General features: G+C 59.9%; 47 protein-coding genes and 1 pseudogene (2 of these 48 only partly in view). 37 read left to right on the top strand and 11 right to left on the bottom strand.

Annotated features, from left to right (window positions below; translation table 11 throughout):
• Positions 1-1,127 carry the 3' portion of a CDP-glycerol glycerophosphotransferase family protein gene (locus C1A15_RS12810; RefSeq protein WP_180953097.1) on the top strand. Its footprint begins 46 nt before the window's first position, so the window shows 1,127 of its 1,173 coding nt (coding positions 47-1,173); its start codon lies off the left edge, out of view; its stop codon occupies positions 1,125-1,127.
• Here the strand turns inward: C1A15_RS12810 and C1A15_RS12805 are convergent.
• Genes C1A15_RS12805 through C1A15_RS12795 form a run of 3 tightly spaced genes read right to left on the bottom strand, consistent with a single transcriptional unit; the run spans position 1,096 to position 6,661 of the window.
• Complete coding sequence (locus C1A15_RS12805) at positions 1,096-2,799, bottom strand: DUF6020 family protein (protein WP_101722933.1); 1,704 nt, start codon at positions 2,797-2,799, stop codon at positions 1,096-1,098. The two genes, C1A15_RS12810 and C1A15_RS12805, sit on opposite strands and share 32 nt — an antisense overlap.
• Positions 2,796-5,477 carry a bifunctional glycosyltransferase/CDP-glycerol:glycerophosphate glycerophosphotransferase gene (locus C1A15_RS12800; RefSeq protein WP_101722932.1) on the bottom strand — a complete coding sequence of 894 codons (2,682 nt, stop codon included), beginning with the start codon at positions 5,475-5,477 and terminating at the stop codon, positions 2,796-2,798. The genes C1A15_RS12805 and C1A15_RS12800 overlap by 4 nt, the downstream gene beginning before the upstream one ends.
• Positions 5,478-5,479: 2 nt before the next feature.
• Entirely contained in the window at positions 5,480-6,661 is a 1,182-nt protein-coding gene (locus C1A15_RS12795; protein WP_101722931.1) for a glycosyltransferase, read from the bottom strand.
• Between the two features lie 239 nt (positions 6,662-6,900).
• On the opposite strand from C1A15_RS12795, the gene C1A15_RS12790 reads away from it, so the two are divergent.
• The 17 genes from C1A15_RS12790 to C1A15_RS12715 all read left to right on the top strand — a co-directional run bounded on the left by C1A15_RS12790 (position 6,901) and on the right by C1A15_RS12715 (position 25,052).
• On the top strand, positions 6,901-7,326 hold the full coding sequence (locus tag C1A15_RS12790; RefSeq protein ID WP_101722930.1) for a sugar 3,4-ketoisomerase: 426 nt from the start codon (positions 6,901-6,903) through the stop codon (positions 7,324-7,326).
• 4 nt (positions 7,327-7,330) lie between these two features.
• The gene (locus C1A15_RS12785) at positions 7,331-8,419 is read left to right on the top strand and encodes a DegT/DnrJ/EryC1/StrS family aminotransferase (protein WP_101722929.1); all 1,089 of its coding nucleotides are present in this window, start codon (positions 7,331-7,333) and stop codon (positions 8,417-8,419) included.
• Between the two features lie 10 nt (positions 8,420-8,429).
• Positions 8,430-8,951 carry a GNAT family N-acetyltransferase gene (locus C1A15_RS12780; protein WP_101722928.1) on the top strand — a complete coding sequence of 174 codons (522 nt, stop codon included), beginning with the start codon at positions 8,430-8,432 and terminating at the stop codon, positions 8,949-8,951.
• 32 nt (positions 8,952-8,983) lie between these two features.
• Entirely contained in the window at positions 8,984-10,495 is a 1,512-nt protein-coding gene (locus C1A15_RS12775; protein WP_180953096.1) for a glycosyltransferase, read from the top strand.
• Positions 10,496-10,667: 172 nt separating this feature from the next.
• Positions 10,668-11,501 (top strand): hypothetical protein, encoded by an 834-nt coding sequence (locus C1A15_RS16865; protein ID WP_146001858.1) that lies wholly within the window; start codon positions 10,668-10,670, stop codon positions 11,499-11,501.
• 3 nt (positions 11,502-11,504) lie between these two features.
• Positions 11,505-12,644 carry a glycosyltransferase gene (locus C1A15_RS12770; protein WP_101722926.1) on the top strand — a complete coding sequence of 380 codons (1,140 nt, stop codon included), beginning with the start codon at positions 11,505-11,507 and terminating at the stop codon, positions 12,642-12,644.
• A 152-nt stretch (positions 12,645-12,796) separates the two neighbouring features.
• Positions 12,797-14,413, top strand: coding sequence for a glucosyltransferase domain-containing protein (locus C1A15_RS12765; protein WP_101722925.1), 1,617 nt, complete (start codon positions 12,797-12,799; stop codon positions 14,411-14,413).
• A gap of 34 nt (positions 14,414-14,447) precedes the next feature.
• Positions 14,448-15,221 (top strand): glucose-1-phosphate cytidylyltransferase, encoded by a 774-nt coding sequence (gene rfbF / locus C1A15_RS12760; RefSeq protein WP_101722924.1) that lies wholly within the window; start codon positions 14,448-14,450, stop codon positions 15,219-15,221.
• Positions 15,185-16,282, top strand: a complete 1,098-nt coding sequence (gene rfbG / locus C1A15_RS12755) for a CDP-glucose 4,6-dehydratase (RefSeq protein ID WP_219618195.1) — start codon at positions 15,185-15,187, stop codon at positions 16,280-16,282. Before rfbF ends, rfbG begins: the two co-directional genes overlap by 37 nt.
• The gene (gene rfbH / locus C1A15_RS12750) at positions 16,283-17,620 is read left to right on the top strand and encodes a lipopolysaccharide biosynthesis protein RfbH (protein WP_180953095.1); all 1,338 of its coding nucleotides are present in this window, start codon (positions 16,283-16,285) and stop codon (positions 17,618-17,620) included.
• A 5-nt stretch (positions 17,621-17,625) separates the two neighbouring features.
• Complete coding sequence (locus C1A15_RS12745; RefSeq protein ID WP_101722923.1) at positions 17,626-18,576, top strand: NAD-dependent epimerase/dehydratase family protein; 951 nt, start codon at positions 17,626-17,628, stop codon at positions 18,574-18,576.
• Positions 18,576-19,514: a glycosyltransferase family 2 protein gene (locus tag C1A15_RS12740; protein WP_101722922.1), complete on the top strand. Its 939-nt coding sequence runs from the start codon at positions 18,576-18,578 to the stop codon at positions 19,512-19,514. Before C1A15_RS12745 ends, C1A15_RS12740 begins: the two co-directional genes overlap by 1 nt.
• Positions 19,515-19,548: 34 nt before the next feature.
• The gene (locus C1A15_RS12735; RefSeq protein ID WP_101722921.1) at positions 19,549-19,944 is read left to right on the top strand and encodes a GtrA family protein; all 396 of its coding nucleotides are present in this window, start codon (positions 19,549-19,551) and stop codon (positions 19,942-19,944) included.
• A 10-nt stretch (positions 19,945-19,954) separates the two neighbouring features.
• Entirely contained in the window at positions 19,955-21,652 is a 1,698-nt protein-coding gene (locus C1A15_RS12730; RefSeq protein WP_101722920.1) for a thiamine pyrophosphate-binding protein, read from the top strand.
• A 324-nt stretch (positions 21,653-21,976) separates the two neighbouring features.
• Positions 21,977-22,969 (top strand): LCP family protein, encoded by a 993-nt coding sequence (locus C1A15_RS12725; protein WP_245865023.1) that lies wholly within the window; start codon positions 21,977-21,979, stop codon positions 22,967-22,969.
• 38 nt (positions 22,970-23,007) lie between these two features.
• Positions 23,008-24,030, top strand: a complete 1,023-nt coding sequence (locus C1A15_RS12720) for a glycosyltransferase (protein WP_101722918.1) — start codon at positions 23,008-23,010, stop codon at positions 24,028-24,030.
• Between the two features lie 23 nt (positions 24,031-24,053).
• Entirely contained in the window at positions 24,054-25,052 is a 999-nt protein-coding gene (locus C1A15_RS12715) for an LCP family protein (RefSeq protein WP_101722917.1), read from the top strand.
• Between the two features lie 50 nt (positions 25,053-25,102).
• Here C1A15_RS12715 and C1A15_RS12710 read toward each other — a convergent pair whose 3' ends face one another.
• From C1A15_RS12710 to C1A15_RS17350, 3 genes and pseudogenes are all read right to left on the bottom strand, one after another.
• Positions 25,103-26,215 carry a glycosyltransferase family 2 protein gene (locus C1A15_RS12710; protein ID WP_101722916.1) on the bottom strand — a complete coding sequence of 371 codons (1,113 nt, stop codon included), beginning with the start codon at positions 26,213-26,215 and terminating at the stop codon, positions 25,103-25,105.
• A gap of 20 nt (positions 26,216-26,235) precedes the next feature.
• Positions 26,236-26,871, bottom strand: coding sequence for a cell wall-binding repeat-containing protein (locus C1A15_RS17430; protein WP_425430953.1), 636 nt, complete (start codon positions 26,869-26,871; stop codon positions 26,236-26,238).
• Positions 26,872-26,902: 31 nt separating this feature from the next.
• Positions 26,903-28,855, bottom strand: a pseudogene (locus C1A15_RS17350) (MBL fold metallo-hydrolase); the annotation flags it as partial.
• Between the two features lie 310 nt (positions 28,856-29,165).
• On the opposite strand from C1A15_RS17350, the gene C1A15_RS12700 reads away from it, so the two are divergent.
• From C1A15_RS12700 to C1A15_RS12650, 11 genes are all read left to right on the top strand, one after another.
• Positions 29,166-29,960 (top strand): LicD family protein, encoded by a 795-nt coding sequence (locus tag C1A15_RS12700; protein ID WP_101722914.1) that lies wholly within the window; start codon positions 29,166-29,168, stop codon positions 29,958-29,960.
• Positions 29,957-31,249, top strand: coding sequence for a lipopolysaccharide biosynthesis protein (locus C1A15_RS12695; protein WP_101722913.1), 1,293 nt, complete (start codon positions 29,957-29,959; stop codon positions 31,247-31,249). The genes C1A15_RS12700 and C1A15_RS12695 overlap by 4 nt, the downstream gene beginning before the upstream one ends.
• Complete coding sequence (locus tag C1A15_RS12690) at positions 31,246-32,364, top strand: glycosyltransferase (RefSeq protein ID WP_101722912.1); 1,119 nt, start codon at positions 31,246-31,248, stop codon at positions 32,362-32,364. The genes C1A15_RS12695 and C1A15_RS12690 overlap by 4 nt, the downstream gene beginning before the upstream one ends.
• Positions 32,365-32,388: 24 nt before the next feature.
• Entirely contained in the window at positions 32,389-33,225 is an 837-nt protein-coding gene (locus C1A15_RS12685) for a LicD family protein (RefSeq protein ID WP_101722911.1), read from the top strand.
• A 113-nt stretch (positions 33,226-33,338) separates the two neighbouring features.
• Positions 33,339-34,334, top strand: a complete 996-nt coding sequence (locus tag C1A15_RS12680) for an extracellular solute-binding protein (protein WP_101722910.1) — start codon at positions 33,339-33,341, stop codon at positions 34,332-34,334.
• Entirely contained in the window at positions 34,334-35,128 is a 795-nt protein-coding gene (locus tag C1A15_RS12675) for an ABC transporter ATP-binding protein (protein ID WP_101722909.1), read from the top strand. The genes C1A15_RS12680 and C1A15_RS12675 overlap by 1 nt, the downstream gene beginning before the upstream one ends.
• Positions 35,129-35,135: 7 nt before the next feature.
• Entirely contained in the window at positions 35,136-36,737 is a 1,602-nt protein-coding gene (locus C1A15_RS12670) for an ABC transporter permease subunit (RefSeq protein WP_101722908.1), read from the top strand.
• A gap of 30 nt (positions 36,738-36,767) precedes the next feature.
• Complete coding sequence (locus C1A15_RS12665) at positions 36,768-37,664, top strand: sugar phosphate nucleotidyltransferase (protein WP_101722907.1); 897 nt, start codon at positions 36,768-36,770, stop codon at positions 37,662-37,664.
• Positions 37,665-37,838: 174 nt separating this feature from the next.
• On the top strand, positions 37,839-40,895 hold the full coding sequence (locus tag C1A15_RS12660) for an N-acetylmuramoyl-L-alanine amidase (protein ID WP_101722906.1): 3,057 nt from the start codon (positions 37,839-37,841) through the stop codon (positions 40,893-40,895).
• Positions 40,896-41,085: 190 nt separating this feature from the next.
• Positions 41,086-42,861, top strand: coding sequence for an NTP transferase domain-containing protein (locus C1A15_RS12655; protein WP_101722905.1), 1,776 nt, complete (start codon positions 41,086-41,088; stop codon positions 42,859-42,861).
• Positions 42,862-42,871: 10 nt separating this feature from the next.
• On the top strand, positions 42,872-43,849 hold the full coding sequence (locus C1A15_RS12650) for a DMT family transporter (RefSeq protein WP_245865021.1): 978 nt from the start codon (positions 42,872-42,874) through the stop codon (positions 43,847-43,849).
• Between the two features lie 5 nt (positions 43,850-43,854).
• Here C1A15_RS12650 and C1A15_RS12645 read toward each other — a convergent pair whose 3' ends face one another.
• The 5 genes from C1A15_RS12645 to C1A15_RS12625 form a co-directional block, all read right to left on the bottom strand.
• Positions 43,855-44,316 carry an Hpt domain-containing protein gene (locus C1A15_RS12645; protein ID WP_245865020.1) on the bottom strand — a complete coding sequence of 154 codons (462 nt, stop codon included), beginning with the start codon at positions 44,314-44,316 and terminating at the stop codon, positions 43,855-43,857.
• A gap of 12 nt (positions 44,317-44,328) precedes the next feature.
• Positions 44,329-44,934, bottom strand: a complete 606-nt coding sequence (locus C1A15_RS12640) for a sugar transferase (protein ID WP_101722904.1) — start codon at positions 44,932-44,934, stop codon at positions 44,329-44,331.
• The gene (locus C1A15_RS12635) at positions 44,934-46,160 is read right to left on the bottom strand and encodes a DegT/DnrJ/EryC1/StrS family aminotransferase (protein WP_101722903.1); all 1,227 of its coding nucleotides are present in this window, start codon (positions 46,158-46,160) and stop codon (positions 44,934-44,936) included. Before C1A15_RS12635 ends, C1A15_RS12640 begins: the two co-directional genes overlap by 1 nt.
• Before the next feature lie 117 nt (positions 46,161-46,277).
• Entirely contained in the window at positions 46,278-47,567 is a 1,290-nt protein-coding gene (locus tag C1A15_RS12630; protein ID WP_101722902.1) for a glycosyltransferase, read from the bottom strand.
• Between the two features lie 92 nt (positions 47,568-47,659).
• A complete protein-coding gene (locus C1A15_RS12625) occupies positions 47,660-48,157 on the bottom strand; it encodes a universal stress protein (protein WP_101722901.1) in 498 nt (165 codons plus the stop codon).
• Between the two features lie 199 nt (positions 48,158-48,356).
• On the opposite strand from C1A15_RS12625, the gene C1A15_RS12620 reads away from it, so the two are divergent.
• From C1A15_RS12620 to C1A15_RS12585, 8 genes are all read left to right on the top strand, one after another.
• Positions 48,357-49,700 carry a glutamine synthetase family protein gene (locus tag C1A15_RS12620; protein WP_101722900.1) on the top strand — a complete coding sequence of 448 codons (1,344 nt, stop codon included), beginning with the start codon at positions 48,357-48,359 and terminating at the stop codon, positions 49,698-49,700.
• A gap of 19 nt (positions 49,701-49,719) precedes the next feature.
• Entirely contained in the window at positions 49,720-50,394 is a 675-nt protein-coding gene (locus C1A15_RS12615) for a winged helix-turn-helix transcriptional regulator (protein WP_101722899.1), read from the top strand.
• A gap of 128 nt (positions 50,395-50,522) precedes the next feature.
• Complete coding sequence (polA, locus tag C1A15_RS12610) at positions 50,523-53,150, top strand: DNA polymerase I (RefSeq protein WP_101722898.1); 2,628 nt, start codon at positions 50,523-50,525, stop codon at positions 53,148-53,150.
• Between the two features lie 347 nt (positions 53,151-53,497).
• Positions 53,498-53,914, top strand: coding sequence for a 50S ribosomal protein L21 (rplU, locus tag C1A15_RS12605; RefSeq protein WP_101722897.1), 417 nt, complete (start codon positions 53,498-53,500; stop codon positions 53,912-53,914).
• 18 nt (positions 53,915-53,932) lie between these two features.
• A complete protein-coding gene (gene rpmA, locus C1A15_RS12600) occupies positions 53,933-54,184 on the top strand; it encodes a 50S ribosomal protein L27 (RefSeq protein WP_101722896.1) in 252 nt (83 codons plus the stop codon).
• A 153-nt stretch (positions 54,185-54,337) separates the two neighbouring features.
• On the top strand, positions 54,338-55,732 hold the full coding sequence (obgE, locus tag C1A15_RS12595) for a GTPase ObgE (protein WP_101722895.1): 1,395 nt from the start codon (positions 54,338-54,340) through the stop codon (positions 55,730-55,732).
• Positions 55,732-56,886, top strand: a complete 1,155-nt coding sequence (gene proB / locus C1A15_RS12590; protein WP_101722894.1) for a glutamate 5-kinase — start codon at positions 55,732-55,734, stop codon at positions 56,884-56,886. The genes obgE and proB overlap by 1 nt, the downstream gene beginning before the upstream one ends.
• 9 nt (positions 56,887-56,895) lie before the next feature.
• Positions 56,896-57,671, top strand: partial view of a glutamate-5-semialdehyde dehydrogenase gene (locus C1A15_RS12585; protein WP_101722893.1) — the 5' portion only. 502 nt of this gene lie beyond the right edge of the window; the window shows 776 of its 1,278 coding nt (coding positions 1-776); its start codon is at positions 56,896-56,898; its stop codon lies beyond the right edge, outside the window.

The following is a 57,671-nucleotide window of genomic DNA, read 5'->3' as shown; positions in this document are numbered from 1 at the left end:
TGTACCGTGTATGCTGCGTATGCTCTCGGCGTGACGAGGTGCTGTTCCTTTCGCGGCAGGTGGACGAACCGGGCTACAATTTCAAGGCGTTGGGCGATGAGTTCGAGCGCCGCGGATGGCAGGTTCTCTACCTGACGAAGCGTCTTTCCAAGCGCGCGACAGTCCCATATTCGCTTCATGTCGTTCGCGAGGTGTACCATCTTGCGCGATGCAGGGTATGCGTGCTCGATCGATACGATCCGGTCGTGGGCCTGCTCGATTTCGACTGCGAGCATGCAGGCGGCTTCGATGGAGGGTCTGCCGCCTCGCAGCCGTTACACGAGGAGTTTCCGTGTCTTCCGATAATCGTCCAGCTATGGCACGCATTCGGCGCGTTCAAGAAGTTCGGTTTCCAAAGCTTGGACACTCCGGAAGGCCATCCGACCCGTATCGCCCAGTCGTTCGGCATCCATCGGAACTACTCGTGGGTCGTCTGCACGGGCGAGCAGAACAGGAAGGCGTTCGGCGAGGCGTTTTCGTATCCGATCGATCGCATCGTGGCCCTCGCTCTGCCGGAGTACGATGATCTGCTCCAAAAGCGAAAGGCGATGGAAGTGGCTCGCCGGCTTGAGGACGGTCGACCTTTCCGGGTGCTTTTTGCGCCTACGTTGCGCAAAAGAGAGGCATCGCCCCATCCCTTCAAAGAGCTTCGAGAGGTTTGGGACGATTCTTCTGTCGGTGCAGATGTCGAGGTGGTTTGGTCGTTTCATCCTCTCGAATCGGGCAATGGCGCCGCCCTGAGCGTTTCGAAGGCTTTGCTCGAAGCGGATTGCGTCGTCACCGATTATTCGTCGATCGTGTACGAAGCCTACGTTCTTGGGAAACCGGTCGCCTTCTATGTCCCCGACATCGAGAGCTACCGTTTATCCCCCGGCCTGAACGCCGATCCGTGCGAGCTTGCACCCTCGATCGCCTTCCTTGATCGAGAAAGGCTTGCCAGCTTTCTCCGGGATACGGCAAGCGATCGCGCGGCCTATCCTCAGAGCGAGTTCGACCGTTTCGTCGGTTCCACCTTCGACGGGTGCGAGCCGGGCACGGCGAAACGCATCGCCGACTTCATCGAGCGTCACGCGGCCGCTTTTCGGTAAGCGCATGACACGCCAGGCCGATCAGCAGCGGTGCGGCAAGGACGAAAGGCAGCACGTATCTGTCGGCGACCGTCGGGGTCATGATCAGGAACACCCAAGAACCCAATAAGGGCATGAACGGGAGAACGTGCCCCTTCCCGCGGTAGAGTGCGAGCGCGATGCAGATCAACGGGAGCCAGCCACCGTAAAATCCTTGCGTGAAAACCCAGTTAAGGATAGGTACCGACCCCAGCAGCTTTTTGTATACCCGCTCGATTTTCGAGGACGCGGAGTTGAGCATGTCCGGCTTGTGGAACGTCAGCTTATCGGAAGCATCGCTGAACATCTCCAGAGCGCTTTTGCCTGGGTTGCACGTGGTGTGCCAGCCAATGACGGCGACGGGGGAGAGCCCCTGGATGCTAGTGCGGCAGGTCGCTTCGAAATAGGAATTCGGGTGGCGCGCTCCTTGCACAGCCCAAGCTTTGAAATAGCACACCATATCCGAGAGCGAAGCATCCGATCGAAAGCTGTTTTTCGCAGGGTCGCTGATCTCGGGCTTCCATTTCTCTTTCGCGGCATCGATGTCCATGACTTTGCCGATCGCCTCCAATTCATCTGCGGATGCGTCGTCATGCTGGAGGAGGTAGGTGGTCGTCTGCTGGAAAAACGTTCCGAGCATCTCCTGCTTGCCACCGCTGGCCACGCCGCCTATCAATGGATACACGATAGCAGGAAAGGCGAGCGAGAAGAGAAGAATCGGGGCCACGAACGCTGCGAGCGCATGCTTCCAGAAATGCCGGTAAGCGATGAGGATCGTCAGCCCGGAAAGGGCCACAATGTACACCCCGGGCTTTTTCGTCAGGATGCACAATCCTGCAAGCGCGACGTAGCCGATCAGGAAGCGTTTGGACTTCAGCGCGGAACCCTTCGTTCTCGCAACTTCGATGAAGGCTATGAAATACAATACGAATACTGCCGAGAACAGCGAATCCTTGCACATGCACATAGCCCAGTTGGGTATGGGAGGGAACAGCGCCGCGAATGCGAGCAAGGCGAGCCTTAAAGGCTTTGGCGCGCGAAGCTTCTCAAGATAGCAGCAGCTGAGCGCAAGGGCTGCCGCGGTGAGCGCGCATTGTGCCAACGAATAAAGGAACATGCCTGCGTTCTGGGACCCGACGACGTCTCCAAGCCATACGAACGACCCGAACACGAGCGTATCGAACACGGGGTGATGGTCGATGTATTCGGCATCGAAGACGGTGTCCATGGTGCTGTAGTACGTAGGCGACGGCATGAAGAACTGATAGAGCTGGTTGTAGGTGTCCCAATCGATGCTTGCCGGGTATTCGACGATGATCCACGGAAGCCACAACGCCACTATGATCGCGGCGGCGACGAAAACGTCTTTGCGGCAAAACGTAAGCGAGATAGCTGGAAGCGAGTTTCTTCGGCTCCAAGCGTGAAGGAGCTTCGGGCCACGTGTTCCTGCTTGGTAGAGGGCGATGCCCGACACGACGAAAACCCCTGCCATCAAAGCGAGGAAGAGGACCTTTCGATGCGGTAGGTCCGCCAAGAGCGGATACGTTTCGAGCCCTTGGTAATGCATGCCGAGGGCAAGCGCCGCGGCTATGAGCGCGGATGCGACGAACGAGACGATGAGCATCCGCTTGTCCAAGGTGCGTATCGTGCTCATCTGCCTTTCCGCTCCTCCCACGTCCTCATGAGCTCGTCGTAGAGGCGCTCGCGCTGGTTATTGTCGTAGTGGAAGAAGAACCCCTCCATGCGCTGCCGATACGGCGCGGCCGGTCTTCCTTCGTTCTCGACGATGCTGGCTACGGCGTCGAGCAGATCCGTCCCAGTGCGGGAGAGCGGTCCGAACCCCTCCTCCAGAGGGAGGTCGAGTTCGCGATAGCCGTTCAATCCAGCCTTGAATTCGACTTCGTCGGGAAGGAAGTAGACCACCGCTCTCTTGAGGTAGACGAAATCGAACACCCAGGAGGAATAGTCGGTGACGAAGACGCGGTAATCGCCTTCCGAGACTTCATTGACCAAATGGATGCGCTTGCTGCAAAACCGTTCGAACTCGGGGTTGTATACCTTGAATATGGGGTGGAGCTTGATATCGAGTTCGTACTCATGCTCTTCGAGGAGCTTGCTAAGACGCGGATCGGCGAGAAACGCCTTCGTTTCGCGCCAAAACGAGGATTCGAGAAGCGCTCGCTCTCGTCTTCCGAATTTGAGATCCGACGATTCGGTTACCAAGTACTTGCGCCAAGAAGGGGCAAACAGGATTTTGCGCTTGCTTGCTTGGCCGGCATCGATACGGTCGTAGCGCGGCATCCCGCTCGTCAGGAGCTGTTCGGGCAGGAATCCGTACGTATCGGTCAGGATCTTCGTTTCGTACGGTGTCGAAACAACCTCGTAATCCATGAGGAGGCGGTCGGCGGAGTACTTCCACGGCATATGTGCGTGCAGAACGCCATGCTGTAGGTATACCAAATCATAGCGGATCATGTCTGCCAATGCGTTGAGCGCCTTTTGCTGAAATGGGCACCAGTTGGGACGCTCGATGTAGCTTGCGACGATCCTGTCGGCTTGCAAGTGCAAGAATTTGTGCTCGGTCGAGCTGAATCGAATCATCGAGCTTTTATGCCGCTTTTCGAACATTTCGTCGAGTGTCGCATCGTCCTCGTCGGTGACGTAGAAGCGAAGGATTCCGTCTTGCTTTTCGAAATCGTGCAAGAACTGGAAGTATGCATTGTCGCCTCCGACCCCGGTTCGATCATAGTAAAGCCATGTGGGCTGCTTCGGTTTGCGTCGCATCTTCAACGCCGAGCGAACGGCGAATCCTTTGGGATTGCGGCGCGCAACGCCGAAAGAATTGCTCAGCCAGGCTTTCTGTTTCGCCAACCATGAGGGATGGCGCTTTATCTCGATCGCGCTGTTCATCTGGTTTAGGGAAACGAGATAGTCCTCGGTCGAGAAAGCGTCGATTCCGTTGTTGGTGTTACCCGAGGCCCTTGCAGAGAGCTTTACGAGTGAGGGGAGGTCGTATCCGTCGATTCGCACGGTAAACGATATGCGAGAACAGCTATCGAGTGGCACGTCGATATCGAACCCCCAGAAAACGCTCGTTTCGATGCGGGCCATATGGCGGCTTAAAGAAGACGGGTGCAGAGGGATCTCTAGCCTTCTGTTGCCATCGATCGTTGCGGTCAGCGTCGGTTTTCCGCAGTAACCGAAAGCTACGGATTTGATGGCTCCTTTGAGTTTGAACGTATCGCCGTCGACTCTTGTGCGCACGAGTTCGACGACTGTATTGCGCCTGCACAGGAGAAGACGATCGCCGTTGCGTAGCACGACTCCTTGCTCGCTTACGGCGCAAGCGATGTTCGCACTGGGCTTCAACGTCAAAAAGTAGTGGTTGAGGAACTCGCTCGAGCGGGGCGCGGTGAAGATGACGTCGTCGTCGACCCGATCCATAAGGGCCGCTATGCGCTGCATCGACCGATGGAAATCGTCGGGAGCGTAGTGGTACGGGAACAGTACGTCCTGCTTTATTTTCCAGTTGACTTCGTTGAGAAACGACGCCTGCAAGTACAGCGGGGCTTTTCCGGGATACGCGGCGAACAGTTCTTCCCAAAACCCGATGTTTTTTTCGAATTGGTAGAAGGGGTGCATTTTAGTGCCGATGGCGCTTCCGGGAAGCTGCTGGTAACGATACGCGCCCTCTTTGCAGAATCCGACCTTCTGCTTGCGAAGCAGTATGGTCAGGAAAAATAATTCGTCTTCGTGGACAGCCAGGTCTTCGCGGAAGCGGGGGAGCGATTCGTCGTTTTTCACCACGACGTTGACATTGGTGATGAGAGCGAACGCGTACTGGAGCTTGGCCAGGTCGTAGATGCCCGTATGCGTCATGACCTCTTCGCGTACGTGCGACCATTCGCGTTTGGCATTGTGTAGGCGCATGGGATAGGATACGGCATCGATCTCGTCGTAATGCGCGTCGAAAAACGACGCCGCTGCTTCGAGGGTGTTGGGGAGCAGCGTGTCGTCGCTGTCTAGAAAGGCGATGTATTTACCGTGGGCTGCATCGATCCCGGCGTTTCGGGCGCTTCCGACCCCGCCGTTCTCCTTGTCGATGACGACGATGTTGCTTGCCTTCCCGGCGTATTCGTGACAAATGGCCGACGTTCCATCCGACGACCCGTCGTTGACGAGGACGATCTCCAACTTGTCGGGCCCGAGCGTCTGGTGCTGCAGGCTCTCGATGCTTTTGGCGATATTGTCCTCGCTGTTGTATGCCGGCACGATGACGCTGACGGTGTAAAGAGGGTTCGAATGAGTTAGAGAATCGTTTGATGATTGCATGGCTAGCTTCCAAAAATCGTTTTCAAGGTCTTTTTCAAACGGTAGGGGCCCGCTAAAAGAACGTGACCGAGTTTGTACGAGTAGGAGTCGGTGATGTCATCGAGCTTTCTTCGGAGCCGTTCGTTCTCGCGTTTTTCGATTCGAACATGCTCTTCAGCTGCGGCATAGCATTCGATCACGCAGAGAATACCCGAAGCGATTTTGCTATCGGGTCGATCGATTTTCGATCGCTCCTCAGGAGAGAGGGATGCGTAGCGCTGCGCCGCAATCCGGTAATACTGCTCGATCTCGCTGGAAACAACCGGCTGGAAATCGTTTGCGTTGAACAGATCTTCCGGCGTTGCTTCGGCCATCTCGGCGGCAGACAATAACAGGGCGGTGAACTCCTCGGCGTTTTTCAGCCGTTCGCCTTTGGTGGATTCGAGCGATCCTGGTCGAATCCGGTAGATGTATAGAGGTCTTGCCAAGATCGTGGATCTTTTCGCCGAAAGCAGGACGCGATAGGTGTAATACATGTCCTCATGGTGCAGCCCCTCGAGATTTCGGATGCCGTTCGTATCCAGCAAAGATTTCCGTACGAACTGCGGGCCGTTGGACATGCGGTATTCCCCGCGCTGGGTCGAGAGCGTCAGGATATCCGTGCCGGGAAGAATGGGGTAGTCGTGCGCGACGGCGTGATATTGCTCTTTGACTTGCGTTCTCTCCACGAGAAAAGGAGAGCGGGGATCGTCGTTCAGCGCCTCTATGGCATATTGGCAAAAATCAACTTGGTTCGACTCGCAGAACCCGTACAGATACTCAAGGGCATCGGGCACAAGCATGTCGTCGTTGCCGACGTATTGAACGTAGGCGCCGTTGGCCGCTTCGAGACCGATATTCAAGGTGGTGCCCGTCCCGGAGTTGGTCGAGTTGCTCAGCACCGTCACGCGGGAATCTTCTTTAGCGTATTGGATCAGCTTCGACAGGGAAGCGTCGCTCGAAGCGTCGTCTACGCAGATGATCTCGATATCCTTGAGCGTCTGCTCCCTTATACTGGAAACAGTGTCGTCAAGCAGCTTTTCGGCATTGTATACCGGGATGATCACGCTTACTTTGACGGGGGTCCCTTTGTGCTCGGCGAGCTGGCCGCGTTTCGTTTCAATCGAAACGAAACCGGTGCCGGTACTTCTATGCAGCTTGATCATATTCGGTCCTGCTCCAAACGTAGCTCTCTTTACGATTGGTCCTCTCTTGGGCGACAACTAATGGTATCACAGCCGATGCGATGTGTCGTTCGCGCACCTGGGTTGATCGGGCGCGCTCCTCCGGCTGGATAAAGAGGCCGGCTTTGCGGAATAGGAGCGTCCATTGCGAGCACAAGAATGTTGACTAATGGTAAACTAACCATTCAGTCCAGTACTTCCGAGTATGAAAAGAGTGGGAAATGGTCAAGAATACCGCCATGTTGGATCTTCCGTGTTGGAGTGATAGCTATGGTTCCCTTGTCGCAATCGAGGAGAGCGATACGATACCCTTCCCTGTGACGCGCGTCTATTACATATTCGACGTGGGCGACGGCATACGACGCGGTTTCCATTCCCATAAAGACCTGGATCAAGCTCTTATTTGCGTGAACGGCTCGGTTCGCATTTTCATCGAGGACGATGAGGGATCCGAAGTGGTTCTGCTCGACGATCCGAAGAAGGCCCTTCATATCGGGCCTATGGTTTGGAGGGAGATGTTCGACTTCTCGGATCAGGCGGTGTTGCTCGTGCTGGCTTCGCGGCATTACGATACTTCGGATTACGAGAGGGACCACGATGCTTTCCTGAAAAAGGCGAAACTCTATTTCGAAGGCGAAGGTGAATGACGATATGGCGATACCGTTTGCAACGTTGGCTCCGATGCATGCGGAGCTTCGCGACGAAATGACCGAAGCTTTCTTGCGCGTGTACGACAAAGGGGAGTTCATTCGATCTTCGGAGTGCGATGCGTTCGAGCACGAGTTCTCCGCATACTGCGGGGCGAACTACGCGGTAGGCGTCGCTTCGGGTTTGGATGCTCTCGCACTCGCCCTCAGAGCGCTTCGCGTCGGACCGGGGGACGAGGTGATCCTTCCCGCCAATACGTTCATAGCCACTGCTCTCGCGGTCAGCGCGGTGGGGGCCGAGATCGTTTTGGTCGATCCTGACCCCGATACCTGCAATATGACGGTCGAAACGTTTTTAGATGCGGTGAGCGAACGCACAAAAGCGGTTATCCCCGTGCATCTTTACGGACAGGCGGCGGATATCGAAGCAATCGCGAGAGAAGCTGGCGCACTCGGCATCTACGTGGTAGAAGACTGCGCGCAAGCTCACGGTGCCCGCTATTCCGGACAGCATGTCGGAACGTTTGGAGATGTAGGTTGTTTTTCGTTCTATCCGGGGAAAAACCTCGGGGCTTTGGGGGATGGAGGAGCGATCGTCACGAACGACGAGGGCGTTGCCGCTCGCGTTCGGGAGCTGTCCAATTACGGCAGCAGACAGAAGTACCATCATGTCGAAAAAGGCGTCAATAGCCGGCTCGACGAAATCCAAGCTGCCTTTTTGCGCGTCAAGCTGGCTCATCTCGGTGAGCATATAGCCGCACGACAGGCTATCGCCAACCGCTATTTGACGGAGATCGCCAACCCGAAGATCAAATTGCCGAAACTTGGCGAGAACCGCAACCACGTTTGGCATATATTTGCCGTCCAATGCGGAGAGCGCGATGCCTTGAAAGAGCATCTGCAAGCCTGCGAGATAGGCACGAACTGCCACTATCCCATAACGGTGGCCGACCAAGAAGCGTATTCGGAAGAAAACCTGGGCGCCACCGAATTGGCGCGTTCGCTTGCCGCCGGCGTGCTCAGCCTGCCCCTGTTCGTCGGAATGACGAACGAACAGATCTCCGAAGTCATTCAGCGCGTCAACGAGTTTTAGTGAGGGCGGTATGGAACACCATTACGAGATAGAACACAAGGGCATCCTCCTGCGCCCTCTTCAACACGGCGACATCGAGAGTTTGCGGCTATGGAGAAACGATGCCGAAAACAGCCAATACATACGGAAAATTCCCTTCATTACGTCAGAAGCTCAGGAGGCGTGGTTTGCTGCCGAGATGCGAGACCCCGCCACGCTGACCTTTGCGATCTGCGCTGATTCTGAACTGGTCGGTTCTGTTGCTTTCTACGACATCCATGAAGGAGCGGCTGAATTCGGTCGCTTGATGGTAGGGAGCGCGAAAGGCAAGGGGATTGGTTTCCGAGCGACCGAGGCAAGTATGCGATTTGCTTTCGAGGTCCTTCAGCTCGTGAGTATCCAGGCAAGGGTATCGGTGGACAATATTGCAGCGCTTATCATCTATATACGTATCGGGTTTTGCGTGAAAAGCAGGGAATATAATCCTCAAGCTCAAATGGACGAATTTGAGCTTTCTTTGACTAACGATAGGTTTTTCCGACTGACCGCATAAGCATTGCGTTTTATACGATGATTGGGGAGGGTATGACCGAGGGTGCCGATGTTTTAGTGACGGCGATAGTGCTTCATTATGAAAACGGCGATGTTATTTACGAGACGCTCGATTCTATTCTCGATCAAGACTATTCTCGTATTGAGCTTATTGTGAGCGATGATTGTTCTGAAGAGTTTGACTCCGAATGCATCCTCACTTACATAGAGAAGCGCAAGCGTTCGAACATCGAGCGAGTGGTTGTGCGTAAAAACGAATGCAATCTAGGAACTGTCGCGCATCTAGAACATGTTCGAGCTGGAGCGGAAGGTGAAATAGAGCTGCTGATTGCTGCCGATGACTGCTGGCATGATCCTTCGGTCTTTTCATCGTTTGTAGAACGATTCGAAGAATTGGGTCCCGAAGCTGAATTTATTACTTCGCAAATCGAAATGTGCGATGAGCATCTTCAGGAAGTCGAAAAACTCTTTCTGTCGACTTCCGTCCAAGAGATGCTCAAGAACGGAGATATGCAAAGTTTATTGGAAGCGGTATCGTGCAATTGTGTTTTGGCTGGGCCGGGTTCTGCGTTCAGAAGAAGCTACTTTGAAAAACTTGGTAAATTGTCAAATCAATATACCGTTGTCGAAGACTGGTCTGCTCATGTTCGCTGGCTTGCGATGGGTGGTCGGATATATTACTTAGACAGAATTACTTTGAAGCATCGACATGGTGGTATATCGCATTCTGCAAGCAGTGAATGGCCTCAACATTACATTTCGTATAGAGATGATCTTGAGAAAGTCTTTTCCGCGGAAATTGAGCCTATTAAAGAGATGCTTTCTTTGAAGACCTATTCGAGGGCAACTCTGTTTCATGATCGCAATCAAGCATTGTGTCTCTCATTGAGGCACCGTGTCTCCGTTCTTCTCGTATTGGACAAGCGCAAGGAATCTCGCAGATCTGTAGACTCTGCGTTAAGGCAGAATTGTTTGAATTACGAAATGGTCATTGGGTATCCGTATGATTTGACCGAATGGGTTATTGATGTCGTCGAGAAACGGTTTGTCTCGTCGCCGAGTATTCGAAGAATACGGTTAGTTCCTTATTGTGAGAATGGCTTCGAGAATTGTTTAACGCAATTGAGCCAAGTAGCTGCAACAGAACATAGGGTGACGCTGATGCCCGGAGAGGAATTCGCGCATTCGTCTTCGCTTCTTGAATTCGTCGTTCAGGAGGTGGGGGAAGCGAGCATGTCGGAAAACGAAAAACCTATCGTGAGACGAATAGAGTTTTCGAAGAAATCCAGTCTTCCTTCTCGCGGTACGAAATTGGGTACTGTAGCAAAAAGGAAAGCATCAAGTTTCTCTCAAGTTTCAAAAATAAAAGAAGATCTTCTCTATATGGCTCTGACGGTTTTGGGATTGTGTTTGATTCAATCATCTGAATTGATGTTCGAATGGTTCTATTTTTCTGTATTCAGTATTGCTTTCGTTACTACTTTCGTAGTGCTTGTGGTAAGAGTAGCTGCTTCTTCTGTTAAGAAGCTTCGAAACAATTGTTAAAGGTGGGCCGGTGAATTATTCTCGATCTAAACAAGCGTGTGGCCTGATTCGCGCTATTTTGGAAGCAGATTGCATTGAAGGCGTATTGCAAGGTTCACGGTTGTCGAAGGAGGTAAAAAGGCAAAGGTCTTTGGCTTCGTCGCACCTAACTACTAATAGTACGTGGAGTGCTGTGAGAAGCGAATGGGAGTATCTTAGCGTGTTGCAGGGGGTTTCCGACGTTCTAATGGGGCCGGAAGACCAGATACGTACGAGACTTTCGTCTCTCATGGGCGTTGTGACTGAGAATACCTCCCCATTAAGAGTGTCCATTTTCGCTTGGGATTCTTCTGCACAGTTTACCTTCCGAGCAATATATGAATACTTTGCCAAGCTTGAGAATTGCCATGTTGATCTGGTTGCCTTTGGTGAGGCGGGAAGAGATGGCGGTCTTGCATTCCGAAAAGACGATTGGGACGTGATCCAGTCGAGCGAGTACGACCTCTCGGACATATCGCCTGATATCGTATTTTATCCTGAACCTTCTGGTAAACGTGTCGAGCTTCTTCCGAAGTTCAGGATTAGCGAAGTCTCCAAACATGTCGAATATACCGTGTGCATTCCAAGTCCCTTTGAAGTTTTCTTTGGGGGTGAACCGCTAGATTCTCTATCGTCGTCAGAACGATTTCATGCATGGAGGCTAGTAGCTCACAATTCGCGTCATGCTGAAGAATTGCGAAGGTGCAGTTATTGCGATGGCGTTAATGTTGTTGAGCTCGATGGCTCTGTATTCGATGCGCTTCAGACGACCTTGGAAAAAAAGGGCTTCTGCGTAACTGGCTCGAATTCGTTAGTCGATGGTCAACCTTTCGACACGCGTATGTATTGCAATCTCTTTAAGAAGGAAATCGGGTCATACGAAAGTGCGAACGGTGAACGCATTGGTGCGTTTGCTGTCGACGCTGTGAACGAGGACTGCAAAAACAAGGCTGCCATTCTCTTTAGGCTTGGTAAAAGGGGCGAGTAGGCCATGTCTTTTAGAGATGAAAAACTAGTTAGCATTATCGTTCTGAGCCATGACTCTCGATCGACGATATCGAGGGCGCTCCACTCTGTATTCGTCCAAGACTACCCGCGTTTGGAAATCATCGTTTCCGATGATGGTTCAAAAGGAATTTCTCGGGAATATGTCGAAAAGACGTTAGAATCGCGGCCGCGCGACAGGATTGAGCGTGCAGTTTTTACTGCTCCTGAAACGGCTATAGGGATGATCGACAGTCTGCGCCTTGCACTCGATGAGGCGGAGGGTGAGTTCTTTATAATCATCAATGCTGATGAAATGCTTGCTCGACGATCTGTGGTGAGCGAATACATAACTATGTTTGCATACCGCAGCTGGCAGCCGCTGCTCGTCTCTGGGTTGGCTGAAATGCGATCTGAGGATATGAATACTATATTGCGGACTATTCCCGATGGATGTATGAGATCGGCACTACAAAACGAAGATTCCGAATTGCTTTATGACTCGCTAGCTCGCGGTTTTCCCATATCTGTCGGAGCCACTTGCTTTCACAAATCGTTCATCGAGAAGGCAGGAGTGCTCGATTGGCCCTATAAGTATCTTGTTGACTATCCCATATTCCTTCGGATGGCACGCAAAGGGATATCTCCTGCGTATATTGACAGAGTAATGGTGAAATGCCCTATTGGGAAAGTTGAAGACTCTGATCGGCATCACAGAAGTGCCGTGGTCGATCTTGCGCGGGATCGCGCTTACATGTGGAAGACGGAATTCGATCCTTATTCCAAACGTGTGAGCAAGGAAAGCCGATCAAGAAATAAAGAGATACGGTTGCTTGAGAGCTGCCTATTTCAAGATAGGTCTAGGAACAAGCATCGCCCTTCTGTTGCATTCGTAATCACGCGAGAACTCAAACGCGTTCTTTTCGACAAATCAGCCCATCGTGCTATTTTGTCGCTCAGGATTTTGATTTTGATTGCGCTGATAAGCGTTGGACTTCAGCGCGTGGCCGGCGTGTGGTTCGTTGTGGATATCGTTGCCGTTGGCGCATGTTTTTCTGCTGTGCTGTCTTTACTGTGGTTTGTCGCTCTTTGTTTATGGAAGATCCTTGCAAGGGGCAGGAGTAGGCATGGCAATGGTCGTCTGTAAATGCCTGCCTTTAACCGGAGCAATAAATGAAGCTTTAAAGTAGTTTTTGCAAAGATCGGGTTTCTCGCGGATGAAAATCGAGCGCCGTGAAGGTCGCCGACCTTCAATGACATGAGGGAGTGGTGTTTTGCTATGAGTGTTTGGGGACGAGTATGAGTGTCGACGACGTTATTTCTGCGATTCGCAAGCGCGTCACGACGCAGATGCTCGTTGCGTTCTCGACGGCGCTTGTGCTGGGTTTTGCAACGCATCTGAACGCCATGACCGGAATGCTGATGAATTGGGATTCGGCAACTATCAAATTCGGTTCGGGGTTTGCGTTGACCCAGGGCAAATGGTTTTACTCTGTGCTCGATTACGTCCATGGGATAATCAACGTCGGCTCCATCACCATACCCCTCGCTATAGCATTTTGCGCACTATCTGCAGCTTTGCTTGTGGACGTCCTCGGGATCAAACGCTCGGTACATGCCGGTCTTGTCGGAGCGGCATTGATAACCTTCCCTTCAGTGATGGTTATTTGCGCCTATAATAGCGAGGATATCTTCCTCTTTGCCGTGCTCTTGTCCATCCTTTCGGTCTATGTGTTGTTGAAGTTCAAATACGGCTTTGCGATCGGCATCGTTCTCCTCACCTTGTCTTTGGGAATCTATCAAGCCTACATTGGATTTGCGGCTGCTGCCCTGCTGCTCGTGTGCATCAAAGACCTTCTTTTCGGGCGAGACGATTCTCGAACCATTCTTTTGCGTGCTCTGAAGTACGTATTGTTTTTGATAGTCGCCGTCGTCGTCTATTACGTTGTTTTGCAGATTGTAATAGGTGTTTCGGGTGCCTCGCTGAGCGAGTACAGGGGCATTTCCGATACCTTGTCTGGCGGTGCTCTGAGTCTCTCGACGCTCGTTTCGTCAATAGGCTCCGCCTATGCCCAGTTCTTCTCAAGCGTCTGGTTTGATTTCCTCGGCACCGGCGACATGCGATTCGTCCTTGTTTATCGCGTTGCGACCGTAGCCGTCGTGCTGCTTATCATAGCTTTGGCGATAAGCTCCCGTATCTACAGAAAACCGATGTCGCTTTGCCTGCTGGTCCTTTTTGTTGCGTTGTTCCCTCTTGCGGCGAATATCGTCGTCGTTCTCTCGTTCGGGGCCAGTCAATATTTCATCATGGCTTACCCTCTCGCAATGTGCCCCGTCTTCCTGATATTGCTCGTCGATATGGTTTTGGAAAAAAGGGCCCAGGACAAGCTCGCCTCCATCAGCGGCTCGCATTCTCGAACAAGTAGGCAGACCTCGAACCGTTTCGGCGTTTGCGCGCAGTGGGCAGTGGTTCTTATCGCCCTGTGCATGGTGTTCAACTGGTATGTTTTGGACAATCAGGGCTACACTCGTATGAAAGTGTCTTACGATCAAGCTTATTCGATCTCTTCGGGGATGATAGAGGACATTACTTCGACCGAAGGATACGATTCTTCTTCGCAGGTTGCGATAATGGGTTTGGGTATCGGAAAGAGAACCGATCCTGGATATGTCAAAACGGACATTTTCGTCGGGTTAGATCCCATTTTGGGAATTCCGTCTCGGATGTTCGCGTTTCGCACGGACTACTACTGGAATTCGTTCGTATCAAACTATATGGGCTACACCTTCAATCTGGCCGATGGAGCTACTAAGGACAGGATCGAGCTGACGGACGAATATCGAAACATGCCTGTGTTTCCAGCGGACGGGAGCACTAAAGTGATCGAAGGCGTGATAACAGTAAAGTTAGCTTGATTTTTTCTGCCGATTAAGGGAAGTGGGATTCAGGATGAAAGCAGTAATTCTTGCCGGTGGTTTTGGGACGCGCATCTCCGAGGAGAGCCATCTGCGTCCGAAGCCGATGATCGAAATCGGCGGGCAGCCCATCTTGTGGCATATCATGAAGACGTTCCGCGCCTATGGCGTGAACGATTTCGTGATATGCGCCGGGTACAAGCAGCACATAATCAAAGAATACTTCGCCAACTACTACCTGCACAGAAGCGACGTCACGTTCGACTTCGAAAACAGCGGGGAGATGACCGTTCACAACAACGTTTCGGAGCCTTGGCGCGTGACGGTGGTGGATACGGGCCTCAACACGATGACGGGCGGGCGCGTGAAGCGCATCGCCCCCTACATCGGCGACGAGCCATTCTTCTTGACGTACGGCGACGGGGTTTCGGATGTTGATATCAACATGTTGCTAGCCTTCCATAAGAGCAATGGAAGGCTAGCAACATTAACCGCGGTCAGTGTGTCCCAGCGTTTCGGCGTGCTCGACGTGAGCGACGACGGGGCCATCAACGAGTTCCGGGAGAAGCGCGTCGACGATGGGGGCGTCATCAACGGCGGGTACATGGTGTTGGAGCCTGCCGTGTTCGATTACATCGAAGGCGACTCCACCGTGTTCGAGCAGAGTCCCCTGAACCGCCTGGCGGAAGAGGGCCAGCTGGACGCGTATTTGCACGACGGCTTCTGGAAGTGCATGGATACCCAGCGCGAGAAAGAGCAGCTCGAGGAGCTTTGGGCGCAAGGGAACGCTCCCTGGAAAGTCTGGTGACGGCGATGGACTATTCGTACTTCAAAGGTCGCCGCGTTCTGGTCACCGGGATCACGGGCTTCAAAGGCTCATGGCTGTGCTGCATCCTCCAGAATCTCGGAGCGGAGGTTTCCGGGTTCGGGCTCGTTCCGCACACCGATCCCTCCCTGTACGAGCTGCTCCAGCTTTCCGAATGCTCGAACACGACCATCGCCGACATCCGCGACGGAGAAGCGGTGAAGGAGGCGTTCGATCGTTTCGAGCCCGAAGTGGTGCTGCATCTTGCGGCTCAGCCTATCGTGCGCGACGGGTACAAGCAGCCCGTGTACACGTATGAGACGAACGTGATGGGTACGGTCAACGTCTGCGAATGCGTGCGCACCAGCGGCTCGGTCGTCTCGTTTTTGAACGTCACCACCGATAAAGTCTACCTGAACAGGGAGGACGAAAGCGTCGCCTATCGGGAGGAAGACCCTCTCGACGGGTACGACCCCTATTCGAACTCCAAATCGTGCTCGGAGCTGGTGACGCACAGCTACGATAAGAGCTTCTTGCGAGAAGCGGGGGTGGCGGTTTCGACGGCACGCGCCGGCAACGTCATCGGCGGCGGCGACTTCTCCAACGACAGGATCATCTGCGATTGCGTGCGATCCGTCATATCGGGGCGCACCATCGTCGTCCGCAACCCCGATTCGACGCGTCCTTACCAGCATGTGCTGGAGCCCCTCTTCGCGTATCTGGTGATCGCCCAAGAGCAGGCTAAGGACGCTTCGTTGGCGGGGTGCTACAACGTCGGGCCCGACGAGTGCGATTGCGTCGATACCGGCTCGCTGGTGAAGCTCTTCTGCTCCAAATGGGGCGAAGGCGCCCGCTGGCGCGTCGAATCCGACGGCGGCCCGCACGAGGCGAGCTTCTTGAAGCTGGACAGCGGAAAGCTCAAGAACGCGTTCGGCTGGGTCCCTCGGTGGCATATCGAGGACGCGGTGGAGAAGACCGTGGAATGGACGAAGGCGTGGCAGGCGGGAGACGACCTGAGGGGCGTCGTCGACCGGCAGATCGACGACTATATGAAAGGCATGTAAATGTTCGAAGGCATGAACGAAAAAGAAGCGCGCAACGCGATCCTCGAGCAGGTCGAAGAATACTGCAACCTGTTCCACAACCAAGAGCGGCCGTTTTCGCCGGGCGACAGGATCTCCTACGCCTCCCGCGTCTACGACAGCGCTGAGATGATCAACCTGGTCGATTCGTCGCTGGAATTCTGGCTCACTTCAGGACGTTACACGGACAAGTTCGAATCCGAGTTCGGCGAGTACCTCCACGTCCCGTACGTGTCGCTCGTCAATTCCGGCAGCAGCGCGAACCTCCTGGCCTTCATGGCGCTTACGTCCCCGGAGCTCGGAAGCCGGGCGATCGGGCGCGGGGACGAGGTCATCACGGTCGCCTGCGGGTTCCCCACCACGGTTACCCCCATCATCCAATACGGGGCCGTCCCGGTGTTCGTGGACGTGACCATTCCTCAATACAATATCGATGTCGACCAGCTGCAGGCGGCCCTGTCCGACAAGACAAAGGCCATCATGGTGGCGCACACGCTCGGCAACCCGTTCGATCTTTCCGCCGTCAAGGCGTTTTGCGACGAGCATGAGCTGTGGCTGGTGGAGGACAACTGCGACGCCCTCGGCTCCCGGTACACCCTTGACGGGACGACGTATTTCACGGGAACCGTAGGGGACATCGGCACGTCGAGCTTCTATCCTCCTCATCATATGACCATGGGCGAGGGCGGTGCCGTGTACACCCGCAGCTCCAAGCTTCACAAGCTCATCCGGTCGTTCCGCGATTGGGGGCGCGACTGCATTTGCCCGAGTGGCAAAGACAACTGCTGCGGACACCGTTTCGACGGGCAATACGGCTTGCTTCCGAAGGGCTACGATCATAAATACACGTACTCTCATTTCGGCTACAACCTCAAAGCAAGCGACATGCAGGCAGCGGTCGGCTGCGCGCAGCTTGAGAAATTCCCCGGTTTCGTGGAGAAGCGCAAGCACAACCACGCGCGCCTCCTGAACGCGTTGGAGGGGCTTGAGGACAGGATCGTCCTCCCCGAGCCGGCTCCGAATTCCGATCCGAGCTGGTTCGGCTTTTTGATCACGTGCAAAGACGGAGTGGACAGGCAGGAGGTCGTCGAGCGCATCGAGGACGCGGGCATCCAGACGCGCGCCCTGTTCGCGGGCAACCTCACCAAGCACCCTTGCTTCGACCAGATGCGCGAAACCGGCGAAGGGTACAGGATCGTTGGGGACCTGTCCGCCACCGACACGATCATGGAGAAGAGCTTCTGGGTGGGGGTTTACCCCGGCATGACCGATGAGAAGATCGATTACATGGCCAGCGTCATCCGCAAGGCCGTCGAGTAACGTCGATGCGAGAAGCCGATAGATTGAAAGGCTCGGCAGTCGTAACGGGGGCAACGGGAATGATAGGCCGAGCCCTCGTTCGGCTTCTGCTGGAAAAAGGGCATAGGGTCCATGCGGTCGTGAGACCCGGCACCAAAAGGCTGGATGCATTGGATCAAGCCCGGAATCTGCTCATCCACTCGGTCGACCTTTCGGATTTGCCCGCCTTGACGAGTTCGATCGAAGACGAGTGCTCGTTCTTCTTCCACCTTGGATGGGCCGGATCGACGGCGCGCGGCAGAGACGACGTCCGTGTCCAGTGCTCGAATATTTCGAGTTCGTTGGCGGCCGTGGAAACAGCATCCGAGCTCGGTTGCGAAGTGTTCGTCGGAGCCGGCTCTCAGGCGGAATGGGGTCGCGTGGATACCGGCTGCCTCGATTCGGACACGCCTGCGTTTCCCGAGACGGCCTACGGGCAGGCTAAGCTGTGCGCGGGCCAGCTTACGAGACTGCGCGCGAGCCAGCTTGGGATTCGCCACGAATGGGCCCGCATAGTGAGCGTGTACGGTCCTGGCGACGGGGCAGGCACGCTCGTTTCCTACGTGATAGGATCGCTGCTCGACGGCAAGAAACCCTCGTTGACCGGATGCGAGCAGATGTGGGATTATCTCTACGTCGACGATGCGGCGCGCGCATTGCTGGGAATGGCGCGATCTGGTCGTTTGGGGCGTACGTATACCGTGGGAAGCGGAACCGCAAAGCCCCTTTCCTGGTACGTGGAAACCATGCGCGACAGAATCGACGAGAGCCTGCCTGTCGGGATCGGGGAAGTACCCTATTCGGACAGGCAAGTGATGCGCTTATGCGCGAACACCCAGGCGATGCAGCAGGATTTCGGGTTCGAGCCGACGGTGGAATTCGAAGAAGGCATCGAACGGACTATTCAATGGATGCGTCAGACGCGAGGAGACAGGTAATGCCCAAGACGATCAGCGTTCTCATTCCTTGTTACAACGAAGCGGAAAACGTTGGTCCCATCTCACGTGCCGTGATCGAGGTTTTCGAGTCCGAATTGCCCGATTACGACTTCGACATAACCTTCATCGACAATTGTTCAACGGACGGCACGAGGGACCTGCTCAGATCGCTTTGCAAGGGCGACAAGCGCATCAAGGCGATTCTGAACGCCAAGAATTTCGGACAGTTCAATTCGCCGTATTACGGGCTTTGCCAAACTTCGGGCGATTGCGCTATCCTGTTGTGCTGCGATTTTCAAGATCCGGTTGAGTTGCTGCCTGCTTTCGTGCGCGAGTGGGAGAACGGCTATCAGATCGTATGCGGCGTGAAGGCATCGAGCAAGGAAAACCCGATCGTGCGGATGCTGAGGAACGTGTACTACAAGCTGATACGCAAGATGAGCGATGTCGAGCAGATCGAGCATTTTACCGGGTTCGGCTTGTACGACCGTTCGTTCATCAAGGTGCTGAAAGAGCTTGGGGATCCCACTCCGTTTTTAAGGGGCATAGTGGCGGAGTTGGGTTCCAACCGGAAGGAAATCGAATATCAGCAGGAAAAACGTCGGGCAGGGAAGAGCCATAACAATTTCTTCACGCTCTATGATGCGGCTATGCTGAGCTTCACGTCGTACACGAAGGTGGGCATGAGGTTGGCGACTATTTCCGGTTTCGCTTTGGCGGTGCTGAGCCTTCTTGCCGCAGCGCTGTACCTCGTGATGAAACTGCTTTTCTGGGATACGTTTCCCGCAGGATCGATCCCCAGCCTGCTCGCGGTGTTGGTTTTCGGATCGGTGCTCCTGTTCTTCGTCGGTCTGTTGGGCGAGTACGTCATGAACATCAACACGCGCATCATGAATCGGCCGTTGGTCATCGAGCAGGAAAGACTGAACTTCGAATGATGCGGTTTATTTCGACAAGGCGAAGCGGTGCCATATGGTGAGCAAAAACGATGTGCTGCAGTTTCTGAAGTTCGGCATCGTCGGTGCCAGCAACACGATCGTGTACCTGGCGATCTATTATGCGTTCGTCTTGTTCAATCAGGATCTGTATATCGTCGGCAATGTGGTCGGATGGGTCGTAAGCGTGCTCAACGCGTTCTACTGGAGCAACCGCTTTGTCTTTGCCTGCGAGAACGACGGCCTGCGAGCCAAGCTGCTCAGGCTCGGTCGATCCTATGTAACCTACGGAGCCACGTTTCTGCTGTCCACGATCCTTTTGTACCTTGAAGTGAGCATATGGGGATGGTCCTCGTGGGTAGCTCCTCTCGTCAATCTGCTCGTAACCGTGCCGCTCAATTTCGTGATCAATAAGTTTTGGACGTTTAAGTGAGGTTTCCAGCATGAAAGCTGCCGAATACATAGTCGACTTCATCGGAGCCCAGGGAATCGCCGATGTTTTCGGGTATCCGGGTGGTATGGTCACGCATCTCATGGATGCCTTCGAGAGGCCCTCATCCCGAGTTCGAGCGCATGTGAACCTGCATGAGCAGGGAGCTGCTTTCGCGGCATGCGGTTACGCGCAAGCGAGCGGCTTATGCGGAGTCGCGTTCGCTACGAGCGGGCCAGGTGCGACCAACCTGCTCACTGGGGTGTGCAACGCGTATTTCGACTCGATTCCATTCGTGGCGATCACCGGGCAGGTCAATACCGGCGAAAGCAAAGGGTCGTACGGGGTTCGCCAGCGAGGTTTCCAAGAGACCGATATCGTAGCGATGGCGAAGCCGGTCACTAAATCCGCCTTCAGGGTCGAACATGCGGAGCAACTGCCGGGCGCGCTTGAAACGGCTTTTAGAGTCGCGCAAGAAGGGCGCCCGGGGCCGGTGCTGCTGGATATTCCCATGGACGTGCAAAGAGGAGAGGTCGATGCGCCATGCGAAAAGGTGATCGTCGAGCCGCAGAAGGCCGTCCCGCTTGAAGAGCTGGCCAGGGCTCGAGAAATCTTGGAGCGAGCCAAGCGTCCTTGCGTGGTCTTCGGGCAAGGCGTGCGTGCGTCGGGGGCTGCGGAGGCTCTGCGCGACTTCTTGCTTCGGACGGGGATCCCGGCAGTCAGCTCCATGCCGTCTGTCGACATGTGCCCCGACTATGATGGGTATCACGGATTCTTGGGGGCTTACGGCGATCGGCAAGCCAACTTCATCGTGGCGAAGGCGGATGTCGTGCTCGTGCTCGGTGCTCGCTGCGACGTTCGGCAAGTGGGCGGCGTGAGGGAGAATTTCGTCCCGAATGCCGCGCTCGTCAGAGTGGATATCGACGAAGGCGAGCTTTCGTATCCCGTGCACGACGACGAGGTGCAGGTGAACATGGATGTCGGCGCGTTTCTCGGCAGCGGTGTCGCTGACTGTCTGGTTGGCGGCGACTATTCCGTATGGAACGGCGTATGCCGAGAGATTCAGGAAGAGCTGGACGGGATCGATGCGAGATTGCCGAACAAGATAGTCGGAGATTTGTCGACGCTTGTTCCGGAGGACTGGTTCATCACGACCGATGTCGGGCAAAACCAGGTGTGGGCCGCCCAATCGTTTTCCCTGAAGCGCGGACAGCGCATGCTTTTTTCCGCCGGGCACGGGGCGATGGGGTATGCTCTGCCGGCGGCTATAGGCGCTTATTATGCCACGCGGAAACCGGTTCTTTGCCTGACCGGTGATGGCGGCTTGCAGATGAACATCCAAGAGCTCGCCTTCCTCGCTCGCGAGGGCATCCCCGTGAACGTCGTCGTGCTCGACAACCATGCGTTAGGCATGATCAGGCACTTCCAGGAAATGTACTTCGATGGTAGGTTTGTGGAGACCGTCGAGGGGCAAGGATACGCTTCTCCTGATTTTGCCGCTTTGGCGAATGCCTACGGCATCGATGCGGTTTCCGTGAACGAGCCTTCGAAGCTGAGTGGCTTGGCGCTATCGGACAGCGCGCCCAAACTGATCAGCATCGGCATATCGGAGCCGACGTATGTGTTCCCGAAGCTCGAGTTCGGCAAACCAAACTTCGACCAAGAGCCGCTTCTCGACAGGGACTTAATCGAGCGTTTGATGGAACTCTGAGGCCTTGTTCCCCTCCGTACGTTTTTAGGATATTCTCGACAGCGTGGTATCATGATTGCGTTTGTATCGACGCGGCAAAGAAGGGCTTGAGGTTTGGCGGAGCGGGACTACTCCAGGAATTCTCCTCGGTACTCGGCAGTGCCGGGCCGGCGTTCGCATGCCCCCGCTCCTCGGGGAGGGGCTCCTGCTCGCCGATCCCGGGAGGTTTCCGTGCCGCGCGGCTCGGCTGGGCGCTCTCGGGGCGCAAGCGGGTCCGCTGCCGGATCTCGTCCTACCGCTCAACAGCTCTATCCCGACTACCTCGAGAAGCGCAAGCGCAAGCGGTTGTTCAAGCGTATCGGGGCGTGCGCGCTTGCGGTGCTGCTCGTGGCCGTGTGCGCTACGGGCGGGTACGCGCTGTGGTACTCGGCCGAGCTCGATGGGGCGCTTTCCCTGGGCACCGAGCAAGATGCTTCGGTCGAGAGCGTTCTGACGCCTGCAGAGCCCGGCAAGCCGTTCTACGCGCTCTTATTAGGCTCGGATTCGCGTGAGGGATCGGGGACGTCCAGCAGGGCTGATGAGTCGGGCGACAGTCAGCGCTCGGACGTGATGATCCTCGCACGGGTCGACGCTTCGAATCGGCAGGTGACGCTGGTCAGCATCCCGCGCGACATGCGCTACACGCTCGACGACGGAAGTCTGGTGAAGATCAACGAGGTTTACAACCTGGGTGGAGCCGCAGCGTCCATCAAGGCGGTTTCCACGGTGACGGGCACGCCCATCAACCATTACGCCGAAGTGCACTTCTCGGAATTCCAAGAACTCGTCGACAAGCTCGGCGGCATCACGGTCGATGTGCCTATCGAGCTGTCGTACAAGGACGCGCTCACGGGCGAGACGGTCTCGCTGATGCCGGGAACGCAAACGCTCGACGGTCAGCAGGCGCAGATATTTGCGCGCGCCCGTCATGAATACGGCGACAACCAGGAGGCAAAGCGCCAGAGCAATATCCGTCAGATTCTCTCCGCCATCATCGAGAAGGTGCTGGAGAAGCCGGTGACTGAACTTCCCGGTACGGTACTCGCTCTCGCCCAAAGCGTCGGAACCGACATGAACACGTCGGACGTCGTCTCTTTGGGCATGGCGTTTTCCGAGGGGGCGGGCGATATGACGATGTACAGCTGCACCGGCCCGAGCAGCGGGGATTTCGACGAATCGCAGAACGGCCTGTGGCTCTGCTACGAGAACCCCGAGGGCTGGGCGACGCTCATGGCGGCCGTCGACGCCGGCGAAGACCCGAGCGGGCTCGACGTGGAGTCCACTGCTATCATTCCGTAGCGAACACGCGGTTCTGCTTAATCTTGGAAGGTGATGCAATGCCGGACGTTTCCGTGATCGTCCCCATGTACAACGTGGCGCCCTATATCGAAGAATGCCTCTCGTCGCTGAAGGGTCAAACGCTGAAAAGCTTCGAGGCTATATGCATCGACGATGGATCGACTGACGACACGCTCGAGCTTGCACGACGTGCGGTGGGCGACGATGCGCGTTTCTCCTTCCTCTCGCAAGCCAATGCGGGCCAATCCGCTGCACGCAACAAGGGAATCGCCGAGGCGAAGGGTACGTACCTCGTATTCCTCGACGCCGACGACCGTTATGAGCATCGCACGTTGCAAACGCTGTTCGAGCGGGCCGAGCGCGACGACCTGGACGATCTGTTCTTCTCCGCCCGCACGATATACGAAGATGCCGCTGCGCGCGCCAGCTATCGAGACGACTACGAGAACCGCTGCAGCATCGAGGGCGTCATGACCGGCCGCGAGTTGATGGTCCGCTTCGTCGAAACCGACTCGTTCAGCGTTTCGCCGGCGCTTCAGTTCATCCGGCGGGAATTCCTCCAGGAAACGGGCCAGCTGTTCTACGAGGGCATCGTCCATGAAGACAACTTGTTCACCTGCGTGATGCTCGCGCACGCGCAGCGTGCGGCTTTCTTGAACGAGCCGTTGTACGTGCGTCGCGTCCGTGCGGATTCGACCATGACGTCGAAGCGGGAGATGCGGCATGTGTACGGCCATTTCAAGTGCGCTTACGAGCTTGAAGCGTGGCTGCGGGCACATGCGGGGGAGTGTTCGGAAGCGTTCTCGCGAGCGCTGCTGCACCACATCGCTTTCTGCTACGATCGGGCCGCGTTCGACGCGCTATCGCTCGATGGGGCGCAGCTTGAGGCGTGTTCCGACAAGCTCGCGTGCGACGAGGCGCTCTCGTTTCGGCTGCACGTGATCGAGCATGCGCGCGAAACCGGCGGAATTCGTAAAGAGTACCTCGAATCCACGACGTACAAAGTCGGTCGTGCTATCATGGCGATGCCCTGTTGGCTCAAGGAGCGCTTGGGCCGCTAGAGCGTCCGGTTCACACGAAAGGAATGGTTCACGTGAAATTGAAGCAGATCGCCCGTTGCGGGATCGTCGCTGCGCTTCTGGCGTTGACGGTGGCCGTCGCAACGGGGTGCCAGCAGGAGCCTGCCGCTCCTGTGGAAACCGATACGAATCTGATGCAAGAAGCCGTCAGCGGCGGCAAGGAGCCCGTCAGCCCCATCGACACGCCGTTCTATGTGCTGGTCATCGGCAACGACTCGCGCGTGGGGACCACCGAAGCGTCCCAGGAGATGTACGCCGACGGCAAGGGTCGCTCGGATACTATGATGCTGGCTCGTATTGATCCCAAGACGTACCAGGTGGCGCTCGTCACCATTCCTCGAGACACGGAGACGACCATTGACGGAGGGGTGTCCAAGATCAACGAGGCCTACCATTACGGCGGCATCGACATGGCCGTCGATCAGGTCGAAGATTTGACCGGAGTCAAAGTGCAGTACTACCTTGACATGAGGTTCATCGACTTCGAGAAGTTCGTCAACGAGCTCGGAGGCATCACGGCGAACGTGCCTATCGACATGCACTTGAAGGACATCGTGAGCGGCGACACCATCGAGCTCGGCGCGGGAACGCAGGAGTTGAACGGGCCTGAGGCGCTTGTGCTTGCTCGCGTGCGCAAGCTGTACGCCGCCGACATCGAGGCGTGCCGCCAGATCCAGGACCGACAGCTGGTCGAGGCGGGCATCAAGCAGGTTGCCGCCGATCCGGCCAACGCTGCCGCGCACGTGGACACGCTGATGGCCAACGCCAACACCAATTGGCCTGCCGAAGAGCTGGCTGCTATGGTGGCGGACTTTGCTGCGAACGCAGACAAGATCACGTTCCAGTCGGGAACCGGCCCGTACGTGGGCGATTTCATGGAAGAGCACGATGGCCTGTGGATGACGCCTCGCGACGAGGACACGTGGAGGAGGGTTATCGAAACGGTCGAGGCGGGCGGCGACCCGACGACGGTAGTCCCGCTTCCCGAGGTTGCGGCAGCGTAGGTACATGCGTAAGAGCGAAAGAGGGCGGCCGATCAGCCGCCCTCTTTCGCTTATTTCCCGCCTTCTCGTTTGCTCTTTTGCACGACGTACTTTTTCAGGGTGTGCAGGGTGAACGAGGGGCCTACGTTCTTCAGATTGTACATCCCTTGCTTGACGAGACCCCACACGTACGGCGCGCTCTTGACATACGGCTCGGGCATGCCCAGCAGATCGGCGTACATCCGCTTGCATCCGGGCGGGATCTCCGGATCGGAAAGGACCAGATCTTTGTCCATGCGTTCGAACATGCGCGTCGCGGCCGAGCGCACCTCCTCGTTCGTCGGATCCACCTCTTCGAGCACGCCCCCCAGGTACGTGAAGCCGCGGCTGTTGTGAGCGCGCAGCACGGCTTCGTCGCGCATGCCGAGGCGCTCGAGCACGTCCATCATGTCGTTCCAACGGTCGAAGGGCAGAAGCGTGTTGTTGAGCGCGAACGACTTCGACTTCTCGGGCGTCTCCTCGCGGTAGCAGTAGTAAGGCTTGTCGAGATAGGCGATGCGATCCGTCTGGCAGAGCGTCTCCACGAGGAACGGGTTGTCGGCCCAGCCGGCTCCGGGATATTCGCGGAAGCGGACGCCGCGCTCGTCGAGGAAGCTTTTGCGGTAGATCGCCGACCAGATGGAAGGATGGTGCGTCAGGAGGTGTGCCGCGTCGCGGATGGCGAACGGCTGGCGCGCTGGTTTGATGCGGCTGCGGTAGCTGCAGTTGATCTTGCGCTGCTCGGGCGTGTCGGGCATCCAGATACGCCAGTAAGGCGTCTTCACGATATCGACAGGCCGGTCGAGCGTCGCCGCGAAGGCGAGCATGTCGGCGTACATGCCGGGTTCGATCCAATCGTCCGGTTCGACGATGGAAATCCAGGCGCCACGCGCTTCGTCCAATCCGCGATTGCACGTTGCGCCGTAACCCTGGTTGGGCTTGTCGATGACCCGCACGCGGCCGTCGCGCTCGGCATAGGATCGCATGATGGCCAGGGAGTCGTCGGTGCTTCCGTCGTTCAGGCAGACGACGTCGAGCTCGCGGTGCGTCTGCGCCAAGATGCTGTCGAGGCATTGCTCGAGGTACGGCTCGGCGTTGAATATGGGAACGATGATGCTGATCGATTGACTGTCTATGTTGTGCATGAAGGCTTTCCTTTTCTAACCTAGCGATTGAGGCATGCGCCGGATACGTCGAACACGTATCTGGTGCCTTCGATCATGACGGCGCCGGTTGCCATGGTTCCTGTTGTGGGACGGAAATAGTACCATGACTCGAGAATTTGGAGCCATCCTGTGGCTATCTTCCCCGAATCGTGATCTAGCCAATACCAAGAATCGCCCACGTGCAGCCAGCCGGTCTGCATCGCGCCCGAGGCGTTCAGGTAATACCGATCTGAACCGATCTCGAGCCATCCTGTGCGCATGGCGCCCGAGCCGTCGAAATAGTACCACTTGCCGTCGGAGGCCTTCTCCCAGCCCGTGGCCATTGTCCCGGAGTCCGGGTCCAGCCAGTACCACGTGCCGCCCAGACCGAGCCAGCCAGTCGCCATCGCCCCCGAACCCGTGAGGTAGTACCAGGTCGAGCCGAGTTTCGTCCAGCCGGTCTGCATGGCCCCCGAGCCGCTGAAGTAGTACCACTTCCCATCCGAGGCCTTCTCCCAGCCCGTGGCCATCCTCCCGCTCTCGGGGTCCAGCCAGTACCAGGAGCCGCCCTTGCTCAGCCACCCCGTCTGCATCGCGCCGGAGCCCGCGAGGTAGTACCAGGAGGAGCCCTGCTTCAGCCAGCCGTTCGAGCGCATGGCGCCGGAGCCGNTCGAAGTAGTACCACTTCCCATCCGAGGCCTTCTCCCAGCCCGTGGCCATCCTCCCGCTCTCGGGGTCCAGCCAGTACCAGGAGCCGCCCTTGCTCAGCCACCCCGTCTGCATCGCGCCGGAGCCCGCGAGGTAGTACCAGGAGGAGCCCTGCTTCAGCCAGCCGTTCGAGCGCATGGCGCCGGAGCCGTCGAAGTAGTACCACTTCCCGTCCGAGGCCTTCTCCCAGCCCGTGGCCATCCTCCCGCTCTCGGGGTCCAGCCAGTACCACGTGCCGCCCTGCTTGAGCCAGCCGGTCTGCATCGCGCCGGAACCCGTGAGGTAGTACCAGGAGGAGCCCTGCTTCAGCCAGCCGTTCGAGCGCATGGCGCCGGAGCCATCGAAGTAGTACCACTTCCCGTCCGAGGCCTTCTCCCAGCCCGTGGCCATGGCCCCGGAGTCCGGGTCCAGCCAGTACCACGTGCCGCCCTGCTTGAGCCAGCCAGTCGCCATTGCCCCAGAGCCGGTCAGATAGTACCAGGTCGAGCCGAGCTTCGTCCAACCGCCGGACAGCATGGCCCCCGAGCCGTTGAAGTAGTACCACTTCCCGTCGGGAACTTTCGACCAACCAGTCGCCATTGCGCCAGTGGCGGTGAGCCAGTACCACGTGCCGCCCTGCTTGAGCCAAGAGCTCTCGGTTGCTGAGGCGTTATTCGCGAACCAGTACCAAGAGCTGCCGACCTTCTTCCATCCTTGTTGAACTTGTCGGAGTCCTTGGTAATAGGAAACGAATCGGGGCGTGTGATCGTACTCATGGAACGATATGCCGTTTTCCATCATGTTGAGATCCATGCCGTGCGCCGTGAACGTGGCAACCACGGCCTTGTGACCATTCTCGGCTGCTTCGGGCGCGGTGAAGTAACGGATACGAAGCTTATCGAGCGCCGTTGTGGCGTACTCGGGGAGGTTTTGGCTGTTCCCCGTTTGCACGGCGTACGTGGGGGAGAGCGCTGCCAGATAGCCGGGCGTGTTGGATCCGCTCAATCCATGATGGGCCAATTTGAGCAGATCGACATGACCGATGATCTTGGAGAGCCGATTCTCGTCTCCATCGTAGTTGTTAATGTCTCCTGCGAGGAAGGCGGTGGAGCCGCTCGCCTTCACCTTAACGCCCCAGGAGAAGTAGTTCGCATCGGGCACGGGGTTGAACTTGTAATCGTCGCCGTAGTTGACGATCTCGATGTTCATGTCCCCCAGGTTGAAGAAGGGGCTTCCCGTGGTCGAGGGGTCGGGGGCGTGCTCGTGGATCAGGTTGGGATCGGCCGACCGGATGACCGCGATGCCTTCCTCTGGCAGGGATTCGGAGTTGTAGGGGTCGTCCTGGTCGGTGGGATCCACGCCGAAGCGCTCCATCACGCCATCGGCGTCCAGCACGTCGGTTTGGGGCGCATCGCCGACTGCGTTCAAGTCGCTTTGAGCTTCGACGGGGCTCGGCGCTGGTTTCACGGGTGCGTTCGGATCCAGGTTCTGGATCAGGATGGCGCCCGTCTCTTTAGCCGCAGCGACAGCTCTGTCGTACACGTACTGGTTGTCCCAGAGGCGAGTTTCGTCCGATATGAATGAATCCTGATATTCGGCCAGGTACACGCGCTGGGGGTGGAACTCGCGGATGATCTCGTCGGCGGAGCCTATGTGATCGCTGTGGGGATGCGTGCCGATATAAAACTCGAGATTATCGGAGGTCACCCCGATGCTATTCAGGTACGCGATGACGATGTTTTCCTTGCCGCCGCCTATCGTGATACCCGGTCGGAGCGGGTAGCGCGGATCCGACCCGTCAGGATAATCGTTGTCCTCGCCCGAATCCACGATGCCGAAGCGGCCGTTACTCTCCAGTACGATGGCGTCCGTATCAGCGAAGGGCAGGATATGGATGCGCGTACCAGCGTTCGCCGCTTTGGTCTGGCTCTGATCGGCATACGCGACAGGCATGCTTGCGAAGGTCGGGGCTGCGCAAGCGGTTGCGAGTGCGAGCGCGAGCACGATTCGGAAGATGCCGAGGCAGGGCATGCGCACGGGGTTCACGGAGGCCTCCTTGACGATAGCGCGTAATGCGCACGGAGCCATCGTTTCGACGAATGGCTTGGATATTCTTCTCATTATACGATTTGGTCCCGGTTCTTCGGCAATCAACGCTAAAATAGGGCTTTACAATCTAGGAACCCGACGGGGTCGGGCGAAAGCGGCCGCTAGTCGCGCACTTTTTTCGATGACGAGGAAGAAATCCGAGGTAAGACTTGCCATGGAGCGCCTGACGATAGATGACATGAAGGAAATCCAGCTTGAGTTGATGGACGAGCTAGACAGGGTTTGTCGTGAGCAGGGCATAACGTATTTTTTGGCGTACGGCAGCCTTTTAGGTGCGGCTCGCCACGGCGGGTTCATTCCGTGGGACGACGACATGGACGTTGTGATGCTGCGTGCCGACTACGAGCGTCTAATTGCGGGGTTCGACGAATGGAAGTCGAGCGATCGCTTCGCCTTGGCGTGGTATCGGGACGGGGAGTCCATCTACTCATTCGTCAAGCTGGTTGACACCACCACGTGCGTGCTGGAGAATTTCGTCGACAAGGGCACGTCCACGGGTGTGTGGGTCGATGTGTTCCCCCTTGAGGATTTGAAGCCCGGCGACCGGCGTCCTTATTTGAAGAACGCCCTTTTTTCGCTGGTGCGTGGCTTCATCGTCGCCGATCCGTCGGTGGGATCGAGCGCATTTGTGAGATTCGTCAAACGTATCGTGTGCCCTTTCGCGCGCAGACTGGATGCGTTGAAGTACGCTCGCGCCATCGACGAGAACGCGCGGAATGCCAACCGGGGGGAAAGGTCGGACGTGGTGGCCGACATCGTCGGCACGGAAAACAAGATAGTAGAGTTTCCCAGAAGCCTGTTCGACCCCGTAGAGATGCCCTTCGAAGATCGGGTATTCCTGGCTCCGGCAGGCTATGAACGATTCCTGGAGCTGCAGTACGGAGATTGGCGGATGCTTCCGGGCGAAGAGGATCGGGAGATCCATACGTTCGAGGCGTATCGTCTATGAAGTTGGCTTCTCCCACGATACGAGACGTGCCGCCCTTGTCCACCAAGCAGAACATGCTGTGGAACTCCGCGGGATCTATGACGTACTTGGCCTGTCAATGGCTGGTCACGGTTCTCGTTGTAAGGTTGTCTGCGGGTTACGATGATGCCGGCCTGCTCTCTTTGGCCATGTCGGTTGTTGGCATCTTCGGCACGTTCGCGAACTACAAGATGGGCACGTATCAGATTTCGGATATCAGGCGCGAGAACGATCTTGCCGAATACCTGGGTTTCCGTTGCTTGACGCTGGGTTTGGCTTTCATTGCGTGTATGGTGTATGCCTTCCTAACATGCGCTCCATATGCGCTGACCACCATAGCACTTTTCTTCGTGTTCAAAGCCGTGGGCTTGCTGATTGACATCCTGCACGGTGCAGACCAGCAACATCGCCGTATGGACTATATAGGAAAGTCGTTCATCGCCCAAGGCTTGAGTACGCTCGCCGCGTTCGTAGCGGTTTTTTGGATCACGCGGAACCTGGACCTCGCCATCGTGGGGATGACCGTCTCGGCGCTTGGGGTCCTTGTGCTGTTCGACATACCGAAGGCTGGCCAGTTCGAGCGTGTCAGCTTGCGGCTGTCGCGAAGCAAGGCGCTCTTCTTTCTCAAGGTGTCGTTTCCCGCCGTGCTGGCCTCATTGGCCGCCAGCGCGATTTTCGCCATCCCGAAGCAGTATCTGGCCATGACCTCTGGGGATGCGGCTCTCGGCATCTACGCGTCGGTGGCCGCTCCTGCGCTCGTCATTCAGATGGGGGCGATGTATTTGTACGGCCCTCTCCTCGACGTCTTCCCGCGCCACTTCTTCGACGGGGATCTTTCGGGTTTTCTCAAGCTGCTGGGGAAAACGATCGGTGGGATCGTCTTGGTGGGGATCGCCTGCTCCATCGTCTTGGAACTTGTCGGATCATGGGCTTTGCAACTTTTGTTCGGTTCCAGCATCGAGCCGTACGTCTATCTTCTGCAGCCGATCATCCTTTCCACGATACTGACGGCATTTCTCTGGTTTTTCGGGGATTTGTTGATCACGCTGCGCAACTTCAAAGCCAATTTCATTGGCAACATCGTCGCGCTTGCTTCGGTGCTTGCGGTCACATTCCCGTTCGTGAACCTGTGGGATATGAACGGGGTTAGCTTTGCCGGAGCCGTCGCTTGCCTGGCGGGCGTGCTGACCCTTCTGGGATTCCTCATAGCCACGGTACGGCGCGGGCCTGATCGCGCGCACGGGGGCGATGGAGAAAGGACGGACGAATGATACGTGTTCTGCATGTCATTGGCGCTATGGATCGAGGGGGCGCAGAGACGATGATAATGAACCTGTACCGCGCCCTCGATCGAACGGAGGTGCAGTTCGATTTTCTGGTTCACGAACAGCGCGTGTGCGACTACGACGAAGAGATCGGGGATTTGGGAGGCGAGGTGTTTCGCGGGCTGCCTCGCTTCAAGGCAGTGAACGTTTCTACATATCGCGGCGCGTGCCGCAACTTCTTTTCTCGTCATCCCGAGCATCCCATCGTGCATGGGCATATCGGAAGCTGTGCTCCAGTGTACCTCAGGGAGGCGAAGCGGCAGGGTCGCGTGACGATCGCGCATAGCCATTCTCAGAAGTTTCCCCTCTCCATTACGGAATTGGGATTCAGGGCGTTGGCGTATCCCGTCCGACGCGTGGCCGATAACTTCATCGCCTGCTCCATGGAAGCGGGGATTGATCGGTTCGGGAAGGCCGTCGTCGAGGGCGAGCGGTTCCATCTGTTGAAAAACGCTATCGATGTCGATTCGTACGCCGGCGATTCTCTCGCCCACGAGCGCGCAAAGCGATCCCTTGGGTTCGCCGGCGTTCCGTTGATCGGGCATGTGGGCAGATTCGACCCGGTGAAGAACCACCTGTTCCTCGTCGAGACGTTTTCCGAAGTGAAAAGTCGCATTCCCGATGCCAAGCTGCTGCTGGTGGGCCGAGGTCCTTTCGAGGGCAGCGTTCACCAAGCGGTCGAGGATGCCGGCCTTGAAGGCGATGTCGTGTTCTTCGGGATCACCGATCGCGTGCCCGACGTGCTGAAGGCTCTCGATGCGTTCGTATTCCCTTCGTTTTCGGAGGGCCTGCCTATGTCCGTGATGGAGGCTCAGGCCGCCGGTGTGCCGTGCGTGCTGTCCACGGGGGTTCCCGAGTTGGCAGTTGCGGCTCCTTTTGCGGTCGAGCGGCTGCCTTTGGAGGCCGGAGCGGGAGCGTGGGCTGATGCGGTTGAGCGCGCCTTGTCGAAGCGCTTCGATCGGGCGGAAGCCGCGACGGCCGTGCGCCTGTCGGGTTTCGATATCCGCGATACGGCCGCTTGGCTCGAGTCGTACTATCTGGATCTGGTCGGAACCAGATAAAAAGCAAGGGAAGGTGCGAAAGAGGTGCAATACGAACAAGACGTGCTGAGGAAGCTGCAGCTTGCGGAATTGAGCATCCTCCGCGACATCGATTCGGTATGCCGATCCGAAGGCATACCGTACTTCTTGGAATGCGGTACGCTTTTGGGCGCAGTACGGCACGGCGGGTTCATTCCGTGGGACGACGATATCGATGTGGGTATGCTTCGACCCGATTACGAGCGTTTCTTGGAGGTTGCTCCGAAAGCGCTTGGGGAAAGGTATGCGGTGTGCGAGCCTCGGACGAATTCCCGTTGCGCAGGCATGTTCGCCAAGGTGTGGAAGCGCGGCACGAAGTTCTACACGGCGGAAACCATGGAGGCTGGAATCGACCAGGGCATCTTTGTGGACGTGTTTCCTTACGACGTCCTCCATGCCGACGAGAACGTTGCCGCTCGGCAGCTTCGACGGTGTCGAGCATGGCAAAGCGCGTCTTACCTGCTGCATGCCCGGCATGTGACCGTGCCTCACGGAGGCGTCCTCGGCGCGCTCGAAAAAGGCGCTTGCTCGGTTGCCCACGTGGGTGCAAAGGCGTTTTTGAGCCACGAGCGCGTCGTGGAGTCGTTCGAGTCTTGGGCGCTTCGAGGTGCGGATAGCCCCGGCAGCGATTACATGAGCATGGCGTACGTCACCGAGTCGGCTTTTCCTGCGGACGTGCTTGCGCCTGGTCGCGAGATACTGTTCGAGGGGCTCTCGTTTCCCGTTCCCGCTCGAGCCGAGTCTTATCTCGAGAGGGTTTACGGTTCGAACTGGAAGGAGCTGCCTCCGATGGAAGCCCGTCGCAACCATGCTCCAATCGAACTCGACTTCGGAAGCCGTTAGACTCCGCCCGAATGTTTCGGGTATGTTCAAAACGTACATCTGCTTTACAGTATTGAACAAATCGACTATGCTTTCTTCTGCTATTCGATAAAGTCGATGGGGAAGCGAAGCGTATGGTCGCGGCAATTTCACGAAGAAGGTTCTGCTGGGTTGCCGCGGGCGCGCTAGCCGTCTTCGCGCTGCCAGGGTGCAGCTCGGTGGGCGGCAGCACCGTCGTCATCTACTCGTGTGCCGAAGGGGTGCGCAACGAGGTGCTGCTCACGGCCCTGCACGAACGTTTTCCCGCATATGACATTCGCTTGCATTACGTCCCTACGGGCAATTGCGCCGCAAAGCTCAAGATGGAGGGCGCACAGTCGGAAGCGGACATCGTGCTCGATCTTGAGGGCGGTTACATCAAGCAGGTGCAAGAACAGCTCGAGGAACTTCCCGCCGATGACGCGGCGCGCTACTGCGCCGATTTGCTCGACCCCGACAACCGGTACTTCCCGTTTGCGCGAGAAAGCGCGTGCATCGCGGTCAACGAATCCACGCTGTCGGAACGCGGGCTGGAAGCGCCTCGGAGCTACGAGGATCTGACCGATGCGATGTACAAGGGGCTCGTCTCTATGCCGAATCCCAGATCGTCCGGCACGGGCTACAACTTCGTCAAGAGCCTGGTGAACGCATGGGGCGAAGACGAGGCGTTCGCCTACTTCGACCGCCTAGCCGAGAACGTGTACCAATTCACTTCGTCGGGATCGGGTCCAGTGAACGCGCTCGTGCAGGGCGAGGCCGCCATCGGCCTCGGCATGACGTTCCAAACGGTGTCCGAGATCAACCAAGGCGTGCCGCTTCGTCCGCTGTTCTTCGAGGAAGGCGCGCCGTGGGCCGTCTACGGTCTCGGCATCGTGCGCGGCAAGGGCGATCGTCCGGTCGTGCGCGAGGTGTTCGACTGGCTGGCTACCGAAGGCGTGAAAATCGACAACCAAACGTACGTGCCCGACCAGGTTCTCGTCGACTTCAAGGCCGAGATCCCGAACTATCCGGCCGACATCGCGTACGCCGACATGACGGGTATCACCGACCCCGACGAGAAGCAGAGGCTGCTGGGAAGATGGAAGTACTGATGACGAACGAACGTAAGGTGCAGGCGGCAGACGAGGCGCTCGAGAAGCTGTCCGCGCGCGGCCTCGTGAAGCGATTCGACGGCAAGGAGGTGCTGCATGCGCTCGATTTCGACGTGTTCGACGGCGAGTTCCTCTCCATCCTCGGGCCGTCGGGCTGCGGAAAGACCACCACGCTACGCATCCTCATCGGCCTGCTGATGCCCGACGAGGGCACGCTCACCCTCGGGGGCCGCGACATCACGACGGCGCCTCCCGACGCGCGCGGCATGGGCATCGTGTTCCAGAACTACGCGCTGTTCGAGAACATGACCGTGCGCGGCAACGTTGAGTACGCGCTGAAGTTCAAGCCCGGATTGAAGGCGCGGCGCCGCGAGATCGCCCAGCGCGTGCTCGAGCAGCTCGGCATGGCCGAGCATATCGACAAGAGCGTGCGCCAGCTCTCCGGCGGCCAGCAGCAGCGCGTGTCCATCGCCCGCACGCTGGCGCTCAATCCCGATGTCATCCTGTTCGACGAGCCTATGAGCGCGCTCGATGTGGAAACCCGTTTGTCGTTGCGCCTCGAGCTCAAGCGCATCCAGCGTGAATTCGGCACGACGATGGTGTACATCACGCACGACCAAGAGGAGGCGTTCGCGCTGTCCGACCGGGTGATGGTGATGGGGGACGGTCGCATCCACCAGCTGGCGGCGCCCGACGAGATCATCTCGAGCCCGGCAGACGAGTACGTGTCCGATTTCGTGGTGAAGAACCTGCGGATCAAGATGGATTCGCTCGCCCGCTTCATGGATCGGTAGGGAAGCGGTGAATCGGGCAGGGAAACTCAACCTCACGCGCGTTGTGCTCGCGGCCTTCTTCCTGGTTGCGGCCGTGTTGCCGCTTGTCGGCATGTTCTCGAGGCTTGCGAGTCCCGGCGCGCGCGACGTGTTCGGAACCGAGCAGTTCGCCGTCGCATGCCTCAATTCGGCGGCCGTGGCGCTGACGTCGACGGCCATCTCGTTGGCGTTCGCGCTAGCCATGTCGTGGGTGCTCTGCCGCACGAACGTGCGGGCGAAGGGGGTCATCGCCGTTATCATGACGCTGCCGATGCTCATCCCGTCGCTCGCCCTCGGTATGGGCCTCGTGTTTCTGCTCGGCTCGAACGGCGTCATCACGAACGCGTTCGGGCTCGATTTCTCGCTGTACGGGTTCTGGGGCATCGTGATGGGGTCGGTCCTGTACTCGTTCCCTTCGGCGTTCTTGCTGCTGTACGACGTGCTCAAGTACGAGGACGCTTCGCCTTACGAGGCGGCGGACGTGCTGGGCATCCCGAAGGCCAACCAGTTTCTCAGCATCACGCTGCCGTACCTGCGCAAGCCGCTCATCTCGGCCGTGTTCGCCACGTTCACCCTCGTGGTAACCGACTACGGCGTGCCGCTCATGGTGGGCGGCAAGACCGTGACCCTGCCGGTGCTCATGTACCAGGAGGTCATCGGCCTGCTGAACTACGATACGGGCGTGGCTATCGGTTTCGTGCTGCTCATCCCGGCCATCGTCGCGTTTTTGGTCGACGTGCTCAACGCCGACAAGGGCAAAGGGTCGTTCGTGTCCAAGCGGTTCGATATCGCGCGTAGCGCCGTGCGGGACGCCGCGGGCTATGCTCTTGCTGCCATCGTGTCGATCGCCATCATCCTGCCCCTCGGCTCCTTCGTGCTCGTCTCGTTCGTGAAGAAGTACCCTGTCGATCTGACGGCGACGTTCGACAACATTGGTCGCGCGCTCAATATGAACGCAGGCGACTACTGGCTCAACTCCATCGTCATCGCATGCCTCGTCGCGCTCGTCGGCACGGCGCTCGCGTACTTCGCTGCGTACATCACTGCACGCATGGGCGGCCGCTTCGCGAAGCTTCTCCACCTCGTGTGCATCACGACGCTGGCCATTCCCGGCCTCGTGCTCGGGTTGTCGTACGTGCTGTTCTTCAAGGGATCGATCCTGTACGGCACGCTGGCGATCCTTGTGCTGGTGAACCTCGTCCACTTCTTCGCCTCGCCGTACCTCATGGCGTACAACTCGCTGGGGAAGGCGAACGAGAACCTCGAGGCCGTGGGCTCTACCATGGGCATAGGGCGTGCGAGCATCCTCAAAGACGTGCTCATCCCCCAGACGATGGACACGATCATTGAGATGGCAGGCTATTTCTTCGTGAACTGCATGGTCACCATCTCGGCGGTGGCCTTCCTCGCCACGACGCTCGACATGCCGCTCGCGCTGCTCATCACCGATCTGGACGCGCAGCGTTTGACCGAATGCGCCGCGTTCGTGTCGCTGATCATACTTGCAACGAACATCGCCTCGAAGCTGCTGCTCGCAGGCGTGAAGAAGGCAATCCACCGCGCGGAGGCCGCAACGGCACAGGCGGCCTGACGGGCCCTGCGCTTCGAACGAGAGGAAACCATGGAACGTTCGCTCGATTTGAAAGACTTCAAGATCCTGACGGCGCTCGAGGCGCGCGTCGACGAGGCGCTCACGCAGCGCGAGATCGCCGCGGCGGCCGACTTGTCCGTGGGCACGGTGAACAAGGCGATGGCCGACCTGCACGAGCGCGGCTTCGTGCGCGAGGGGATGCTGTCGGCTGCGGGTTTGGAGGCAATCGAGCCTTATCGCGTGAAGCGCGCGGTGCTCATAGCCGCTGGGTTCGGTTCCCGTTTGGTTCCCATCACGCTGAACACGCCCAAGCCGCTCATTCGCGTCCAGGGTCAGCGCATCATCGATTCGCTGCTCGATGCGGTGTTCGCAGCGGGTATCGAAGAGGTGTACGTGGTGCGCGGGTATCTGGCCGAGCAGTTCGACCAGCTGCTGTACAAGTACCCTAGTATTAAGTTCATCGAGAACCCTTTCTACAACGAGGCGAACAACATCTCGTCGGCCGTGGCGGCGAAAGACCTGCTGGAGAACGCCTATGTTTTCGAATCCGACCTGTTGCTGTACAACCCGAAGCTCATCACGAAGTACCAGTACGCTTCGAACTACCTGGGCGTGCCGGTGGCGGTGACGGACGACTGGTGCTTCCAGACCCGCCGCGGCGTGATCACGGGCCTGTCGGTGGGCGGAACCGATTGCCATCACATGTTCGGCATCTCCTACTGGACCGAGGAAGACGGGAGCAAGCTCGCCGAAGACGTGCCGGCGACGTTCGCCATGCCCGGGGGCAAGGAGCGTTATTGGGACGAGGTGGCGCTACGCTACTTCGCTCGCAACTACGAGGTGTCGGTGCGCGAGTGTGCCTTCGACGATATCATCGAGATCGACACCTACCGCGAACTGCAGGAGATCGACAAGGCGTACGTGTAAAGGCGGAAGGTCCGACACTTTCGCTCATACATACAGCTGATTCAGCGCGTCCGACATACGCCATCTGTCGAGAGGTCTTCGGTAGGGGCTGGTTTCCTGATATACTCATCAGCGGCAATATTTGCGTCATCGCATCGTAGTAGCAATTGGCAGTTCGAAGTATGGAGGTGCTCAATGCACCAGGTTTCATTCCGATTGACCAAGCTGGCTTTGTCGGTCATGCTGGCTTTCGCGCTCGTTCCCGCAACTTCTGTGGCCGCAATAGCCGATCCTCGGATCTCTGAGCCGGCGTCCGACGCGGTCATCCAGCCGCCTTCCATCGATCAGGGCGTGCCGGAAGAATCTTCCGCTTCTTCCGAATCGCAGGAAGGAGAGGGCTCCGATCCCGCTGAGACGGTGGAAGCCGCCCAATCTGAGGGCGAGGCCGAAGCCTCGGCGATGGCTCTCGAATCCGATCGGCAGCCGGTCGGATTCGTGTACTTCGACGAAAGTTGTCCCAGTGCGGGCGGTTCCCAGCTCGTCGTGGTTGCGCTTGACGACGAGTCGATCGAACTGGCATCCGCAGAGCTGACGCTGACGGCTCCTTCGGGCGAGTCGATGAAAGCGGTCGCTTCCGAGTATGCGGGCAACGCGGCGCTTTTTTCAGTCGACGTTCCGGAAGAGGGCGAGTATCGTCTCGAGCGAATGGAGGGCGCATCAGCCTCCGATGGACGTGCGTTGTTCGTGGACCTGTCCTCCTGGGAAGGCGAGCCCTACGCGTTCACGGTGGCGGCGCCGCAGATCGAGGCGTTTGCCTTGCCTAACGACGACCTAGACGCTGACGTGTCCGTATTTGCCCTGACCGAGGATGGGCAGCTCGAAGAGGCGTCTTCCGTGGGCGAAGCCGTGGAGCTGTCTGCAGGGGCCGCCTCTGCGGCAGCGAGCCGCTCGGCTGCTCCCGCCGATCGCGCCTCGTCTGAGAAGTTCGTTGTGGCTTTGGACCCCGGCCATGGGGGAAGCGAGCCCGGAGCCTCGGCAAACGGTTTGGTAGAGAGGGATCTCACCTGGAAGATCGCGCAGTATTGCAAAGAAGCGCTGGGGGCGTATTCGAACGTCGAGGTGTTCATGACGCGTGGTCGTGACGAGCGGGTGGGGCTTACCGAGCGGGTGGATCGTGCGGTTGGCGCAGGGGCTAGCGTGTTCGTGAGCCTGCACATTAATTCCGGACCTGCGTCGGGCAACGGCGCCGAGGTATGGTACCCCAACGATAGCTCGTATCGAAAAGAGCTTCACGAAGAAGGAGCTCGGCTGTCGAGCAAGATCCTGGAAAAACTGACTGAGCTCGGCCTGACCGATCGCGGCATAAAGGTTCGCGATTCTGAGCGCGTGGATGGCGACGGTCCCTTCTACTATCCCGATGGCAGCATACAGGATTACTATACGGTCATCGAAGCCAGTCGCGAGGCGGGCATCGTAGGCATTATCGTGGAGCATGCCTTCCTCTCCAACAAGGGCGATAGCGACAAGTTGAAGAGCGAGGCGTTTTTGAAGGAACTCGGCTATGCCGATGCTGCGGGTATAGCCGAAACTTACAAGCTCTCTTCGGCATGGGAGTTGGATAATGGTCGGTGGAAGCTGAAGCTGTCGGATGGGACGTACGCCACTAGTTCCTGGCAGCAAATTGGAGGCAAGAAATACTGGTTCGGCGCGGATTCGTACGCTGTTTCCGGCTGGCAGACCATAGACGGCAAGAGATACTACTTCGACAGCTCGTGCGCTATGCGCGCGGACGGCTGGCTCAAGGACGGCGGATCCTGGTATTGGCTTTCGTCCTCCGGCGTCGTGCAGACGGGTTGGTTGAGTCTAGGCGGAACGTGGTACTGGCTCGATCCGCAGACTGGCAAGATGGCAACGGGCTGGACGACGGCTTCGGACGGGCATCGCTACTACTTCGAGGGCTCCGGCGCCATGCGCTCGAGCGGCTGGCTGAAGCTGGGGGGCGCCTGGTACTACCTCGCGGGCTCCGGCGCGATGCAGACGGGGTGGCTGAGCAAGGGCGGCTCCTGGTACTGGCTGGACCCCGAGAGCGGGAGGATGGCCACGGGATGGGAGAAGGCCTCGGACGGGAAGTGGTACTACTTCGAGGGCTCCGGCGCCATGCGCTCCGGCGGCTGGCTGAAGCAGGGCTCATCCTGGTACTACCTCGCGGGCTCCGGCGCGATGCAGACGGGGTGGCTGAGCAAGGGCGGCTCCTGGTACTGGCTGGACCCCGAGAGCGGGAGGATGGCCACGGGCTGGGAGAAGGCCTCGGACGGGAAGTGGTACTACTTCGAGGGCTCCGGCGCCATGCGCTCCGGCGGCTGGCTGAAGCAGGGCTCCTCCTGGTACTACCTCGCGGGCTCCGGCGCGATGCAGACGGGGTGGCTGAGCAAGGGCGGCTCCTGGTACTGGCTGGACCCCGAGAGCGGGAGGATGGCCACGGGATGGGAGAAGGCCTCGGACGGCAAGTGGTACTACTTCGAGGGCTCCGGCGCCATGCGCTCGAGCGGCTGGCTGAAGCTGGGGGGCGCCTGGTACTACCTCGCGGGCTCCGGCGCGATGCAGACGGGGTGGCTCGATCTGGGCGGCAAGCGTTACTATTTGAGCGAGTCGGGCGCTATGGTCACGGGAAAGGTCGCAATAGAGGGCGAGACCTACCGGTTCGATTCGTCGGGCGCACTGCTGCCGTCCGACTCCATCATGGGCCCTTCGCTTGTGACGGTGGACCAGATGGTGGCGCTCTTCAACGCTCAGGGCGTTCCTTATCCTGCTGATAAGTACACGTCGCGGGGGGCTGCCACCATCAAGGACTTTTGCCAGGTGCTGTTGGATCAGGCACGATCCGAGGACGTCCGAGCCGAAGTTCTGTTTGCGCAGGCCATGGTTGAAACCGGGTGGCTTCAGTTCGGTGGAGATGTGGACAAGAACGGCAAGGTCCAGTGCAACTTCGGAGGATTGGGCGCAACAGGCAACGGTGTTGCCGGCGACGAGTTCCCGGATGTGAAGACGGGACTTTTGGCACAGGCTCAGCATTTGAAGGGCTACGCCTCGACGGCGTCGCTCAACCAGCCTTGCGTGGACAAGCGCTTCGAGTATTTGAGCGGCAAGCGCGGCTCGGCGCCGACGGTTGACAAACTCGCCGGAACTTGGGCCGCGGATCAGACCTATGGCACGAAGGTGATGAATGTCGTAGACAAGGTTTTGGGCTATTGATTTGAGTCTGCAAGTCGACCCGTTGTTTTAAACGCGCTTTCCTCAAAAAGGCAGCGCGTTTTTGTTTTGTGTTCAAAATCTGTAAAACAGAACTACAATTGAACGGATCGTTCATATTCTGTACAATTTGATGAGAAATGAACGTTTTCTGGTATCGCCGATCGACGCTTTTGCGAGAGGATGCTTGAACTTGATCACGAAGAACGAATTTGCAGTGCTTGCCGCGCTTGAGCGCGAGCCGGGAATGAGCCAGCGTGCGATCGCCGCTCAAGCGGGCTTGTCGCTTGGATCGATCAACACGGCATACAAGTCGCTGCTCGACAAAGAGCTTATCTTCCAGGGGGCTTTGTCCGACGTCGGGTTCGAGACGCTCGTGCCGTACAAGGTGGACAACGCCGTTATTCTGGCTGCAGGTTTGTCGTCCCGGTTCGCTCCCATCTCTTACGAAAAGCCCAAAGGTCTGCTGCATGTTCGCGGAGAGATCCTGATCGAACGTCAAATCCGCCAACTGCGGGAAGCTGGCATCGACGATATCACCGTGGTGGCGGGGTACAAGAAGGAATACTTTTTTTACCTTGAAGAGAAATACGGCGTGTCTATCGTCGTGAACGAGGAATACGCTACGCGCAACAACCATTCTTCGCTCATGGTGGTACGTGAGCGCCTAGGGAACACGTTCGTATGCTCTTCTGACAACTACTTCGTGGAGAACCCTTTCGAGCCGTACGTGTGGAAGGCTTACTACGCGGCTCAGTTCCAAGAGGGTCCCACGAACGAATGGTGCATGCGCCTGGGCTCAGGCAACCGCATCGTCTCGGTCGACATCGGCGGCAAGGACTCCCTCATCATGCTCGGGCATGTGTACTTCGACAAGGCTTTCTCGCAAGCTTTCGCTCGGATTCTCGAGGAAGAGTACGATCTGCCTACGACGATCGATAAACTCTGGGAAGAGCTGTACGCCGACCATATCGCAGAGCTGGACATGATCGCGCGTGAGTATCCTGCCGGTTCGGTATTCGAGTTCGACACGCTCGACGAGCTTCGCGAATTTGACCCCCGATTCTTGGAAAACGTTGATTCGGAGGCGTTCGACAATATCGTGGCAGCGCTCGGCTGCAGCAAGGACGATATCCGCGACGTGTATCCTTTAAAGCAGGGTCTCACCAATCTCTCCTGCCATATCCGCGTAGGAGACGCCGAATACGTGTACCGCCATCCCGGTATCGGGACGGAGGGCATCATCGACCGTCGGGCCGAGGTGGTGGCTCAAGGCGTGGCGCGCGATCTGGGACTCGATCGCACGTTCATCACTGAAGACCCCGAGAAAGGCTGGAAACTATCTCGATTCGTCTCCGGCTGCCGTCAGCTCGACCCGCATGATCCTGTGGAGGTTAAGCGCGCAATGGAGATGGCGCGCCGTCTGCACGAGTCCGGTGCTGAAGTGGATCGTTCGTTCGACTTCTTCTCTGAGGGCAAGCGCTATGAAAGCTTGCTGGAGCGCAAGTCCGGTCGTATTGAGGTGCCGGGCTATGCCGAGATGGCTGCGAAGGCGGAAGAGCTCAAGCGTTTCGTCGATGCGGACGACGCGCGCATTTGCTTGACCCATAACGACTTTTTCATGTTGAACTTTCTGATCGATGGTCAGAACGACATGTCGCTCATCGACTGGGAGTATTCGGGTATGTCCGATTACGCAAGCGACTTCGGTACGTTCACCGTGTGTTGCCAGCTCAGCGAAGAGGAGGCTTCACGCGCCCTGGGTTACTATTTCGGACGCGAGCCGTCGATGGAGGAGCGCCGTCATAACTTCGCTTTCGTGGCGCTTGCTGGCTGGTGTTGGTACGTATGGTCTCTGCTCAAAGAAGCCGAGGGCGACATGGTGGGCGAATGGCTGTACATCTACTACCGCTATGCGAAGGACTATCTGGACAAGGCGCTGAGCTGGTATCGCCAGGGAAACGACTAAGGGGAGTGTCATGAAAGGTTTTGGGAGAATGAAGTTCGGCCTGACGAGCGGCTTGCTTTGGGGTCTCGACACGGTCATCCTCGGCATCGGCCTTTCGATGGGCCCTTTTGTAGGCACTGCGGAGGCGATTGCCTTCGCAGCCATCGCGAGCGCGGCCCTGCATGACATATTTTGCGCGATCTGGTTGTTCGTCTACATGGGCTTGCGTGGTCGTTTGGGCGATACGCTGGCGGCTCTCAAAACGCGCAGCGGAAAGGCGGTTATCCTTGGTGCACTGCTGGGCGGTCCCGTTGGCATGACGGGTTACGTGATGGCCATCAACAATATCGGGGCGGGTTATACTGCCATCATCTCGTCGTTTTACCCTGCGGTCGGCGCCTTCTTGGCCTTCGTGCTGCTGAAAGAACGTATGGCTCCTAAACAGTTCGTCGCTTTGCTGGCGGCTCTTGCCGGCATCATCGTCATGGGTTATGTATCTTCAGGTGGATCGGAGCTGGGAAATCCGATCTTGGGTCTGTTCGGTGCGCTGTTGTGCGTTTTCGGATGGGGATCCGAAGCCGTCATCTGCGCCTGGGGCATGCGAGATGATGCCGTCGATAACGAGACGGCGCTTCAAATCCGCGAGACCACGTCGGCGCTTGTCTATGCGATCGTCGTGTTGCCGCTGTTCGGCGCCTGGGGCTTCACTGCAATGGTTATCCCCAGCTTCGCAACGGGCGTGGTGGGATTGGCTGCGCTGGCCGGCACCGTATCGTACCTGTTCTACTATAAGAGCATTTCTTCGCCCATCGGCGCGGCGAAATCCATGGCGCTCAACATCAGCTATTCGGCATGGGCTGTCCTGTTCGCGCTCTTGCTGCAAGGAACGATCCCGACGCCGATATCCGTCGTTTGCTGTGTAGTCATCCTTGTCGGAACCGTGCTGGCTGCAAGCGACTGGAAGGAGCTGTTCGGTCGCGAGAAGGCAAAGGCGGAAGCGGAGGGATAGGACGTCTACCGCTGCAGCCCACCCAGCGCTTCTAGCACGGCTTCGTGGCTCTCGCGGAGCTCCGGCATGAGGGTACGGGCGCTTTCGAAATCGTCGGCGCGCAGCGCATCGGTGATGCGTGCGGCCAGGTCGTAGAGGCTCACGAACGACAAGTTGCCCGCGACGCCCTTGAGGGAATGGGCCTCGCGCTCGGCTGCGGCGGTATCGCCGGAGGCCATCGCTGCTTCGAGCGCATCGAAATGCGGGTCGTCCGCGTATTTCGATGCAAGACGGACGAACAAGCCCTCGTTGCCGCCGAAGCGCTCCATCGCCTCGGCGTAATCGATGCCGTACTTTGCCAGCTTAGCCGTCTGATCCTTCGTCATGATGTCACTCTCCTGCATGCTCTCTCGTCGTACGTCCGCGTCGCGCGGCGCACGACCATGATAGAGGGTGGAGGCCGCGCGCGTCGAGTCGGACAGGATCACGTTAGCCGACCGTTACTTCGCCGACGCATCGTCTTCCACGAACACGCCTTCCTGGTTGAACACGGCGGAGAACGTCTTGAAGAACACCTTCACGTCAAGCGGGAAAGAAACGTTGTGCACGTAGAACACGTCGAGCGCCAAGCGGTCGTGCCAGGGCAGCGAGTTGCGCCCGTACACGGCGGCGTATCCGGTGATGCCGGGCTTCACGGTGAGTTTGAGGTGCTCGTCGCCTTCGTAGAGCTCCGTCTCGCGGCGCAGGTCGGGGCGGGGCCCCACGACGCTCATGTCGCCTTTCAGCACATTGAGGAACTGGGGCATCTCGTCGAGCGACGTCTTGCGCATGAAGGCCCCCACGCGCGTCATGCGCGGATCGTCGGCTCCGTTGTAGGTGGAGCCGTCCTCCATGACGAGGTCGGGCGCGTTCACCCGCATCGAGCGCAGCTTGTACATCTTGAAGTCGCGTCCGCCAAGCCCCACGCGCGGTGCGTTGTAGAACACGGGCCCTTTGTCCTCGAAGTGAATGAACGGTGCCAGCACCGCGATGACGATCAGCACGAAGGGCAGCGCCACGAGCCCTACGACCAGGTCGCATACGCGTTTTCCGAACCGTACGTACATCAGCGGATGCCCTCCGCCTCGAGCTCGTCGTAAGCGCGCCCGAACGACGCCGTCACGTAGTCGACATCGTCGTCGGAGAGCAGCGTGTGCAACGGCAGCGTCACCTCGTTCTCGAACTGCGCGAGCGCGTTCGGGAAGTCGGCGATGTCGAAGCCGAGGTCGCGGTACGCGGTGAGCAGCGGCAACGGCTTGTAGTGCACGTTCGTGGCCACGCCGTCGCCCGCCATGCGCTCGATCAGCGCGTTGCGGAACGCCTGCGACTTGCCCCTCAGGCGCACGAACATGAGGTGCCCGCTCGATTCGCCGCCTTCGCCGTAGTGCTGCAGCAGCTCGACGTCGCGGTCGCGCAGGTTGCGCTCGTAGCGCTCGACGATGGCGCGCCGACGGGCGAGCGAGGCGGGGTAGCGGCGCAGTTGCGCGAGGCCGAGCGCCGCCTGGATGTCGGTCATGTTGCACTTCCAGCCTGGGAAGGCGATGTCGTACTCCCAGGCGCCCGCGCGGTTCTTCGCCAGCGCATCCTTCGTCTGGCCGTGCAGGGATTGCAGCATGAACTGGCGGTACAGCTCGTCGGAGTCGAACGCGCCCGCGCGCCACGCGAGCGCGCCGCCCTCGGCCGTGGTCAGGTTCTTCACGGCGTGGAACGAGAAGGCGGTGAAGTCGGCCACCGACCCGGAGGGACGTCCCCGATACGTCGCGCCGAACGAGTGGGCGGCATCGGCCAGGACGACGGGGCGGTCGAAGGCGCGCTGCAGCTCGGTCGCGGGGCTCCAGCAATCGCGCGCGGCGTCGAGCGCGGCGAATAAGCGGTCGTAGTCCGCCATGCGCCCGGCGATATCGACGGGGATGACGGCACGCGTGCGCTCGGTGACGAGGCCGGGCAGGGCGTCGTAGTCCATCTCGTAGGAGCCGGGCGCCACGTCGCACAGCACCGGGGTCGCGCCCACGTGGCAGATGACCGAGCAGGAGGCGGTGTAGGTGTACGCGCTCGTGATCACTTCGTCCCCGGGTCCTGCGCCGATGGCGCGCAGGGCGCACTCGAGCGCCGCGGTGGCCGAGGCGAACGTGGCGGCGCGGTCGGCCTGCGCGAAGCGGGCGATCTCGCGCTCGAACTCCTTCGTCTTCGGGCCGGTGGTGATCCAGCCGCTCCGCAAGGCGTCGGCGACCTCGTCGAGCTCGGCCTGGGTGATGTCCGGCGGGGAGAACGAAATTCGTTTCTGCTCAGTCAAGATTGCTCCTTGGTACCCGATAAACGGCGCACGACCTGCACGATCGCACGCATTCGACGTATGCAAGCTCCCTATTTTGACGCGCCGCGCCCGGTTTGGCGAGGCGCTCGACCAAAATCACAGCAACGTGCGCAGCAAATCCACGATCTCGCGGTACGCGCGGGGCTGGTCGAACTCGCTCTCGGCGACGGCGCGCGCCTTCGAGCCCATGATCTTGCGCAGCGACGCGTGCCCCGCGAGCTTGGCGATGGCGTCGGCGAGCGCTTCGGCGTCCTCCGCCTCGACGTTCACGCCGAAGCCGTCGGCGGTCACCTTCGCGCGGAACTCGGGGCTCGAGCCCGTGTTGATCATGGGGTTGCCGCTGGCCAGGTAGTCGCCGATCTTCGTCACGATGCTCTGCGCCGCCGACTTGACGAGCGAGTTCACCACGATGTCCGACGCGCACAGGTAGGCGGCCATCAGCTCGTAGGCCGTGTACCCCAGGAAGTCCACCGGGGCGTCGAGCTGCGCTGCGAGCGCCTCGAGCCTCTCGCGGTCGGGGCCGTCGCCCAGCACCTTGACGCGCACGGGGGGCGGGTTCGGCGCCCGTGCGTCGTCCTTCGACGCCGCGCGTGCGAGGCGTCGGCGCTCGAGCAGTGCAGCGGCCTCGACGAGCGTAGCCACGTCGTAGCTGGCGCCGAGCGTGCCGGCGTAGGTGACCCACAGCTCGCCTGCGGGCTTATCGACCTCGGCCGCGTGCACGCGGGCGCCTTCGTCGAAGGCGGCCAGGTCGTTGCCCACGTACACCGTGGCCTGGGGGTAGGGCTTTGCGCGGTCCTTCGCCGGGCGCGCCGCGTACTCGTCGGAGGTGCCGACGGCGCCCGCCAGCAGCTGGTAGACGCGCTTCGCGTCGCGCGAGAACGGGTAGAAGGCGACGTCGCTGATCACGGGCACGTCGACGACCATGCGCATGGCCTCGGGCCACAAATCGTTGATGTCCGCCACGAACGGGATGCCCTGCGCGTCGGCTGCTTCGGCGCACACGCGCGCGACGTCGTTCGGCGGGATCTCCGCGTAGATGAGGTCGTACGCGCCGGCCGTTCGCTCGAAGTGCGCGCGCAGGTTCTTCGCCGCGACGCGATGGCTGCGGATGCGCGCAAGGTCGAGGTTCTTCGTGTAGCCGGGCTCGTCGATGAACACGACGCGGTAGGGAAGGCCCTGGTAGCAGGCCTTCGACGTGTCGCGATGCGCCTTGTCCCAATGCTGGAACGACGACGTGACGAGGTCGACTTCGAAGCCCTCGCGCGCGAGCAGCTCCGACAGGAAGCGGAAGCGCGTGTAACCGCGTGTCTCGTCGCCCAGCTTCACCCCCATCGTGACGATGGCCAGATGCTTGCGTTGGCGGGTATGATGTCGATTGGTTTCCATAGCCAGGTAGTATACCAACTTATCGGGTCGGCATGCGCGACGGCCCGCGCGAAAGAGAACGCGGACCGTCGCGATGCGTCCGTATCCCTTCCTTACTTCTCGTCCCCGTCCTTCTTCGCCACGAGGACGGGGATCTCGGCCGAGCGCAGGACGCCGTAGCTGACGCTGCCCAGCATGCCGCGCAGCACGCCGAGGCCGCGCGAGCCCATGACGATGAGGTCGCAGCCGTGCTCCTTCGCGAAGTCGTTGATGCCGTCCACGGGCGACGGCGCGTTGACGGCGACGAGATCCACCTCGTTGGGCATGCCGTCGAGCAGCCCGCCGATAGCCTGCTTCATGTCGTCCTTCTCGCGGTCGAGCGCCGCGTCGACGAGCTTTTTGTACAGGTCGGGCTGGATGACCAGCGGGGGAGCGCTCTCGTAGGGATTGGCGTCGAGCCCGAGCGCGGGCGGGATGTCCGAGACGAATATGACGCCGACGACGTGCAGCTTGACGGCGGGATCCTCTTCCGCAAGGCCCTTGGCCAGCGTGAGCGCGTGCAGTGCGTGGTCGGACTTGTCGAACGGCACGAGGATGTTGGTGAACTTCATAGGGTACCTCCTGATCGTCGCTGATCGGATAGCTAAAGTATAGCACGCGCCGCTCGGCGCGGCAGAGGGCCGAGGTTCTGACGATGGACTGTCACCGTGACGAATGCGGGTCTGCGCGGCGCGTCGGGTTTCTTCTCGCGAAACGCAACCGAAACACCGACGAGTATAATGGTGGTTCGAGAGAGAAAGGACGCACCCGATGACCGTGACCCCCGAGCAAGACTTCGTGCTGAAGACCATCAAGAGCCGCGACGTCCATTTCGTCCGCTTCTGGTTCACCGACGTGCTCGGCCGCATGAAGTCGTTCGCGGTCATCCCGAGCGAGCTCGAGGACGCGTTCGCCGACGGCATGGGCTTCGACGGCAGCTGCATCGAGGGGTTCTGCCGCACGCAGGAATCCGACATGCTGGCGTATCCGGACGCGTCCACGTTCCAGGTGCTGCCATGGCGGCCCGAGTCCAACGCGGTCGCCCGCATGTTCTGCAACCTGCGCACGCCCGACGGATCCCCCTTCGAAGGCGACCCGCGCCAGGTCCTCGCGCGCACGGCGGCGAAGGCCCAGGCGATGGGCTACGTGTTCAACATCGGCCCGGAGCTGGAGTTCTACTATTTCAAGGACGCCGAGGGCACCGAGGTGCTCGACCGCGGCGGCTACTTCGACCTCACGAGCCTGGACTACGCCTCCGACCTGCGCCGCGACACCGTGCTCACGCTGGAGAAGATGGGCATCCCCGTGGAGTACTCCCATCACGAGAACGGCCCGTCCCAGCACGAGATCGACCTGCGCTTCACCGACGCGTTGTCCATGGCCGACGCGGTGATGACATACAAGCTGGTCGTCAAGGAGATCGCGATGAAGCACGGCGTGCACGCGTCGTTCATGCCCAAGCCCATGGCGGGCGAGCCGGGCAGCGGCATGCACGTGCACCAGAGCCTCTACGACCTCGACGGCAACAACGCCTTCTACGACCCCGCCGACCCCCAAGGCTACCACCTGTCGAAGGTGGCCAAGCACTACCTGGCCGGCCTGCTCAAGTACGCGCCCGAGTTCTGCGCCATCACGAACCAGCACGTGAACTCGTACAAGCGCCTCATCGCCGGCGGCGAAGCGCCCATCTACCTGTCGTGGGCGCGCTCGAACCGCTCCACGCTCGTGCGCGTGCCGGGCTACCGCCCCACGAGCGAGGGCGCGTGCCGCCTCGAGCTGCGCAGCCCCGACCCCAGCGCGAACCCCTACCTCGCCTTCGCCGCCATGCTGGCCGCCGGCTTGGCTGGCATCGAGGAGGAGCTGGAGCTGCAGGAGCCCAACGAAGACCAGGATCTGTTCATGCTGTCGCGCCAGGACCTGCGCCAACAGGGCATCGCCACGCTGCCCGAGAGCCTCGGAGAGGCGGTGGAGCTGTTCGCCGAGTCCGAGCTGATGCGTACGACGCTCGGCGACCACATCCACTCCTACCTCGTGGCTGCGAAACGCGCCGAATGGAACGACTACCAGGGGTACGTGTCGCAGTGGGAGCGCGACCGCTACCTCGCGGTGCTCTGATGTGCGGGAGGAGGGGGCCGTGCAGCGCAAGCAGGTGATATTCGTCGCGGACAGCCTCGACAACGCGCACAAGTTCCAGCAGGTGCTGTCGAGCTTGGACGTGGACGTGGCGGCGGGTTCGTCCGCCCAGTTCAAGAAACTGCTCGGGCAGCATCCCGCCTGCGACCTCGTCGTGTACGAGGCGCGCGGCGGCGCGGCGGAGGACGTGGCCGGCATCGAGGCGCTGCTGCTCGAGGACAACGCGGCGTCGCTGCTCGTCATCGTGGGCGAGGACCAGCTTGTCCGCTTCCGGCTGCCCGTGCAGGTGAAGAGCGACTTCGTCGTGCGCGGCGCGACGCCGGAGGAGTGCGCGGCCCGCATCCGCCAGCTGCTGTGGCCCGGCAACGAGGCTGCTACGTCGGACTGCCTCGCGGTCGAGAACATGACCGTGAACCTGGCCACCTACCAGGTGACGGTGGCTGGCGAGCCGCTCGACCTCACGTACCTCGAGTACGCGCTGCTGGCCTTCCTGGTCACGCATCCCTCGCGCACGTACTCGCGCGACGCGCTCTTGCGCCGGGTGTGGGGCTTCGACTATTACGGCGGCTCGCGCACGGTGGACGTGCACGTGCGGCGCATCCGCGCGAAGCTGGGCCCCGAGCTGGCGCAGCACCTCGAAACGGTGCGCGGCGTCGGCTACCTGTGGAGCGCATAGCCTCCTTCGTCGGAAAAACCTTGCGCGGCGGTGGGTGATTCTTTGTTTCTCCGGCGGCGTCCGGCGGGGGCGCGGCGGGTTGCTCTATACTGGTCGCTCGAAACCATAACCGACGGAGGACTCGCCCTATGCCGAAGAAGATCGCCGTCATCGACGGCAACTCGCTTATGCACCGTGCCTACCATGCGGTGCCCCAGACGATGAACGCTCCCGACGGCCGGCCCACCAACGCCGTGTTCGGCTTCGTGGCCATGCTGCTCAAGTTCATCGACATCGCGAACCCCGACGCGCTCATCTGCGCGTTCGACGCCGGCCGTCCGGCGTTTCGCATGGAGGCGCTCGAGCAGTACAAGGCGCAGCGCCCGCCCATGGACGACGATCTCAAGGTGCAGTTCCCCATCATCGAGGAGCTGCTGGAGGCCATGAACGTACCCGTCGTGCGCATCAAGGGCTGGGAGGGCGACGATGTGCTGGGCACCGTCGCGAAACGCAACGAGGCGCTGGGCTACGAGACGCTGCTCGTGACGGGAGATAAGGACGCCTACCAGCTGGCCAGCCCCGCCACGCGCATCGTCACCACGAAGAAGGGCATCACCGACGTGGCCATCTACGGGCCGGCCGAGGTGGAGGAGCGCTACGGCGTGCGCCCCGACCAGTTCATCGACTTCCTCGGCCTCAAGGGCGACTCGTCCGACAACATCCCCGGCGTGCCCGGCATCGGCGACAAGACCGCCGCGAAGCTGCTGCAGTCCTACGGCAGCCTCGAGGGCATCTACGAGCATGTGGACGACCTCAAGGGCAAGCAGAAAGAGAAGATCGTCGACAACAGGGACATGGCGTTTTTGAGCCGCGAGGTGGCCACGATCGTGTGCGACCTCGACTTCCCGCTCGACCTCGAGGCGTGCTCGTTCCCGTCGTTCGATCCCGACAAGGTGACCGAGGCGTTCAAGGGCGTGCAGTTCAACGCGCACCTCAGCCGCGTGCTCAAGCTCGTGGGCAGGGAGCTCGAGAAGAAAGCGGCCCCGCTCGTGGTGGAGCCCGTGGTGTCGGGGCCCGAGGCGCATGCGCTCGTCGACGCGGCCATCGCGCGCGGCGAGACGGTGGGCGTGGCGTTCATCGAGCCCGAGCAGGTGTCGCTGTTCAACGCCGGGCTGCACGGCGCGGTGAACACGAGCGAGGGCACGGCGGTATTCGAGGACGACGAGGGCCGCGAGGCGTTCGCGCGCATCGTGCGCGCCGGCTCGTTCGCCGCGCTCGACGTCAAGCGCGAAGCACATCGCATCTATCCCGCCGATACGGCCGAGGCCGCGCTCGTGGAGGATGCCGAGCTCATGGGCATGCGCGCGTTCGACCTGGGGCTGGCCGGCTACGTGCTGAACTCGTCGGTGTCGGAGTACTCCTTCGACGCGCTGCTCGACGCCTACTGCGGCGGCGTGCTGCCCGAGACGAAGGACGAGGCCGGCGCCGTGGCGGCCCAGGCCGCGGCGGCGCGCATGCTCGTGGGCCCGCTCACCGACGCGCTCGGGCGCGACGAGAGCAAGCGCGCCTACTTCGACATCGACCTGCCGCTCGTGGCGGTGCTCGCCATCGTCGAGCGCACGGGCGCCGCGGTGGATTGCGACCGCCTGGCCGAGCTGGGCGCCACGACGCAGGCCGAGCTCGACGAGCTGCGCTGCCGCATCATCGAGATCGCGGGGGAGGAGTTCAACCTCGACAGCCCCAAGCAGCTCGCGCACATCCTGTTCGAGGTGCTGGGCCTGCGCACGCTCAAGAAGAACCAGCGCGGCTACTCCACCGACGCCGCCGTGCTCAAGGAGCTGTCGAACGACCACGAGCTTCCGGCGCTCGTCCTGCGCTACCGGGAGCTTGCGAAGATCAAGTCCACCTACATCGACGCGCTGCCGCGCATGCGCGCTGCGGACGGGCGCGTGCACACGTGCTTCAACGAGACGGTGACCACGACGGGCCGCCTGTCGTCGTCGGATCCGAACCTGCAGAACATCCCCGTGCGCACCGAGTTCGGACGCCAGATCCGCGAATGCTTCGTGCCGCTTCAGGAGGGCCACAAGTTCCTCTCGGCCGACTATTCGCAGATCGAGCTGCGCCTGCTCGCGCACCTGTCGAACGACGAGCACCTCGTGGCCGCGTTCTGCTCCGGCGCCGACTTCCACGCCGCCACGGCCAGCCGCGTGTTCGGCCTGCCCGTGGAAGAGGTGACGCCCGAGCTGCGCAGCCGCGCGAAGGCCGTGAACTTCGGCATCGTCTACGGCCAGCAGGCGTTCGGCCTATCGCAGAGCCTGGGCATCCCGTTCGGCGAGGCCAAGGAGATGATCGAGCGCTACTTCGAGGCGTACCCCGGCGTGCGCGCGTACCTCGACGACACCATCGCGCAGGCGAAGGAGCAGGGGTACGCCCAGACGATGTTCGGCCGCAAGCGCCACATCCCCGAGCTCAAGGCCGCGAACGCGACCCAGCGCGGCTTCGGCGAGCGCACGGCCATGAACCACCCCATGCAGGGCAGCGCGGCCGACATCATCAAGCTCGCCATGACCGAGGTGCAGCGCCGCATCATGGAGCGCGGCTTCGAGGCGAAGCTGCTGCTGCAGGTGCACGACGAGCTGGACTTCAGCGTGCCGGAAGGCGAGATCGAGGAGCTGTCGGCCATCGTGAAGGACGTCATGGAGCACATCGTGGAGCTTCGCGTGCCTCTCGACGTCGACGTCTCCTATGCCGACAACTGGGCGGAAGCGCACTAGGGTTGCGCCGGTCGGGACGGGGGTGAGACAGAGGGACGGGGCAATTGTCTCATTTTGCTCGCAAAATGAGACAATTGCCCCGTCCCTCTGTCTCACCCCCGTCCCCTGCCTCGCTCCTCACCCGTCTCGCCCCGCGGAATTTGCTGGACTTGTGATGTACGAAAAAATCACACCACGCCGCCGCGTGTGGCTAAAGTATCTGCTATCATATAAACGTTGTGCTCTGTGGAGGCACAGCGTAGGAAGAGTGCGATGATACGCGTGGATCGTGCATAAGATCACATTGACTTGCTACGGTCACGCTGGTAAGCTATCGCCTTGCGTTTATTCATATCAAGGAGACACTCATGTACGCAATTGTAAAAACGGGCGGCAAGCAGTACAAGGTCGCACCCGGCGACAAGCTGAACATCGAGAAGCTTGACGCCGCCGTGGGCGACAAGGTCGAGCTCGAAGCCATCTGCGTCGTCGACGGCGCCAAGGTGGAGGCCGACCCCGCGAAGGCAGCCGCAACGAAGGTCACGGCCATCATCCTCGAGCAGTTCAAGGGTGAGAAGCAGCTGGTCTTCAAGTTCAAGAAGCGCAAGAACTACAAGAAGCTGCGCGGCCACCGCCAGCAGCTCACGCGCGTCCAGATCGAGTCCGTCGGTTCGGCCAAGGCTGACAAGCCGGCGCCTAAGAAGGCTGCGAAGAAGGACGATGCCGAAAAGAAGCCGGCTGCCAAGAAGGCTGCCGAAAAGCCCGCGTCCGAAGACGCCGAGTAAGCATAAGGAGGGAACACCATGGCTCACAAGAAAGGTCTCGGTTCCAGCCGTAACGGCCGCGACTCCCGTGCGCAGCGTCTCGGCGTGAAGATGTTCGGCGGTCAGGCGGTCAAGACGGGCAACGTCATCGTTCGCCAGCGCGGCACGCACATCCATCCGGGCGAGAACGTCGGCCGCGGCAAGGACGACACCCTGTTCGCCCTGTGCGACGGCAAGCTGGAGTTCACGAAGGGCGCCAAGCACAAGGTGCACGTGCGTCCCGAGGCGTAGGTTCCGCCTAGCCCGCAACTGCGTGACGTTATCTGTTTTCGCATGCCCCCTGCTCGTCAGGGGGCATTTTTCATATACAATCCGGGTTGTCGTGTTTAAACGAGCAACCCGTGCGCCCCGCGAGGGGCGCGGATCGAAATAGAGGTACCACCCGTGTTCATCGATAAAGTACGCATCCATGTCAAAGGCGGCAACGGCGGAGCCGGCTGCATGTCGTTTCGCCGCGAGGCCCATGTGCCGAAGGGCGGGCCGGACGGCGGCGATGGCGGCCATGGCGGCAACGTCGTGGTCGAGGCCGACGCCAGCCTGTCGTCGCTCATCGAATACCGTTTCAAGCACCATTTCAAGGCCGATCGCGGCACGCACGGCAAGGGCTCGCGCATGCACGGGGCGACCGGCGAGGATCTCGTGCTCAAGGTGCCGATGGGCACCGTCGTCCACGAGTACTTCGAGGAGACGAAGGAGACGGGCGAGCTCATCGCCGACCTCACGCACGACGGCGAGCGCGTCACCGTGGCCGAGGGCGGCATGGGCGGTCGCGGCAACATCCACTTCGTGACGCCGACTCGGCGCGCGCCCGCGTTCGCCGAGCTGGGCGAGCCGTCGCAGGAGCGCTGGATCGAGTTGGAGATGAAGCTCATGGCCGATGCGGCCCTTGTGGGCATGCCGTCGGCGGGCAAGTCGTCGCTCATCGCGAAGATGAGCGCGGCGCGCCCGAAGATCGCCGACTACCCGTTCACCACGCTCGTGCCGAACCTCGGCGTGGCGCGCTCGGGCGACTACAGCTTCGTCGTGGCCGACATCCCCGGCCTCATCGAGGGCGCGCACGAGGGCCGCGGCCTGGGCCACGAGTTCCTGCGCCATATCGAGCGCACGGCGCTCATCGTGCACGTGGTCGACCTGACGGGCGACTACGAGGGTCGCGACCCGCTCGAGGACTACGAGATCATCAACCGCGAGCTGGCGCTGTACGCCGACGACCTGGCGGCGCGCCCGCGCATCGTGGTGGCGAACAAGATAGACGTGCCCGGTGTCGAGGAGGCGGCCGACCGGCTGGCGGCGCGCGTGCGCGAGGATTCCGTCGCCGCTGCGGGGGGCGACGAGTTCGCGCCGAGCCCCATCGATCCCAAGCTCTACCGCATCAGCGCGCTCACGGGCGAGGGCGTCGACGGCCTCAAGGCCGCCATCGCCGCGAAGGTGCACGATCTGCGCGAGGCGCTGCGCGAGCAGGCGCAGGCCGACGTGCAGTACGAGCACGTGTGGGAGCACAAGCGCGAGGAGCGCGACAAGAAGTTCAAGGTCACGCCGCTCGGCGGCAGGGTGTTCCGCGTCGAGGGCCCGCAGGTGGAGCGCATGGTGGTGCAGACCGACTGGGAGAACGAAGAGGCCATCGCGTTTCTGCAGCACCGCCTCAAGCGCCTCGGCGTGGAGAAGGCGCTCGAGAAGGCGGGCGCGGTGGACGGCGACGAGATACGCATCGTCGGGCGCGCGTTCGAGTTCGAGTCGGTACGCACGGCCGAGGATCTGTTCAAGGAGCTCGATCTGTAATGAAGCCGGCCGGTTGCGCGCATGTTGCCCCGCGGACGCTGGGCAAGCGCCTCGTCATCAAAATCGGATCGTCCACGCTCACCACGTCGGAGAGCAAGATCGACTACGCCTACCTGGCGGAGGTGACCGACCAGATCGCGCGCGTGCGCGCCGCCGGGTGGCGCCCCATCGTGGTCACGTCGGCCGCCATCGCCTGCGGCCTCGAGCGCTTGGGCATCGAGAAGCGCCCGCACGACATGCCCAGCCTGCAGGCGGCCGCCTCGGTGGGGCAGAGCGCGCTCTCGACGGCGTACGCCGAGGCGTTCGCGCGCAACGGCATCGTGACGTCCACGGTGCTGCTGACGCGCCGCGACACGGCCGACCGTCGCGCGTATTTGCATGCGCGCGACACGTTCGACCGCCTGCTCGAGCTCGGCGTGGTGCCCATCGTGAACGAGAACGACACCATCTCGGTCGAGCAGATCCGCTTCGGCGACAACGACACGCTGGCCGCCCTCGTGGCGTGCCTCGTGGAAGCCGATCTCATGGTCATCCTGTCGGACATCGACGGGCTCTACGACGCCAACCCGCACCGCGATCCGGATGCGAAGCTCATCGACCGCGTGGAGGCCATCGGCCCCGAGATCATGGCGGCGGCGGGCGAGGCGGGCACCACGGTGGGCTCGGGCGGCATGATCACGAAGATCAAGGCAGCGCGCGTGCTCATGGTGGCCGGCATCCCGCTCGTGGTGTGCGACGGCCATCGCGCCGAGGCCATCGTGGATGCGGCGGAGGGGAAGGATGTGGGCACGCTGTTCGTGGCCGCGAAGAAGCCCCACGAGATCACGCCGAAGAAGCTGTGGATCGCGCTCGGCGACGCCGCGCGCGGCGCGCTCGTGGTGGACGACGGGGCGAAAGCCGCCCTCATCGAGCGCGGCAGCTCGCTTCTGTCGGTGGGCGTGCGCGCGGTGGAAGGGCGCTTCGAGGCGAACGACATCGTGGACATCAAGGACGCGGGCGGGCATCTTTTCGCCCGCGGCAAGGTGGCGTTCGCGAGCGACGAGGCCGCGCTCGCCATCGGCCGCACGCGCGCCGAGCTGCAGGCGAACCGCCTGCTGGCAAGCTTGGCCGACAAGCCGCTCGTCCATCGCGACGAGCTCGTGGTGTTCGAGTGAGGGGGAGCCATGGTTGAGGAGACGGTACAAGAGCAGGTGCGGCGCATCGCCGAGGAGGCGCGCGCGGCGAGCGGTGCGCTCGCGCAGACGAGCGCCGAGGAACGCAACGGAGCGCTGGCCGCCATGGCGGAGGCGCTGCGCGCGCATGCAGGCGCCATCGTCGAGGCGAACGGCCGCGACATGGACGCGGCGCGCGCGGCGGGCACGCGGATGAGCTTGCTCGACCGCCTCATGCTCGACGAAGGCCGCGTCGAAGGCATAGCGGCGGCGCTCGAGGACCTCGTGGCGCTGCCCGATCCGCTCGGGGCGGTGCAGCAGCAGCGCATGCTGGCGAGCGGCATCGAGCTTTCGCGCGTGAGCGTGCCGCTCGGGGTAGTGGCCGTCGTGTACGAGGCGCGGCCCAACGTGACGGCCGACGCGGCCGGCATCTGCCTGAAGTCCGGCAACGCGGTGGTGCTGCGCGGCGGCAGCCTGGCGGCGGCTTCGAACGAGGTCATCGCGAAGGTGCTGCACGACGCAGCGGTGGGGGCGGGCATGCCCTGCGGCTGCATCGGCGCCGTCACGCTGCCCGATCGCGCGGCCGCCGACGAGCTCATGCAGCTGCACGGCGTGGTGGACGTGCTCATTCCGCGCGGCGGCGCAGGACTCATCCGCCACTGCGTGGAGACGTCGAAGGTGCCGGTCATCGAGACGGGCACCGGCAACTGCCACGTGTACGTGCACGCATCGGCCGACTTCGATAAGGCGCGTGCCATCATCGTGAACGCGAAGTGCCGCCGTCTCGG

It is taken from the genome of Eggerthella timonensis, from assembly GCF_900184265.1.
Classification (GTDB): domain Bacteria; phylum Actinomycetota; class Coriobacteriia; order Coriobacteriales; family Eggerthellaceae; genus Eggerthella; species Eggerthella timonensis.
Note: the sequence above shows the minus strand (reverse complement) of the source record. Positions and strands in the feature narration are given on the sequence as shown.

Coding starts and splice junctions, on each gene's coding strand:
- C1A15_RS12690 (WP_101722912.1), top strand. CDS start 31,246: ATGATACGTGTTCTGCATGTCATTGGCGCTATGGATCGAGGGGGCGCA.
- C1A15_RS12790 (WP_101722930.1), top strand. CDS start 6,901: ATGGTCAAGAATACCGCCATGTTGGATCTTCCGTGTTGGAGTGATAGC.
- C1A15_RS12660 (WP_101722906.1), top strand. CDS start 37,839: ATGCACCAGGTTTCATTCCGATTGACCAAGCTGGCTTTGTCGGTCATG.
- C1A15_RS12630 (WP_101722902.1), bottom strand. CDS start 47,567: ATGGAAACCAATCGACATCATACCCGCCAACGCAAGCATCTGGCCATC.
- polA (WP_101722898.1), top strand. CDS start 50,523: ATGCCGAAGAAGATCGCCGTCATCGACGGCAACTCGCTTATGCACCGT.
- C1A15_RS12710 (WP_101722916.1), bottom strand. CDS start 26,215: ATGCACAACATAGACAGTCAATCGATCAGCATCATCGTTCCCATATTC.
- C1A15_RS12720 (WP_101722918.1), top strand. CDS start 23,008: ATGCCGGACGTTTCCGTGATCGTCCCCATGTACAACGTGGCGCCCTAT.
- C1A15_RS12770 (WP_101722926.1), top strand. CDS start 11,505: ATGTCTTTTAGAGATGAAAAACTAGTTAGCATTATCGTTCTGAGCCAT.
- C1A15_RS12800 (WP_101722932.1), bottom strand. CDS start 5,477: ATGCAATCATCAAACGATTCTCTAACTCATTCGAACCCTCTTTACACC.
- C1A15_RS12775 (WP_180953096.1), top strand. CDS start 8,984: ATGACCGAGGGTGCCGATGTTTTAGTGACGGCGATAGTGCTTCATTAT.
- C1A15_RS12780 (WP_101722928.1), top strand. CDS start 8,430: ATGGAACACCATTACGAGATAGAACACAAGGGCATCCTCCTGCGCCCT.
- C1A15_RS12675 (WP_101722909.1), top strand. CDS start 34,334: ATGACGAACGAACGTAAGGTGCAGGCGGCAGACGAGGCGCTCGAGAAG.
- C1A15_RS12740 (WP_101722922.1), top strand. CDS start 18,576: ATGCCCAAGACGATCAGCGTTCTCATTCCTTGTTACAACGAAGCGGAA.
- C1A15_RS12795 (WP_101722931.1), bottom strand. CDS start 6,661: ATGATCAAGCTGCATAGAAGTACCGGCACCGGTTTCGTTTCGATTGAA.
- rpmA (WP_101722896.1), top strand. CDS start 53,933: ATGGCTCACAAGAAAGGTCTCGGTTCCAGCCGTAACGGCCGCGACTCC.
- C1A15_RS12785 (WP_101722929.1), top strand. CDS start 7,331: ATGGCGATACCGTTTGCAACGTTGGCTCCGATGCATGCGGAGCTTCGC.
- C1A15_RS12805 (WP_101722933.1), bottom strand. CDS start 2,799: ATGAGCACGATACGCACCTTGGACAAGCGGATGCTCATCGTCTCGTTC.
- C1A15_RS12680 (WP_101722910.1), top strand. CDS start 33,339: ATGGTCGCGGCAATTTCACGAAGAAGGTTCTGCTGGGTTGCCGCGGGC.
- C1A15_RS12730 (WP_101722920.1), top strand. CDS start 19,955: ATGAAAGCTGCCGAATACATAGTCGACTTCATCGGAGCCCAGGGAATC.
- C1A15_RS12620 (WP_101722900.1), top strand. CDS start 48,357: ATGACCGTGACCCCCGAGCAAGACTTCGTGCTGAAGACCATCAAGAGC.
- C1A15_RS12735 (WP_101722921.1), top strand. CDS start 19,549: ATGGTGAGCAAAAACGATGTGCTGCAGTTTCTGAAGTTCGGCATCGTC.
- C1A15_RS12625 (WP_101722901.1), bottom strand. CDS start 48,157: ATGAAGTTCACCAACATCCTCGTGCCGTTCGACAAGTCCGACCACGCA.
- C1A15_RS12640 (WP_101722904.1), bottom strand. CDS start 44,934: ATGTACGTACGGTTCGGAAAACGCGTATGCGACCTGGTCGTAGGGCTC.
- C1A15_RS12695 (WP_101722913.1), top strand. CDS start 29,957: ATGAAGTTGGCTTCTCCCACGATACGAGACGTGCCGCCCTTGTCCACC.
- rfbF (WP_101722924.1), top strand. CDS start 14,448: ATGAAAGCAGTAATTCTTGCCGGTGGTTTTGGGACGCGCATCTCCGAG.
- rplU (WP_101722897.1), top strand. CDS start 53,498: ATGTACGCAATTGTAAAAACGGGCGGCAAGCAGTACAAGGTCGCACCC.
- C1A15_RS12650 (WP_245865021.1), top strand. CDS start 42,872: ATGAAAGGTTTTGGGAGAATGAAGTTCGGCCTGACGAGCGGCTTGCTT.
- rfbH (WP_180953095.1), top strand. CDS start 16,283: ATGTTCGAAGGCATGAACGAAAAAGAAGCGCGCAACGCGATCCTCGAG.
- C1A15_RS12700 (WP_101722914.1), top strand. CDS start 29,166: ATGGAGCGCCTGACGATAGATGACATGAAGGAAATCCAGCTTGAGTTG.
- C1A15_RS17430 (WP_425430953.1), bottom strand. CDS start 26,871: ATGCGCTCGAACGGCTGGCTGAAGCAGGGCTCCTCCTGGTACTACCTC.
- C1A15_RS12715 (WP_101722917.1), top strand. CDS start 24,054: ATGGTTCACGTGAAATTGAAGCAGATCGCCCGTTGCGGGATCGTCGCT.
- C1A15_RS12745 (WP_101722923.1), top strand. CDS start 17,626: ATGCGAGAAGCCGATAGATTGAAAGGCTCGGCAGTCGTAACGGGGGCA.
- C1A15_RS12765 (WP_101722925.1), top strand. CDS start 12,797: ATGAGTGTCGACGACGTTATTTCTGCGATTCGCAAGCGCGTCACGACG.
- proB (WP_101722894.1), top strand. CDS start 55,732: ATGAAGCCGGCCGGTTGCGCGCATGTTGCCCCGCGGACGCTGGGCAAG.
- C1A15_RS12665 (WP_101722907.1), top strand. CDS start 36,768: ATGGAACGTTCGCTCGATTTGAAAGACTTCAAGATCCTGACGGCGCTC.